Below are 57,671 nucleotides of genomic sequence, written 5' to 3'. Positions count from 1 at the left end.
CTGCGTGCGACGGTCGTCGCCGTACTTGTCGGCGATTTCCTGCAGTTCCTCGCTGACAATCTGCCGCTGGCGTTCTTCGGACGCCAGGATGACGTTGTACTCGGCAATCTCCGCTTCGAGCTTGGCGTGCTGGTCCTGGATCTTCTGGCGTTCCAGGGCGGCCAGTCGGCGCAGCTGCATGTCCAGGATGGCCTGGGACTGGATCTCATCGATTTCCAGCAGGCCCATCAGGCCGTTGCGGGCATCCTCCACGGTGGAGGAGCGGCGGATGAGGGCGATGACCTCGTCCAGCGCATCCAGCGCCTTGAGCAGGCCGCGCAGGATGTGTGCGGCTTCTTCTGCCTTGCGGAGCCGGTAGCGGGTGCGGCGGACAATCACTTCGAGCTGGTGGGTAACCCAGTGCCGGATAAAAGCGTCCAGGCTCAGGGTGCGGGGCACCCCGTCCACAATGGCCAGCATGTTGGCACCGAAGTTTTCCTGCAGCTGCGTGTGCTTGTACAGGTTGTTCAGGACCACCTTGGCCACGGCGTCGCGCTTGAGCACGATCACCAGGCGCTGGCCGGTACGGCCCGAGGTCTCGTCGCGCATGTCGGCGATGCCGGTGATCTTGCCGTCCTTGACCAGTTCGGCAATCTTGACGGCCAGGTTGTCCGGGTTGGCCTGGTAGGGGAGTTCGGTGACCACCAGGCAGGTGCGGCCCTGGAGTTCCTCCACGTTGACCACGGCGCGCATGGTGATGGAGCCGCGGCCGGTGCGGTAGGCATCTTCGATGCCCTTGTGGCCCAGAATGGTGGCGCCGGTGGGGAAGTCCGGGCCCTTGATCCGGCGGATCAGTTCCTCGAGCAGCACATCGTGCGGGGCCTCGGGGTTCTGCAGGTACCACTGGACACCGTCGACAACCTCGCGCAGGTTGTGCGGCGGGATGTTCGTGGCCATGCCCACGGCAATGCCGGAGGAACCGTTGACCAGCAGGTTCGGGAACCTGGAGGGCAGAATGGTCGGTTCCTGGTTGCGGCCGTCGTAGTTGTCCTGGAAGTCGACGGTTTCCTCGTCGATGTCCCGGACCATTTCCATGGCCAGCGGGGCCATCTTGGTCTCGGTGTACCGGGGTGCTGCGGCGCCGTCGTTGCCGGGGGAGCCGAAGTTGCCCTGGCCCAGGGCCAGCGGGTAGCGCATGGTCCAGTCCTGGATCAGGCGCACCAGCGCATCGTAGATGGCGGAGTCGCCGTGCGGGTGGTACTGGCCCATGACCTCGCCCACCACGCGGGCACACTTGTTGAAGGAACGGTCCGGGCGGTAGCCGCCGTCGAACATCGCGTACAGCACGCGGCGGTGCACGGGCTTGAGCCCGTCCCGCACGTCCGGCAGGGCGCGACCCACGATGACCGCCATGGCGTAGTCAAGGTAGGAGCGCTGCATTTCGGTCTGCAGGTCGATCTGCTCAACCCGGTCGGTCAGCGCGGTCCCGGCCAGGGGAGCCTCGTCCCCGGTTGCCTCGGGAATCTCATCACTCATTGGTTCTGCTTCCGTTCTAAGTCGCTAAAGTCCATGCTTGCCGGCCGCGGGATGCCGGCGAATCCGCTAGATGTCCAGGAAGCGCACGTCCTTGGCGTTCTGCTGGATGAAGCTGCGGCGGGACTCGACGTCTTCGCCCATCAGGACCGAGAAAACCTGGTCCACGGCTGCGGCGTCGTCCATGGTGACCTGCAGCAGGGTGCGGTGGTCCGGATCCATGGTGGTGTCCCACAGCTCGGTGTAGTCCATTTCACCAAGGCCCTTGTAGCGCTGGATACCGTTTTCCTTCGGCAGCCGCTGGTTGTTCGCCAGGCCGCGCGCAATCACTTCGTCCCGTTCCCGGTCGCTGTAGACGTAGTCGTGGGCGTGGTTGGACCACTTGATCCGGTACAGCGGCGGCTGCGCCAGGTACACGTACCCGTTCTCGATCAGCGGGCGCATGTAGCGGAACAGCAGCGTGAGCAGCAGCGTGGTGATGTGCTGGCCGTCGACGTCGGCATCGGCCATCAGCACGATCTTGTGGTAGCGGGCCTTTTCCACGTCGAAGTCCTCGCCGATGCCCGCGCCGAAGGCGGTAATCATGGCCTGCACCTCGGCGTTGCTCAGGGCGCGGTCGAGGCGGGCACGTTCCACGTTCAGGATCTTGCCGCGCAGCGGCAGGATCGCCTGCGTTTCGGGGTTGCGGCCGCGGACGGCCGAGCCGCCTGCCGAGTCACCCTCCACAATGTAGATTTCGGACTTCGACGGGTCCTTCGAGGAGCAGTCCTTGAGCTTGCCGGGCATGCCGCCGGATTCCAGCAGGCCCTTGCGCCGGGTGGATTCACGCGCCTTCCGGGCAGCCAGGCGGGCCTGGGAGGCCTGGATGGACTTGCGGATGACGTCGCGGGCCGGGCCGGGGTTACGTTCGAGCCAGTCGCCGAGCTGGTCGGTGACTACCCGCTGCACAAAGCCCTTGACCTCGGAGTTGCCCAGCTTGGTCTTGGTCTGGCCTTCGAACTGCGGTTCGGCCAGCTTGACCGAAATGACGGCGGTCAGGCCTTCGCGGATGTCGTCGCCGGTGAGGTTGTCATCCTTTTCCTTGATGATGTTCTTCTCACGGGCGTACCGGTTGATCAGCGACGTCATGGCGGCGCGGAAGCCCTCTTCGTGGGTTCCGCCCTCATGGGTGTTGATGGTGTTCGCGTAGGTGTGGACGCTCTCCGAGTAGGCGGTGGTCCACTGCATGGCCATTTCCACGGCCATCTTCTTGTCCGAATCCTCGGTTTCGAAGGCGATGACGTCGTTGTGGACCACCTCCACCTTCTTCGAGGAGTTCAGGTGCTTGACGTAGTCCAGCAGCCCGTCCGCGTAGAGGTAATCCACCATGCGGTGCTTGGGAGCGGCTTCTTCGGCACCGTCGGAGGCCTCGGTAATCTCCTCGGCCTCTTCTTCCAGGGTCCGCTCGTCGGTGAGCCGGATCCGCAGGCCCTTGTTCAGGAAGGCCATCTGCTGGAAACGGGCACGCAGGGTTTCGAAGTCGAACTCGGTGGTCTCGAAGATCTCGGGGTCCGGGTAGAACGTCTGGGTGGTACCGGTTTCCTCGGTGGGTTCGCCCTTGCGCAGTTCGCCCACGGGGTGGCCGCCGTTGGCGAAGCTCTGGTGCCAGGTGAATCCCTGCCGCCGGACTTCGGTCTCGACGCGTGCAGACAGTGCGTTGACCACGGAAATGCCCACGCCGTGCAGGCCGCCGGACACGGCGTAGCCGCCGCCGCCGAACTTGCCGCCGGCGTGCAGGATGGTCATAACCACCTGGACCGTGGGGATGCCTTCGGTCGGATGGAGGTCAACGGGGATGCCGCGGCCGTTGTCCGTGACGCGGACGCCGCCGTCGGCCTGCAGGACAACCTCAATGTGGTCGCAGTAACCGGCCAGCGCCTCATCGACGGAGTTGTCCACCACTTCATACACCAGGTGGTGCAGGCCGCGGGGGCCGGTGGAACCGATGTACATGCCGGGACGCTTGCGGACGGCCTCGAGGCCTTCCAGAACGGTGATCTCGTTGGCGCCGTACTCCACGGGGGTGGAATTTTCCACAGCGGTGTGATCCTCTGGTGTTACCTCTGAGTTGTCCATCTCATTGTCGTTAGCCACAGGTGCTGTCGACTCCTCTTGTGTTCGTCAGAATTGAAGCCTCCCCAGCGGACAGGCATCTCCACTCTCAATTCTACCGCGCCCGGAGCCCCAAACCTGTCCAAAACACCCCCTGACAGGCCACTAATGACGGTTTGCAGGCAACCGCAGCGCCCTGGATAAGGCCGGATACCGGCACGGGGGGTTTAAAGCCCCTGACCGGCTCCTGTCGGGGCTCGGATTCTTCATTACGCGCCGATGCCGGTGGCCCCGGTCACGTGCGCGCACCGCTGCTGAGGGGATTATCCGTACGTGTCGCGCGGGCCGCGGCCCTTGACGCTTCGCATGCCCTTGCGCCAGTTCGGTGCGGCCGGGCCGATGACATCGATCTTGGTGACGACGCCGGGCCCGAGCTCCGCGTCGAACCGGGCAATCAGGGTGTCCCGCAGCAGCCGGAGCTGGGTTGCCCAGGCCGTGGAATCGCAGCGGACCTGGACCGTGGTGTCGGAAAAGGATTCCGGCTTGCAGTGGGCACTGACTTCACTGCCCACCAGTTCCTCCCAGCGGGAAATCACCGACCCCACGGCAACGGGCGAGTTCCAGCCGCGTTCACTGACAAACCGGGTGAAGACCTTTCCGAGGCCCTGCGGATCCCGTCCCACGTATTCACCGGGGACAAAGGGGGCCTGTTGCCGGCGGCCGGCCTTGCGGCGCGTGGCGGGCGTGCGCTGGTTTCCCCGGGCCAGCGCTGCCTGGCGCATGCGGTTCAGCTGTTCCCGCGCGGCATCGGGGCGTTCATCCGGGTTATCGGCCCCCGGCCGGCCCGGCTCCGGCAGGCTGCTGTCAGGAGACGGGCACACTGATGCCTCCCGGGACCACTGTGATGATGCGGCCTGCCAAAGCCTCGGGAATGTCGTCACCGACGGCGGCGGTCACCAGGACCTGCTCGGCGCCGGCAACAATTCCGGCCAGGCGGCGGCGCCGCTGGACATCCAGCTCGGCGAACACATCATCAAGAATGAGGATGGGTCCGGCACCGGGGGTGGGGTCGTCGCTGGTCAGCAGGTAATACGAGCCCAGGCGCAGCGCCAGGGCAAAGGACCAGGTTTCCCCGTGCGAGGCGTATCCCTTGGCCGGTGCCTGCCCCAGGATCAGCTCCAGCTCGTCCCGGTGCGGGCCCACCAGCGAAATCCCGCGTTCGATCTCACGGCGGCGGTTGGCGCTGAAGGCCTGCAGGAAGCGCTCGGTCAACTCGTCGGGGCCGAGGGCATACAGCTCGTCCGGGTCCTGCGCGCCCTCCACCGCGCCGTCGTCGTTCACCGTCCCCTGCAGGGTGGAGCGGTACACCGCCCGAGCTTCCTTTGAGCCGTCGGTCAGGTCCCGGTAAGCCGCCTGCAGGTGCGGCTGCAACCGCTGCAGGGCCTGGAGCCGGGCTGCCACGAGGCGGGCTCCGGCTACTGCCATGTGCTGGTCCCAGACCTCCAGGGTGGCCTCATGCGCGGAGGTGAAACGACCGGCTGCCCGTGCGGATTTCAGCAGGGCGTTGCGTTGCTTCAGGACGCGCTCATAGTCGGCCCGCGTGGCGGCATGGTGGGGGACCAGGGAAACAATCAGTTCATCCAGGAAACGGCGACGGCTGCCCGGATCGCCCTTGACCAGGGCAAGGTCTTCCGGGGCGAACAGCACGGTGCGGCACAGGCCCAGGATTTCACGCGCCCGCACCGGATTGGCACGGTTGATCCGTGCCCGGTTGCTGCGGCCCGGATTCAGTTCAAGTTCCACTGAGGTGGCCTGGCTGCCGCGGACCAGGCGCGCCCGGACGAGTGCCTGCCCGGCGTCGAAATTCACCAGCGGGGCATCGGTGCTGACCCGGTGGGAGGAAAGCGTCGCAAGGTAACCGATTGCCTCGACGATGTTGGTTTTTCCCGTCCCGTTGGGTCCCACGAAGACCGTAACCCCGGGTGCGAGCTTCACGTCCAATTGCGGATAGCTGCGGAACCCGGTCAGGGACAGGTGGTCAACATACATCGGTTACTGCTTTCTCCCATCCTGTCGGCATCCCCTTCCATTCCACCTTACGCGGTCCGCCGGTCACGATCCCGGCGCGTCCCCGTCCGGCTTTTGCACGGCATGGCCGCCGAACTGCCGGCGCAGGGCCGCGACCATCTTCATGGCCGGGGCATCGGGCTGCCGGGAGGCGAACCTTGCATACAGTGCGGCTGTAATCGCAGGAGCCGGAATGCCTGCGGCGACGGCTTCCTGCACCGTCCACCGGCCCTCCCCCGAATCCTCCGCGCGGCCGGCAACCTGGCTGAGTCCGGGGTCTTCCTTGAGCGCTGCCACCGCCAAGTCGAGGAGCCAGGACCGCACCACGGTCCCGTGCTGCCAGGCAGCCAGGATTCCCGGGACGTCCTCGATGATGTCCTTGGCCTCGAGCAGCTCATAGCCTTCGGCGTAGGACTGCATCAGACCGTATTCGATGCCGTTGTGCACCATTTTGGCGTAGTGCCCTGCACCGGTGCTGCCGGCATGGACAAAACCGTGCGCCAGTTCCCCTGCAGGACGGAGTGCCTGGAAGACGGGCAGGGCCCGTTCCACATCCAGGCGGTCCCCGCCGACCATCAATCCGTAGCCGTCGTCCTGCCCGTGGATGCCGCCGGAAACCCCGCAGTCGAGGAAGCGGATACCCCTCCGGCCAAGCACCGCCGCTGACGCCAGATCGTCACTGAACCGGGAGTTGCCGCCGTCGATCACCAGGTCATCCGGGTCAAGTACCTCGGCCAGTTCCGCAATGGTTCCGGCAGTGGCATCACCGGCCGGGACCATCACCCAGACAATGCGCGGCACCGGCAGCTCCGCCACCAGTTCAGACAGGGACCCGACGTCACTATGGACGGGGTCCCTGTCAAATCCTGTTACGTCGACATTGTTACGGCGCAGTCTTGTCCGCATTCCATAACCCATTTTCCCGAGTCCGATGAGGCCGATATGCATGTCAGCTTCTCTCTGGTTGGGTCCTGGGTCCGCGGAGCCCCGGGCCGCCTTATTGGTTAGGCAGGCGCACCGGCATCAACAGGTACCGGTAATCTGCCTGGTCCTCGCCGGTGAGTTCTTCCTGGGCCGAGATCACTGCCGGCTTGGGAGGAGTGGTAAAGGAGAACCGCACGTACTTGCTCGGGAAGGCACCGAGGCCCTCGCTGAGGTAATGCGGGTTGAAGGCGACCGTAATGTCGTCGCCGACAAGTGCTGCTTCAAGTGCTTCCGAAGCCTGCGCATCCTCGCCGGTGCCGGCATCCAGGGTGAGCTGGCCATCGGTGAACGCCAGCCGGACCGGGGTATTGCGCTCTGCGACCAGGGACACGCGGCGGACAGCTTCCACCAGGGCGTGGGTTTCCACAGTGGCGTGGATAGGCGTGTTTTCGGGGAAGAGGGAACGGATCTTGGGGTAGTCACCGTCCACCAGCAGCGAGGTGGTGCGCCGTCCTCCGCTTTCAAACCCGATGAGTTCGCTGTCATCCGAGAGGGCGATGTTCAGGTCCCCGGCTCCGCCGAGGGTTTTCGCGACCTCGTTCAGGGTCTTGGCCTTGACCAGGGCACTGGTGGAAATGCCGGGAGTTGCCGGCTTCCAAGCCAGCTCGCGCAGGGCGAGCCGGTAACGGTCAGTGGCCAGGAAGGTGATCAGATCGTCTTCGATTTCCATCCGGACGCCGGTCAGGATGGGCAGTGTGTCATCCCGGCTGGCCGCAATGATGACCTGGGAGACGGCCTGTGCAAAGGCATCTCCGTCCACCACACCGCTGACCTCGGGGAGTGCCGGCAGCTCGGGGTATTCGGCCTCGGGCATGGTGGCCAGGTTGAAGCGGCTGTTGCGGCAGGTCAGGGTCACCTTCGCGCCGTCGGTCTCCACCTCGACCGGAGCTGAAGGCAGGCTGCGGCAGATCTCTGCCAGCAGGCGGCCGGACACCAGGATGGTGCCTTCTTCACTGACATCCGCGGGGATCTGCAGGCGGGCCGAAATCTCGTAGTCAAAGCTGGCCAGGCTCAGGGAACCGTTTTCGGCCTTGATAAGCAGCCCCGAAAGGACAGGAACCGGCGGGCGCGGGGACAGGGAACGTGCTGTCCACGTGACGGCCTCTGCCAGGACATCCCGCTCAACTCTGAACTTCACTGAAGGGTGCCGCCTTTCGCAACGTACTTCTCAGTACAACTGAACTACAACTGAACTTGTCGTCAGGAACTCGAGGCGAGTTCCTGAGGTGGAACGTGGTGAAACTTCACCGGTGGCATTCGGACCGGCGTCTGGAGAGACAGGTATCCGGCCGGGATGTCTCATCCATGGCGCGGAACCGTACCGGGTTGCATGCGAATGACAACCATACTCTGTGACAGCTTAGCCCGGTCCGGGGTGAGGCTGCACCGGGTTTGTGATTCATCCCCGTCTGCGACGCAGACGCCTCTTGATCGTTGATGTTTTTGGATCATCGATGTCCGGGTGGTTCGAGGGGTCTTGAGCTTAGTTGTTATTTGGTGGAACCGAATTTCTTAAGATCCGTAGTGTTAATAACTCCTGTGGATACTGTGGATAACCCGTCGCCTTCCCGGGCCCCGGCTGTTTAAGCCTGTTGATAACCTGTGGATCCGCTGCAGCCGCTGTCCGGCGGGCTGTTGGAAACTTTTCGAGGGTTCCGCGTATCCACAGGCAACTGTGGGGAAACACGGGTTGTCCACCGGGTTATCCACACCCTTGTCCACAAATGTTAATTTTGAGCCCCTGCGGGGCTCTTCCCGGACCCGTGCTCAGGCCTCGCGCTGCTGCTGCTTGATGCGGTTGGTCAGTTCGGTCACCTGGTTGTAGATGGCCCGCCGTTCCGCCATCAGTTCGCGGATTTTCCGGTCCGCGTGGATCACCGTTGTGTGGTCCCGCCCGCCGAGTTCCTGTCCGATCTTCGGCAGCGACATATCGGTAAGCTCCCGGCACAGGTACATGGCGATCTGCCGCGCCGTCACCAGCGTGCGGGTGCGCGACTTGCTGCACAGTTCCTCGAGGCTGATCTGGAAGTAGGCCGCGGTCTGCCCAAGGATGGAAGCTGCGGTGATTTCCTGCGCACCGTCGTCGGTGATCAGGTCCTTGAGCACGATTTCGGCCAGCCCTACGTCGACCTGCTGGCGGTTGAGGCTGGCAAATGCTGTGACGCGGATCAGGGCGCCCTCAAGTTCGCGGATGTTCGTGGAGATCTTGGACGCGATGTACTCCAGGACATCGTCCGGTGCGCTCAGGCTGTCGCCGATGGCCTTCTTTCGGAGGATGGCGATCCGGGTTTCCAGTTCCGGCGGCTGCACGTCGGTCAGCAGGCCCCACTCGAACCGCGACCTCATCCGTTCCTCAAACCCGGACAACTGCTTGGGCGGCAGGTCGGAGGTAATAACCACCTGCTTGTTGTGGTTGTGCAGTGCGTTAAAGGTGTGGAAGAACTCTTCCTGCGTGGCGTCCTTGTTGGCAAGGAACTGGATGTCGTCAATGAGCAGGATGTCGACGTTGCGGTAGAGCTGCTTGAAGCTGGCACCTTCGTCGTACCGGATCGAGTTGATGAAGTCGTTCGTGAACTCTTCCGAATTGACGTACCGGACCCGGATCCCGGTGTACAGGTGACGGGCGTAATGGCCGATGGCGTGCAGCAGGTGGGTTTTGCCCAGCCCGGAGTCGCCGTAAATGAACAAGGGGTTGTAGGCCTTGGCCGGAGCTTCGGCCACGGCAACGGCGGCCGCGTGGGCAAAGCGGTTGGAGGAACCGATAACGAAGGTTTCGAAGACGTACTTGGGGTTGAGGCGTCCGAATTCCTGGCTGGTGCTGGGCGGAGTGGGCGACGGCGCGCTCTCGCCGGAGGGAACGGGACTCGGCGCTGCCGGCTCCTCTTCGGGTTCCGGCTCGGCCTCGACGGGCGTGAGGTCGGCGTCGATCACGAAGGCGCACTGGATGTCGGCTTGGAAGACGCCGCGAAGGACTTCGTCCAGGATGTTCTTCAGCTGGGTCTGCAGTACTTCACGGGTCAGCTCATTGGGTACGGCAACCAGCAACGTGGTGCCGATGAGCCCCTGCGCCTGTGCAAGCACCACGAATCCACGCTGCCGGGGAGTGACCCTGTCGTCGGTCTCCAGGGTCCGAATGACCTTGCGCCAGGAGCTGCCAACATCGTTGATTTCGTCCGTACCCACAAAAACCTCTCGTGACGCCTCGCGGCTGTCTAAGAAAAACCAGGGATCCCGGCGGGGATCCCGTCACTCCATCCACAGAGTTATGCACAGATAGTGGATAAAGTACCCGTCGCCAAGCCTAGAGGATGATTTCCCGTCGTGGTAGCTGGAAATCCGCCGGATCAAGGGCTTGTCGGCTGTCTCACAGCCCCGGGTGGCTCGGGATACCCACAGCAGTTGTCCACAGGTGTTGAAAAAGTGCGGTGCACAGCCGGTGCACTCCCGGTTTGACTGGTGTGCCGGTCTCACCTAACGTTGAGTAGTCCTTTGTGTCTGCTATCTGTACTCACACATGCCCTGCAGGGGTTCTGGAAATCAGGGTCCAGGTCCGGGCGAGTACAGACAGACACATGAAAAAAGCGCCGCTTGTTCTTCCCCCTTGTCGCAACAAGTGCCGGCGCGACTCAAGATTGTCTTGGAGTAACTACCGTGAGCAAGCGGACTTTTCAGCCGAATAACCGCCGTCGTGCCAAGAAGCACGGCTTCCGCCTTCGCATGCGTACCCGTGCCGGCCGTGCCATCCTTTCTGCACGCCGTGGCAAGGGCCGCACCGAACTGTCGGCCTAAATAACCTCAAAGTTTGTCGATGCTGCCTCTTAGCAGCTCTACCCCGGATTCCAGGTGGTCCCAATGCTGGCCGTAAGGAACCGGGTAAGGGTATCGGCGGACTTTTCTCGTACTGTACGTTCCGGTGCCCGAAGTGGGCGCCGGAACGTAGTGCTATATGCGGTGCCTACCGGTGCGAATCCGACCCGCATTGGCTTCATTGTGTCCAAATCCGTCGGGAACGCGGTGACACGCAACCTCGTTAAGAGAAGACTGAGGGAAGCGGCAGCGCAGAGCCTTGCTCTCTACCCGACCGGACTGGACGTGGTGGTGCGGGCGCTGCCTTCGTCGGCGTCGTCGTCGTGGCAGGCACTCAGTGCGGATTACCACAGCGCCTTGAACGCCTGTATAGACAAACTTGCGCAGCGCAACAGCCAGGCAGGGAGGATGAGCCAGCAATGAGGGACTCCGGATCGTATCCGTTGAGGGCCTTGATTGCTGTTGCCCGGTTCCTTTGGAACCTCCCCCGCCTGGTTCTCATCGGCCTGCTGATTGCCTACCGTAAGACCGTCTCCCCGCTGTACGGTCCGGTTTGCCGATTTTTCCCTTCGTGTTCCGCATATGCCCTCGAAGCAGTCACCGTCCATGGAGCCGTCAAGGGTTCGTGGTTGGCTTTCCGTCGGCTGATCCGTTGCCATCCCTGGAACGGCGGCGGCGTGGACCACGTACCTGAAGGACACCGGATTTGGGACACAAAGAAGGTCCCGAGGATCATTGTGCTGAATCATCCCGTGATTCCAGCCGACGAAGACAGCCGCTCGGCGGCCTGAGGAGAGTAAATGGGTTTCTTCGAGACGATACTGTTCCCCTTTAAGTGGGTAGTGTCATGGATCATGTGGATCTTCCACGAGGGATTCGTTTTCCTCGGGATGGATGCCGCATCGGGTTGGACCTGGACGCTGTCCATCATCGGCCTGGTGATCGTGATCCGCGCCGCACTGATCCCGGTCTTCGTCAAGCAGATCAAGGCACAGCGCGGCATGCAGTCCCTGCAGCCGGACCTGAAGAAACTGCAGCAGAAGTACAAGGGCAAGACCGATCAGCTCTCCCGTCAGGCCATGACGCAGGAGCAGATGGCGCTGTACAAGAAGCACGGCACCAACCCGTTTGCCGCCTGCCTGCCCATGCTGATCCAGATGCCCTTCTTCTTTGCACTGTTCCAGGTGCTGAACGGTGTTTCGAAGGCCAGCGCCGGCGGTGACCACATCGGCGCCCTGTCTTCACAGGCCATCCAGCAGTTTGACGAGGCCACCATCCTCGGTGCTCCGCTCTCCTCCTCGCTGCTGCACGGCGGCGGCGGCGACGGCCAGGTTGCCGTTGTCATCCTGTCGATCGTGATGATCCTGGCCATGACGGCTTCACAGTTCATCACGCAGAAGCAGATCATGTCCAAGAACATGTCCGAAGAGGCCCTTGCCAGCCCCTTCATGAAGCAGCAGAAGATGATGCTGTACGTACTGCCGCTCGTCTTCGGCATCGGCGGTATCAACTTCCCCATCGGTGTCCTCATCTACTGGACCACTACTAACCTGTGGACCATGGGCCAGCAGTTCTTCGTGATCCGCCGCATGCCTACGCCGGGTTCCCCCGCTGCGAAGGCCATGGCAGAGCGCCGTGCGCGCAAGGGTCTTCCGATGGTCCCCCTGCTGGGGGAGAAGAAGGGCGCGGAGCCCGTGGAAGTACCGGCAGCCCCGAAGACGCAGCGCGTCCAGCCCCAGCGGAAGAACAGGAAGAAAAGATGAGCACTGAGCGCATTGACGATCCCGTAGCACCGTCCGGGGAAGCTGTGGAACCTGCTGCGGACGCCGTTCCTGCCGCCGGGCGCGGCGGACGGCTGGAAGAAGAAGGCGACGTCGCGGCGGACTATCTGGAAGAGCTCCTCGACATTGCCGACATCGACGGGGACATCGACATCGAGGTCCGTAACGGGCGCACCTACATTTCGGTGGTTTCGGAGGAAGGCGACGACGCCGCCCTCCAGGCGCTGGTGGGTCGTGACGGGGAGGTACTCGAGGCGCTTCAGGAACTGACCCGGTTGTCGGTACTGACCGCCACGGAGAGCCGTTCCCGCCTGGTACTGGACATCACCGGTTACCGGACGGAGCGCGGCGAGCAGTTGCAGGCCATCGCCGAGGACGCCGTCAAGCACGCGAAGGAGGCCGGACAGTCCGTTGCTCTGGCTCCCATGAGCGCCTATGAGCGGAAGATCGTCCACGATGCAGTGGCCGACCTTGGCCTGGTCAGCGAATCCGAGGGTGAGGGCGCAGACCGCCACATCGTCGTTTCCCTGCCTGCATCCTAGTTTTTCCACCCCCGCAGTGCAGACAAGGAATATCAAGTAAGTGGTTGAATCAACTCCCGCAGAACAGGACGCTGCCCGGAAGATCTTCGGTGACCGGCTAAACCTTGCCGAGAGGTACGTGGAGCACCTGGCCACCTCGGGAATGGAGCGGGGGCTGCTCGGGCCGCGCGAGGTGCCGAGGCTGTGGAGCAGGCATGTGCTCAACTGCGCAGTGGTTGCTGAACTGATTCCGGCAAATGCTTCCGTGGCCGATGTGGGCAGCGGTGCCGGGCTTCCCGGCCTCTGCCTGGCGATTGCCCGGCCCGACATTTCCATCACCCTGATCGAGCCGCTGGAACGGAGAGTGATCTGGCTGAACGAGGTGGTTGCCGATCTCGGGCTGGAGAATGTCCGCGTCATCCGCGGACGCGCCGAGCAGGTTGTGGATGAGGTAAACGTCGACGTGGCAACGGCACGGGCGGTCTCTGCCCTGGGCGGGCTGGCAGGCCTGACCATACCGCTCCTGCATGGCAACGGCACCGTGCTGGCGATCAAGGGCCGCAGCGCCGAAGAAGAAGTGCAGAAGGCCGCTAAGGCAGTCCGCAAGCTCGGCGGACGGGACACCTCGGTGGTGACGGCGGGCGGGGACCTGCCGGCGGAACCAACTACCGTGGTGCGTATTTCCGTAGGGTGACCGGCACAACACCTGTACCGGATGCACACACCCTTGCCGGTCACGGAGTTTGGCCTGGAAGCGGATAGGCTAGATGGACTAATGCCTTAACGCTTTATGTTGGAAAGTGAGCATGACCAGGTGAGTGTGCGCGATTCAGCCGCAAAACGAATTCCCCCTTTCGCCGCACTCGGTTCGGCCCTGTCCGCTTCTTTCGGCAGGAAGCAACCGCAATTGTTTGCAGCTCCAGCAGCTGATGCAGTTCCCTCTGTTGTTTCACGTGAAACAGCAGAGAACGAGCCGCAGCAGCCCGCCCAAACGGAAAGCAGTGCCGAACCGGTGCCGACCCCCGAGGCCGCCCCGGTTCCGGCACCCCAAGCTATCGAAGGTGGTGTATCCGGTGAAGCCGCTCCTGTGTCGACATCGGTGGACGTTATGGATTTGATGGACGAAAGCACCCCGCTGGCGCGGGAACTGGCCAGTGAGAACCGCCGCCGCGAGAAGCTGCGCGGACGTGTCCTTCCCCGCCCGGCACAGACGCGGATCATGACCGTCAGCAACCAAAAGGGTGGCGTGGGGAAGACCACCACTACGGTCAACCTGGCCGCTGCCTTGGCCACGGCCGGGCAGAACGTCCTGGTGATTGACATTGATCCGCAGGGCAACGCCTCAACCGCCCTTGGCATTGACCACCGTGCCGAGGTGGAGAGCATCTATGATGTCCTGATCGATGATCTTCCGCTGGCCAACGTGGTTGCCCCGTGCCCGGACATCAACAACCTCATCTGCGCTCCGGCCACCATTCACCTGGCCGGGGCAGAGATTGAACTGGTTTCCCTTGTTGCCCGCGAACAGCGTCTGCGCCGTGCCATTGATGTCTACGCTGCGGAGCGCGAAAAGCAGGGCCTTGAGCGTCTCGACTACATCTTCATCGACTGCCCACCCAGTCTGGGCCTCCTCACGGTGAACGCCTTTGTGGCGGCACGCGAAGTGCTTATCCCCATCCAGTGCGAGTACTACGCACTGGAGGGATTGAGCCAACTCCTGAAGAACATTGAGATGATCCAGAAGCACCTCAACGCCGACTTGGTTGTTTCCACCATTCTTCTGACCATGTACGACGGTCGGACCAATCTGGCGGCACAGGTAGCGGCTGAGGTACGGGAACACTTCCCGGAGCAGGTCCTGGGTGCCGTTGTGCCGCGGTCCGTGCGTATTTCCGAGGCGCCGAGTTACCAGCAAACCGTTATGACGTACGATCCGTCCTCCAGCGGCGCACTGTCCTACCTCGAAGCCGCCGCGGAAATCGCGCAGCGCGCCTAGAGACACCCCGGCGAGGTTCGGCCGCGTGCGCGGGGCCGCGCCATAGAATACTCTCACAATCAATCCGTGCCGCTTGTAGTGTGCATAAGGGAAGGACTTACCCATGGCCGAGAAGCGTCGTGGTTTGGGCCGCGGTCTGGGAGCTTTGATTCCTAGCAGTGCGGAACCGGTGGAATCGTCAACCTCCAACCAGGGAAGTGTTGCAGCCGGACGTCCTGTAGATCTGTTCTTTGCCGCAGCGGACGATCCGCGTACCTCCGCCGGCGCCTCCGGACCCCGGCGCGGAGCAGGCATCAATAAGGACGCCCTGCGCGGCCCGGCCAAGAAGGCCACAACCCGCAGCTCCGCCCCTCGCTCCGCTACCCGCGCAGCTGCCGAATCCGCTCCTGAAACTACGGAGACCCAGGAAGCAGCCAAGAAGGCCACTGCGAAGAAGACCGAATCGGGCACCGCGGCCGCCAAGCGAGCCGTGAAGGCCTCCCGGGGAGGGGCTGTCCGGCAGTCCCGACCGCAGGCCGCTGACCCTGCTGAGGCCGCGTCTGAGGCCCCACAGGAGGCAGTGGGGAAGGCTTCGGACTCTCGTGGTGCGCTTGACGGACAGACGGGCAATCAGCCTGCCGCGGCAGCGCCCGAGGCTCCTGCGCCGGTTGTTGAGGACAAATCGAAGGAAGCCGCATCCGCCGATGTTTCCCGTGAAACATCGGCGGACGCGGAAAGCGAGTTGGTAGAGGTACCGGGCGCGACATTCGCCGAAATACCCATCGACTCCATCCACCCGAACCGCAAGCAGCCCCGTTCCGTCTTCGACGAAGACGACATGGCTGAACTGGTCCACTCCATCCGTGAGATCGGCGTACTCCAGCCCATCGTGGTCCGCCCGTCGGCGGAGGGCGACGAAGAACACCCGTACGAGCTGGTTATGGGCGAACGCCGCTGGCGTGCCTCCCGTGCGGCCGGACTTGAGGTGGTTCCGGCGATCATCCGCTCCACACAGGACGTGGATCTGCTGCGCGATGCGCTCCTGGAGAACCTGCACCGCAGCCAGCTGAATCCTCTGGAAGAGGCAGCGGCATACCAGCAGCTGCTGGACGATTTCGGTTGCTCGCACGAGGAACTTGCCGATCGCATTGGCCGCTCCAGGCCGCAGGTAACCAACACGCTGCGGTTGATGAAACTGCCTCCGTTGGTACAGCGGCGTCTTGCGGCGGGTGTTCTCTCAGCAGGTCATGCGCGTGCCCTTCTGGGTTTGGGCGACCCGGCCGAGATGGAGAAGCTGGCACAGAAGATCGTCGCAGAGGGGTTGTCTGTACGGGCCACCGAAGAGATTGTCTCGATGGCGGACGGCATCAAAAAGCCGGCCAAGACTGCGAAGCCCAAGCTTGGTGCCCGGCATGAGCGCCTGGATTACTTGGCGACGTCACTGTCGGATCGTTTGGACACCAATGTGAAGATCACCCTGGGAGTCCGGAAGGGGAAGGTCAGCATCGAATTTGCCAGTGTTGACGACCTTAACCGGATCATGAGTGTCCTTACACCGTCGAATGATCCCGGGCGGGCCTAGTATTTAGGTGTAGTCCTGAACTGAGGCCGTTGTTTCACGTGGAACAACGGCCTCAGTCGTATCCGGCCCCGCATTCGGCCGCTGTTGCCGGCAACTCTGCTGCCGCCTAGGGGGTTCAGACATCGCCGCGCGCCGTTCTCTCTGACCGTCCCCTTGATCCCAGGCCCCAGGCAGGGACTATTGGCTTCTGCATCGACGGAAGAAGATGCGGTTGCGGCACGACCGCCTTTGTTTCACGTGAAACAGGCCATAACTGCCCGTGCACGGCGGCACCCCATCCGCGTACTCCGCCACCGCATCAGGGAAGAAGGAACAACGCTGGCCACTCGCGGTGCTGGTCGCTGGCGGCGTCCGGTAGGACCATCCTCAGTGTCCGGAACAGTTTCCCTGCGCCGCTGGCGATGCTGCCGTAGAACCACAGTGTAAAACGCGTCCATGTCATATCGATGGAGTCGAGCTGTATCTGGCAGACACTGGTAACACGAGCAACGGCAAACGGTTGTTTGCCTGGGCTTCACGCGAGATACGTCCTGGGGTGCACTCGCTGACGCGCTTCCTTGCCGCGCGACTGCCTCCGCTGGCGTGCAAGAGACACTGAAGGTTGGTGCCATAGAAAGCGAAGTTCGGGCACGTCTGGTTTCACGTGAAACTCTCGGCGGCGGGGCTCGGCACTCATGGCCGCCAGGAGTATTCCGTCGTTCCGATTTCTCTTAGTACGTCCGGTCCTGCAGGAATCCCGCGTGGGCCAGCGTGCCAAGGGCCGAAGGTTTGCCCAACCCAAACTAGCGTTTGACCTGTGCGCGGAGAGGCTCACGGTCCGTTCCTCCCCGGTATCGCTTCCAGCAGCCCGAGCTACTACTACCGGCGCCGCCCGGCGTAACGGTGTTTAGTTCGGTGTTCAGTAACCACTTGGGCGGCATCGCTTGACGAACTCGTATATTCGAACGCTTAGTTTCACGTGAAACACGTCCGACCGAACGTCGAAGGCTAGGCTGAACGGCATTGGCCTCGCGTTCCGCAAGCTATATCGTCGTAGACGGGTCCGGTGGCAGGGCGGAGATCCGGTACACGCATCCGCTGTGAAGGCGGCAGGTGCAAATTCCGGGGTACTCCGTGGCGTCCAGCGGTATCCCTGGCGCCACTCCCGCCCGCGTCATGCTGGGCCGTACGCCTCCTTCCCTTTCGAAAATGCACTCTCCTTCCCGACTCGGGCGAAGCCCACATCGCGTGCTGTTTCACGTGAAACGGTGGCTACCTCACCGCCCACGTACATCCCGGCAGTTCCCCGAGGGCGGGACCAGCCACAGGTTGACCGTGGGATTCCCGTCAGTGGGTATGGACATTAAGCTGCTGCCCGCAAGAGAGTCGGACACCGAGCCAGCCTGCATACCCGACAAGCCTTTGCGAAGCCGGTTGGCACGACCGATACACCGTCTTTGAATGCTGAATAACCATGCTCGCTCGCAGGCGCCAGGTCGCCAGCCATACGTCCCGGTGGAGCCGCCTTGGTGCAGTTGCCCTGAGCACACCGCAAGTCCCAAAACTGCACCCGAACCTCGTGGTCCTTCCACGGCTAAGGATTGGCATGTGAAGCCGCCGATGGGTCCGCCGCTAGGCCCGCCGCTGGGTCCGCCTATTGAAACGCCTGTCTGCCCGGAGCCGTGGCCTTGAGCGAACGGGCGGCAGGTGTGTCCACGGCAGCGATCGGGCAACCCGCTTCGGATACCGAAAACTGCGGTCGGCTCCCGAGCGAGGACTGCATGACGCCGGCGCCGGGGGCAGAGTCGGCATTGCGCCGACCACTAAACACAGGCGACCAAACCCCTGGTGGTTTTCGGTTAACCCTCACCGGTACGAGAAGGAAGTGGAGCCGTTTCCAGAACGTATTCGCCCGCGAACCCGGGCAGGCTCTTGTCTAGGTCCCTGAGCCCGCCAACGATGGACGGAAGCCTGTCGGAGTCCCATGATTCCAGACGAAAGGAGGGTGCAGTTTCACGTGAAACACGTATGCGCACCAGACCAGCCCAGCGCCGTGGCCTCGGGCGGAACAGGCGGCAGGTGTGTTCACGGCAGTGATCGGGCAACCCGCTTGGGAGGGATCGGGGGGGGGCGACTCGGCCCCGTCCAGCCCCACCCTCCCACGCCATGAAACTGGTCATCGATACGGCGCTGACCGCTGACGGGGGACGACCAGCCGCACGACATCTGCCGGAATGCCGTACCAACACCAGAGGGCTCAGGCATGACGAGCTATCGGTGAGCTGTCGGTCGCGAGTACGGCGACTCGCCGCCCCGGGTCCTTCGCGGGACTGGAAAGGGCGACGGACGATAGCCAAGCAGCGAGAAGACGCACCTCTGGTCCGCTGCTGGCGCCTCCCGTTTCACGTGAAACGGGTAGCTACCAGCCATTCACTTCTGGCGGAAGAAGGAACCCACCGAATTTGGGCTCGTCCCACCGCACCCAACCGCCTATGACCCAGACCAAGGACAGACCTAAAGCCAGTGCTTCCCAAGGACCCCTGGAACATGCGACGCCGGTCGCCCGCCGTCGTCGTGTACCGCCGTAGGAGGATGTTCCCGATTGCTGGGAAGGGTGCCGCTCGGGTGATGCGGCGGGTTCGGATGAGGGGGGCGAGCCCGAAGCGGAACTGGTTGAGCGGGCTCTCGGCGAGGAGCCGGCTACCGGGGCGGAACCTACCGCCGGTGACCCGGGTGATAGCCCCCGAGCGGGTGGCATCAGTGATTCCGACACCGCTATTGTCGCTCCGGCGGGGGCGGTGGTGGGTCCGGCGGTTGTTGATCAGGTGTCAGTGGCCGCTACGCCGAGGCGAAGCGGAAAGCCGATACGGCGGTACGGTCGCGGGCGGCGTCCTGGTCGCTTGCGATGCCGGGTACCCCGGCGGGGATGACGCAAATCGCAAGCCGGTTGAAGCAGCCGCGGACCTGTTCAGGACCGGCGTCTCTTAGGCGGTCCGCGTCATCGGTGACGACCAGTCCAGCGCGACCGCCGGACGGGTGAGGAGCACTTTGGGAAGAAGACCTTCGCAGTGGACTCGGGACCGGAGCCGCCCGCCGTCACGGTGGCAGGTGTGCCGGCCGTCGGGCACGATGAACGCACTCTAGCGGTCGCCGAGCTTCAGCCTGCCCCCGGCGGCATTCACCGTCAGCTCGGCCTGCCCGCCGATGGGCACGGTCAGCTGCGGTTGGGTGTGCCCGAAATCGACATTGGCCAGGACAGGCAATCCTGCCAGTGAGGGCTGGGCAGCGATTTCCTGCAGATGCTCGCGGGTGACACCGCTCGAGGATTGGAACCTGCCCAGCACCAGGCCCTGGATGCCTTCCGAGCCCGGCTGCTGAAGCAGGGAGGTGAGGTCCCGGGCAAAGGTCATGGGATCAGTGCTGGCGTCGTCTTCCAGCATGAGGACGGCACCGGCCAGCGCCGGCATCTGAGCGGTGCCCTGCAGGAGGTTCAGAGTACACAGGTTTCCCCCGATGATGCGCCCGGTTGCGCTGCCCTCCTGCAGGGACCACCACCCTACCCCCGGCAGGGGACTGCGGTTGTCCTGGTCTAAGAACCAGGCATCATCGGTCCACTCAGGAGAGGGTGTGAGTTCCATCCGGTAACCATCAACCAGGGCGTCCAGGAACCACTGCTGTGTCAGATCAAGGTGGTCCCGCATGCCGAAGGTGGACCAGTGAGGCCCGGAATAAGTCACCAGCCCTGTCCGGGCGAATATTGCGTTCTGCAGCGCCGTGATGTCGGAATATCCACACAGGATCTTTGGATTGGCCGCGATCAGGTCCCAGTCGAGGTAGGGGAGCAACTCGTTGCTGTTGAAGCCCCCGATAACGGTGAGGATCCCTTTGACTTCCGGATCGGAAAAGGCCTCATGTAGATCGGCAACACGGGAGGCAACCGACGAAGAGTCGAACATGTCCCGTTCATCCACATGACGGCCGTGAGAAAGCCTCAGTCCCATCTCGGCGAAGCGCCGTTCGATGAGTTCACTGTGGTCATGTTCGGTGACCATGGCGCGGCTGCTTGCCGGAGCGATGACACGCAGCAGATCTCCGTGGGCCAGCTTCGGTGGGATGATGGCTGCAGCGATTTCGGTGTCGGCTGTTGCGGGACTGGCGGCGGAATTCATGGTGGAACGATAGCAAGGATACGAGTGCATCTTGTGGGACTCGCCGTCCAGCCGGTTACGCGCTTACAACGCGTTGGGCCGGTGGACCACAGCTCGCGTGCCTGCGCTGTTCCGGAGAGCCGGCATATGCCGAGATGACTTTGTGTCCTGCAGCGGAATGAGCATACGGACACCAGTCGGCCACAAACCGTAGCAAACCAGGACGCAGGGACACCTCGTGGATCGGAGGTTCCTATCTTCGGTTTGCCGTTTGTAGAAGACCGCACGTTGTAGAAGACCGCACGCTGACACGCTGACACGCTGACACGCTGACACGCTGACACGCTGACACGCGGACGCGCGGACGCGCTGGGAGGGAGGGGAGGGGCCCTGTCCGAAGCAAAGAGACGTTCACAGAGAGGCGTAGGTAGGTCCTGATGGGGCTGAAACTGGCTCCAGGCGCAGCAGGCAGGCTGCCCGGTGCCACAGAGGCAGGCATACCGTTATGGGCAGGCCGGCGGCCATGGACGCGCAGACGGGCAGGCACACGGGCAGGCACACGGGCAGGCACACGGGCAGGCACACGGGCAGGCACACGGTACGTCGGAGCGATGCAGGAGGTCGGAGTCATGGCCGGGCTCGCGCAGGCAGCCTTCCTGCACCTCATGCAAGCCGGCTTGGCGGAGGTCCCCTAAGGGCAGTTCCATGGTGTGCTTGCCTGGTATTCGATCATTCATCTGGACCCCTCGCATTGGAGGAAGTGTTTGCCGAAGCCAGCCGGGTGCTGCGTCCGGGCGGATTCGTGCTTCTGGGATTCCCAACCGGAGTCGGCCCCGGATCCAGAGCCAACCGGCTTAGTGCATTCACCCGAACCGGAAGCTGCGTGAACCCGCCTCGAAAGGTTCGGCAGGAAGGGAACAGCGCCGCTGATTCGATCTGCCGGCATCGGACGCGCAGGCAGCAAACACCCGCGCGTCGCTACATACACAAACGCCCGAGGTTGGCGGGGGATTATCTTCCCCTCTCACCAACCTCGGGCGATGGCCCGCAACTGCGTTGCCCCGGGCCCTGCAGTAAAGAGCATGCGCGCTCCGCGGTACGCATGCCGAAAGTGCCTACAGGCCGGAAACCCGCCGGGCCGACGGTTCTTCCATCGGGTTGAACTTCAGCACGTCGTCCAGCGCGAGGGTGCCCGTGGGCTGGTCTTCCTCTTCCAGCAGGTACAGCCGCTGGATACCGATAACGATCGAGTCGGCCACCGTCTGGCGGAAGACCGGATCCGAGAGCCGCTCGGCGTCGTGCGCGTTGCTCAGGTACCCCAGATCCAGCCCGACGGACGGAACCCCGGGGACCTTCAAGGTGTCCCAGGTACGGGCGTGGACGCCCAGGTTGTCCATGTCGGTGCGGGCCGTGAGTTCCTTCATCAGCAGTACGGCAGCACGGTGCCCGATGGGCGAGCGTGCCTCACCGGTGCCGGGCAGGCCCCAGTAGTAGGCGGCGATGCCGGAGGCTGCCTGCTGGTCCAGCCAGTCGCAGTGGATGTCCAGGTTCAGGCTCGGACTGGTGTTGCGCGAGGATTCTGCCGGGACACCCTCGGTCTGCGGCACCAGGCGGGCGCCGAACTCACGCAGAATCCGTTCCACGCGGGCGGCGATATCGGTGGTAACCAGCACTTCGGTCAGCGGATCGCCGCTGAGCCGTTCGGTAACGTGCGGGGAAACCGACCGGGAACGGCCGATATTCACCGATATCATCCGGCCGCGCAGCGCAGCGGTGGAACGGTCCAGCCGTTCGTAATCGCGCAGGGCGAAGGCCTGGCTGGGGGAAATGGCACGGTTCACGCGGGACATGGCGCTCATGGTGTCCGCATCGCAGACCCCGCTGCCGGGCAGTCCCAGGTTCTGCTGCAGTTCGGCCACGGCGTAGCGGGTACGCACGCCGAAACTGCCGTCGATATGCCCGTAGTAGAACCCGAGGTGGGACAGGTGGCGTTGGAGCTCGGCGACGTCGTCACCGCGCAACGGCGCTTCCTCAATATGGCTCAGGGTGCGGTCCCCGAACCGGAACTGTGCTTCCTGCAGGGCCCGCTGCGTGTCGGGGCCGGCCACACCGTCAACAATCAGTCCGCGGCTTTGCTGGAAAGCACGCACAGCTGCGTCAACGTGGTCGTCAAAGATGGAGGGGTCGTTTACGGAGTCCGGTGCCAGATAGGACAGGGTGACGCCGGCGCGCAGCAACGCTTCACGAAGCGTTACTACACGCCGGCCGGCATCCAGCCTCCGCAGGCTCTCGCCGTGCACAGTCATTGATGATTACTTCAGGAACGCCGCAAATTCCTGTTCCAGGACCTGCTTCGGCTTGGCGCCGATCGAGGTTGCGGCCACCTCACCGCCCTTGAACACGTAGACAGCCGGGATGGAGGTGATGCCGTACTGGGCGGCAATGGCGGGGTTCTCGTCCACGTTCACCTTCACCACATCGACCTTGTCGCTGTACTGCGCGGCAATGTCGTCGAGGATGGGGGAGAGCATCCGGCAGGGGCCGCACCACTCTGCCCAGAAGTCCACGATGACGGGCTTATCGGCGGTCAGGACATCGGTACCGAAGGAAGCGTCGGTTACTGCTTTTGCACTGCTCATTTTTTGGGTCTCCTTACGAGGACAGATCTAGAGGGCGGCGTGTTCGGAAACGGCTTCAGACGGCGGGGTGGGGACTTCCGCTGCCGTGGAAACCGAGTCGCCGAGGTCGGCGAGGAAGTGTTCGACGTCGACGGCGGCCACACAACCGGAGCCGGAGGCGGTAATCGCCTGCCGGTACGTGGGATCGATGACGTCGCCGGCAGCGAAGACACCCGGAAGGGAGGTCTTGGATGTCCGGCCGAGGACGGCGATGGTGCCTTCTTCGGTCAGTTCAAGCTGTCCGCGCACCAGATCCACGCGGGGGTCGTTGCCGATGGCGACGAACACGCCCGTGACGGGAAGCTCGGACTCGGAACCGTCCTTGGTGTTGCGGAGCGTCAGGCCAGTGACCTTGTCTTCGCCGTGGATGGCGGTGACTTCGGAGTCCCAGGCGAACCGGATCTTTTCGTGTGCCAGCGCCCGTTCCTGCATGATCTTGGATGCGCGCAGGCTGTCCCGGCGGTGTACCAGGGTCACGGAGGACGCGAACTTAGTGAGGAACAGCGCCTCTTCCAGGGCCGAGTCGCCGCCGCCGATCACGGCGATGTCCTGACCCTTGAAGAAGAAGCCGTCGCAGGTGGCGCACCAGCTGACGCCGCGGCCGGAGAGGCGCTTTTCATCTTCCAGGCCGAGCTCGCGGTAGGCGGAACCGGTGGAAATGATGACTGCACGGGCCAGGAACGTTTCTCCGGTGCCGATGGTGATGCGCTTGATGTCACCGGAAAGCTCCACCTCGGTGACGTCTTCGAACAGGATCTCGGCGCCGAAGCGGGCAGCCTGCTTCTCGAAGTTGGCCATCAGGTCCGGGCCCATGATGCCCTCGGGGAAGCCGGGGAAGTTCTCCACGTCGGTGGTGTTCATCAGCTCACCGCCGGCGGTGACCGAGCCTGCGATGACCAGCGGCTTCAGGTTGGCGCGGGCCGTGTAAATCGCGGCGGTGTATCCGGAGGGGCCGGAGCCGACGATGATGACATCGCGGACGTCGCCAACAGCGGCGCCGTCGGTGGCAACGGGGTTTTCGGTGCTCACGTGGCGGTGAACCTCTTCCTTGTAGAACTTCAGTTATCGATCGGACCGGATACCGGTCTGGGGATCACCCGGCACAACCAATGCCGGCTCCAGCTTATTCCGGGGACCGTGCAGGGAACACGCCTGCGCGGCGCTCCGGCTGCCCGGAGGCAGGGTTAGGAGCCGGTGCGGCCGGAAGGAGCTAGGACACGCCGATTTCGGCGATCTGCAGGCCCCACGGGTACGGGGCCTGAACACCGGTGAGCCGCGGCAGCTGGGTGAAGTTGATGATCACATACCGGGCTGTGGCTGCGGAGCCGTCTGCCGTGGTAACCGGGATGCTGGTGGTGGGCCCGGTGAACCCGCTCTGGGCCACTGTTTGGGCCCCCTCGAGTGCCGGGGTGTTGTTAAGCATCACGGAGAAGCTGCCACCGGTGCCTTGGAGCTGGGTGAGATTGACCTGGCTGATCTCGGATTCCTGTCCGAGGTCGACCACGAGGGCCAGGCTGGGTGCGAGGCCGCCGAAGGTGTCGCTGGCATAAACGAGGCTGCGCCAGTACGAGGACGGGTTACCGTCGATGATCATCGGCAGCTGCGCGTCATTGGCGGAGTCAAGACCCGGGTTGTTGCCGGGAACCAGGCGGGTGATCCCGGCAATTTCCGGTGCCGGGGCCGCAGGTGCGGCGCTGGCCTCCGGCGCGGCCGGCGCTTCGGCGCTCTGTTCCTCCGAGGCCTGCGTCTCCGGAGTGGAACTGAAGAGGTCCCCCATCTCGCCCAGCTTGGACACGGCCAGAACGACAGCGAGGACCAGCACCAGGCTGAGCACGGCACCGATGAGGACACGCCCCGGCTTGCGGTCGGGCTTGCCGTCGGTCTCGTCGGGGTCGTCGTACCCGTCGTCGTACCCGCCGTCGTAGTCGTTGCCGTTGTAATCATCGGAGTCGTATTCCGAGGGCTCGGATCCGTAGTTGCCTGTGGCGAGAGCGGACTTCGGGAAGTTCGAAGCAGCCCGGGCAGGACGCTGCGGAGCCTGGGCCGGCCGTTCGTCTTCTTCCCACTTGGTGACCTTTTGCGTCCGTGCAGTGGCGGTGCCGGGACGGGTGGCGGGCGGCGGCGGCACATTGGCGCCTCCGGTGGCGGCTTCCGCGGGGGCGTCGGAAGCATCACCGAATTCCAGGTCCCGTTCAGCGGCTGCGGCCCCGGCACCGGCCAGGGTGCCGGCGGCGGCGCCGGTACGCCCGAAGCGGGGGAGCTTGGGCTTGTGCACGCCGGAGAGCAGGGGTTTGCGGGGAGCCCGGTCGTCTTCCTCGACGTAGCGGTCCTCTTCTACGGTCTCCGGCTCGCGGGAGCGGGGCATGCCGAAGATCTCAGAGCCCAGGGTGTCGGTGAAGAACGGTTCCACGTAGGGCGCGTCCCGCTCGATCACAAGGTCCAGCAGGTCCGCGGCATTGGCGTTGTTGGTAACCAGGTAGGTGCGCCCGTCACTGACACCGAGGTCCAGGACCTGGACGTTGCCGTGGCGTTCGCCGGTGGCTATTTCACGGGCGCTTGCCGAAACCTGGCTGGCGTTCACGGGTGCGGCCACGAGGATGCTGACCGAACGGTTCAGAACCTGGTCGACGCCGTCGAGCACCAGGTCCTGTTCTGCTGAGGCCAGTACCTGCGCGGTGACCTTATAACGGCCGCCCAGCACTGAACCGACGTCTACCGACTGTGGCACGTGTTCCTCCCATGAAAACGGCAATAGGACTGCGTCAGCGGAGCCGACAACTGCATATTCGGATGTTCGTTCACGGACACGGTACGCGGCCTGCCGCAGCCCTGAACTGCCTGCTTTGTTCCCATGCTACCTGCGCGGCCCCGGAAAGCCGGAGTCGGCACTTTAGGGAGTCCGGCGGAGTTTGGCAAGGAGCGGCTTCAGGAAGGCATCCAGCTCGGTGACCTTGAGGGCGCGCAGTAGGAGGTAGTAGGCAACGGCCATCAGGGCGCCGCACACCACCAGGACCACAGTGGCCGAAGCCAGGGACTGCCACGCATACCCGTCGACCGCGTATCCACCCAAGAGCCAGAGGCCCGCCGCGCCGACGGCCGCGGAACCCAGGGCGGCAACCACCAGGCGGATGTGGACGTCCACCACTCTGCCGGCACCGTAGTCGCCAAGGCTGCGCTTGAGATAGATGTGGCTGACCACGACGGCGGCGACGTTGCCCACGGAGTATGCGATGGCGAGGCCGAAGATGATTTTGTCCGCCGGCAGCGCTGCGGCCACCAGCGCCAGCGCCACGCCGATTGCTGAAAGGATCACCTGCATGACCAACGGGGTCTTGGCGTCCTCCTTGGCGTAGAAGGCCCTGTTCATCAGGAAGGTGGCGCTGAGGAACGGAGCGGAGACCGCCAGCAGTACCAGTACCTGCGCCTGCAGGGCGGCGGAGACATTGGACCCGCCGCTGAACCAGATGCTGATGGGTCCGGCGAGGACAATCAGGACGGCGGAACAGAACACCGTGGCCACGCCGATGGCGCGAAGCCCCTGCGAGAGGGTGTCCCGGACCTCGTCGTACTTCTTTTCCGTGTAGGCGCGGGCCATGTTGTTGAACAGGACGGTGGCCAGCGAAAGCGTAATGATGGAATGCGGAATGATGTACAGCATGGCGGCGGTCTCGAGGTTCGCGTAGCCGGCGATTTCCTGGCCCTTGGCCTGGAAGGCCTCACGGGCGTCCGTGGCTATCGTCGCCACCTTGGTGTACGCGAGGTAGGTGCCGTTGCCGATCAGCATGGTCAGGATGGTCCACTTGGCCACCTTGCCGGTCTGGCGGAGCCCAACGCCGCGCAGTCCGAATGAGGGCCGCAGGTTAAGCCCGAGCCGGCGCAGCGGGAACAGGAGGACAACGGCCTGCAGGGCGATCCCCAGGGTGGTGCTGCCGGCCAGGATGAGGGTGGCTTGCGAGGTCCAGTTGTCCGGGGAGAACGGCGTGGTTTCCTGCCGGCCGATCACGGAGATGAAGACCAGCAGGCCCGCGATGGCGACGATGTTGTTTACTACCGGAGCCCACATATAGGCGCCGAAACGGCCGTTCGCGTTCAGGGTCTGCCCGATCACGGCGTAGGCGCCGTAGAAGAAAATCTGCGGAAAGAGCCAGTAGGCAAACGTGGTGGCCAGGGGCAGCTGTTCCGCATTCATCGAGGTGACCAGCCGAAGGATGAGGGGGGCAGCGAGGGTGACGACGGCCGCCAGCACTGCCAGTACCAGCAGGCTGAGGGTGAGCACGCGGGAGACGTATTCCGCGCCCCGGTCCGGTCGCTTGCTGGCCTTGATGATCTGCGGGACCAGGACGGCGTTGAAGACGCCGCCGGCCACCAGGAGGTAAATGAAGTTTGGCAGCACGTTGGCCGAGACGAAGACGTCCGACACCAGGCCGGTGTTGCCTATGGCGATAGCCAGCAGGGCGGTGCGGACGAGTCCAAGGACGCGGGAGACCAGCGTTCCGGCCGCCATCACGGCGCTTGAGCGGGCGGTACTTGGGGCTATAGTCTTTTCGGCCATCGTGACCCTATGTTCTCACTTCCGGCCGGGATTGCCTCAACCGGAACACCGGGCGGCGCCGGGCCCGGCGGACTCAGAGGTAGCGGGGAAGGATCTCGCGGGCGAGATCCGCGATCCGGCGCTCGTTGGGGAAGGAGAGCCTGCGGCCCAGCTCGGCCAGCGGCACCCAGGCGACGTCTACGGCCTCATGGTCCGGGTCGTTTTCGATGGTCAGGTGCCCGCCGCACGCCTGCAGCAGGAAATGGTGCACGGTTTTGTGCACCCGGTGGCCGCTGACCGTGAACCAGTAGTCGATGCTGCCCAGCGCAGTGAGGATCCGGCCATCGATTCCGGTTTCCTCGGCAATCTCACGGATGGCCGCGGCCTGGTTGTCTTCGTCGTTCTCGGGATGGCCCTTGGGCAGGCACCATTCCAGCCGGCCGCCGCGGTTGAGCCGGGCGATGATGGCCACGGGAAGCTGTTCGCTTGATGTATCCACCACGATTCCGCCGGCGGAGACCTCTTCGACCGTGGGAAGGGGCGCGTGTACCGTGTGCGCACCGGCGATGCCCATTGACGCTGTCAACGGGGTCCGCTTGGGGGCACTCGGTACGGGATGGGCCATACTCCCACTGTAACGATCTTTCCCCGGGGATGATGACTGTTCTGCGGGCCGCGGGAGAGGAAGCGGGAAGCCTCGGCGTGTCCGCCCTCCTGCCCGGCGGCATTGTCGGTCTTCACCGTTTTATCTGGCAGGCTTAAAGGACTATGGTGCACCTTTTTGATAGTTCTGCTTTGAAGTCCCCGTTGCCTGACGTGATCCCGGAACTCGGTGCACGGTTCGAGGCTGCCGGGTTTGAGCTTTCCCTTGTTGGCGGTCCCGTCCGGGACCTGTTCCTGGGCAGGGTGTCACCGGACCTGGATTTCACCACCAACGCCCGTCCGGACGACATCGTCAGGGTGATCAAGGGCTGGGCGGACACCTTCTGGGAGATCGGCCGCGAATTCGGCACCATCGGGATGCGCAAGGACGGCTTCCAGGTGGAGGTCACCACGTACCGGGCCGATGCCTACGACCCTTCCTCCCGCAAACCGGCGGTGGCCTTCGGCGACAAGCTCGAGGACGATCTGTTCCGCCGGGACTTCACCATGAATGCGATGGCGCTGCGGCTGCCGTCCATGGAACTGGTGGATCCTTTCGGCGGCGCCCGCGACCTGCATGCCGGGATGGTGCGCACCCCCGGCGCCCCCTCGACGTCGTTCTCCGATGATCCGCTGCGAATGATGCGCGCCGCCCGCTTCGCCTCCCAGCTCGAGGTGCAGGTGGCCCCGGAAGTCTTCGATGCCATGCGGGACATGGCCGGCCGGATCGAAATCATCTCCGCGGAACGGGTGCGGGATGAGCTGACCAAGCTGATCCGCGGCAAGGCCCCCTGGACCGGCGTGGACCTGCTCGTGGAGAGCGGGCTGGCCGGCTACGTGCTGCCCGAAGTTGCCGCACTGAAGCTGGAGATTGATGAACACCACCGGCACAAGGACGTCTACCAGCACTCCCTGACCGTGCTCCGGCAGGCGTGCGAGCTGGAGACCGACGCCGACGGCGCGGTGCCCGGACCGGACTTCGTGCTGCGCTTCGCGGCCCTGATGCACGACGTCGGCAAGCCCTCCACCCGCCGCTTCGACCCTTCCGGGTCAGTGAGTTTCCTGCACCACGACGCCGTGGGGGCCAAGCTCACCGCCAAGCGGATGAAGGCACTGCGGTTCGACAACGACACCATCAAGGCCGTCTCCCGCCTGGTGGAGCTGCACATGCGCTTCTACGGTTACGGCGACGCCGGCTGGACGGATTCCGCCGTCCGCCGGTACGTCAACGACGCCGGCCCGCTGCTCCAGCGCCTGCACCGCCTCACCCGCTCGGACGTCACCACCCGGAACCGTCGGAAGGCTGAACGCCTGGCCTTCGCCTATGACGACCTGGAACAGCGCATTGCCGCCCTGGCCGAGCAGGAGGAGCTGGCCGCGATCCGTCCTGACCTGGACGGGGAAGCCATCATGGCGCTGCTGGACGTCCGTCCCGGTCCGGTGGTGGGCCGCGCCTACCGGTTCCTGCTGGAAGAGCGGATGGAAAACGGGCCCCGGAGCGCGGATGAGGCCGCTGCCCTGCTTCGGGAGTGGTGGGCTGCACAGCCGGAAAGCGCAGTTCAGTCTTCGACACCTGATACAACGGAAGAGGAAGCCCTGCGGGGGCAGGATGAATCAGGTACAAACGCGAAGGACAAGTAAATGAGCAACGGGGAAAACTTTGGACCGGCAGTACCGGACCTGACCCCGGCCGGGACCCGGTTGCCCCGGCTCTGGCTGCTGCGGCACGGCGAGACCGAATGGAGCCGTGAAGGCAACTACACCGGCCTGACCGATATCCCGCTGACCAGTGACGGCGAAGCCCAGGCCCGGGCTGCACGGGAGAAGATCGGTCCGGTCACTTTCGACCGCGTCCTGACCTCGCCCCTCATCCGCGCCCGGCGGACGGCGGAACTGGTGGGCTACCCCGACGCCGAGGTGGTTCCGCACGCACACGAATGGGACTACGGCGACAATGAGGGACGCAACAGCCGGCAGGTCCGCGCGGAGAACCCCGGCTACCTGATCTGGAAGGACGGGGTGCCCAACGGCGAAACCCTGGCGCAGGTTGCCGCCCGGGCGGACCGCATCATCTCTGCGGTCCAGGCCGGATCCGGCACCGCCATGGACCAGGAGCCGGGCGCGGCGCCGGTGGAAAAGGTCCTCCTGGTGGCGCACGGGCATTTCCTGCGCGTGCTGGCCGCGCGCTGGCTGGGACTGCCTCCTGAAATGGGCCGGCACTTCGCCCTCAGCACCGCCGCAGTGTGCACGCTCGGCTGGGACAAGCGCACCCCTGCGGTAGTGGGCTGGAACCTCTGACCGACTTCCATCCCGGCCCGTCCGGTACTCCCGAAAAATAAATTCCCATGAATTTACGGAAAGTACTTGGCAGGGCCGGGATTTTTGTTGTACCTTTCTTTTGCAGGCGGTTTCACCGTCTGCCAGCAGTTTAGATCCGGATAAGCAGCAGGTGCCGCGAAGGCAGTTGCGTCCGGGCAATGTATGTCCATGCATCGTATATCCGTGTATCGCGAACAGGAGGTGGAGATTGATGATTACCATGTGGATTGGCAACGGCGTTGAAGGCGGCAATCTCTGGCCGGAGTTCCGGTTCCCGGGTGTACTCCCAGCGGAAGGATCCGGGCGGCTTCCAGCCGCGGACCGGACTATCCCCGCTTTCCGGCGCACCGTTTCCGCGTAAGCCGTCCCACTGCGCAGTTCCTCTCAGGAGCTGCCTGACCGGTTCATCACCCTTACACGTCCCCGCCCGGCTCTGCCAGGTCCGGGAATGCCGTGCACTGGTCTGTCCGGATCCTGCAGAGGGTACTGAAAAGCATTTTCCGCCCTGGTCGGGTTTTCACCCGTAAATCGCCCCGGCGTAATTCTCGTGCTTTTTATGCCGTTTGCATGCTAATACTTCGCTTCATTCTTTGTGCCCAATCGGGCTGTCTTTATTGGAGACTTCCGTGTCTAAATACCCATCGCCCAAATACCCCCTGCCCAAATACCCCCTGCCCAAATACCCCAGGTCCGAATATCCGTTGCCTGAGTATTCCGTGCCCGATACGGCAGTGCCCGCTTCGACGCTGCCGGTCACTGCCGGGTCCGATTCCATGCCGTACCCAGCCGGTGCCGAGCGGGCCACTGCGGTGCTGCCCCTGCGTCCGCCGGCCCCTGCCCATGTCCTGCAACGAGCCTTGAAGGAGGTGTATGTGATGTTCAAGCGTCTTCGCAGTTCCTACCTCCGCACCAGCGCCGTCCGTGACGCCCGGCTGGATGCGGCACTGACCGGAAACCAGGGCCACCTGCTGCTGCACTATTTCAACTCCGTGAAGTGACACTGCAAGCACCCGGCCGCCTGGCCCGGCACCCCGGCACCGCCCGGCACCTCCTGCAACCGAGGTGCCGGGCGGTGCTGCTGTCTGTGGCAGCTGCGCAGCACGGCGATGTGTCCGGCCCAACAGGAAACAAAGCGTGGCCCCGCGGCGTTATAAAGTCGATAGAGAAGATACCGGTCAGGAAGGGAGCGAAGTGCCCCAGGTCAAGCGTGTGGCCATGCTCTCCCTCCATACCTCCCCCCTGGAACAGCCAGGCTCCGGCGACGCCGGCGGCATGAATGTGTACGTCCGCTCCGTGGCGCTGGAACTGGCCCGCTCCGGGACTGAAGTGGACATCTTCACGCGGGCCACGGACCCGCAGCAACGCGCCGACGTGGAACTGGCTCCCGGCGTTACCGTCCGCCACGTCCAGGCCGGACCCCTCCATAAGGTCCCCAAGGAGCAACTGCCCTACCTTGACCTGGCCTCCGCCGTCATTGAGGCCCAGCCCTTCCTGCTGGACGGCGCCTTCGACGTGGTGCACTCGCACTACTGGGTTTCCGGCACGGCAGGACTGGCCGTGGCCCGGCAATGGGACCTGCCGCTGGTGCACACCATGCACACCATGGCCCGGGTCAAGAATCTCCAGGCCCAGCCCGGGGAGACTCCGGAGCCGCAGATCCGCATCGACGGCGAACAGCAGATTGTCCGCGGAGCCTCCCGCCTCATCGCCAATACCAGTACCGAGGCCGCCGAACTGGAGACGCTGTACGGGGCCGACCCCGACGCCGTGGACGTGGTGGCCCCCGGCGTGGACCTGAGCGTGTTCTCACCGCGCGGCAGGCCGGGCGTCCAGGCGGGGCAGGGCTTCCTGCCGGGCGTCTTCCACGTTGTTTTTGCCGGCCGCATCCAGCGGATGAAGGGCCCGCAGGTGCTGGTGGAGGCCGCTGCGGAGCTTCGCCGCCGCCGCCCGGATATCCCCTTGCGCATCAGCATCCTCGGTGCCGGCAGCGGTGCCTCCGTCCTTGACCTGGCTCCGCTGGTCCGCCGGCTCGGACTGCAGGACACAGTCTCCCTCCGCCCTCCGGCAGAACCCCGCCAGCTGGCGGACTGGTTCCGGGCCGCGGACGTGGTGGCCGTCCCGTCCTTCAGCGAGTCTTTCGGCCTGGTGGCCTTGGAAGCACAGGCCTGCGGCACTCCCGTACTGGCAGCCAACGTGGGGGGCCTGCCCATGGCCGTACGCAACGGCCGCAGCGGGGTCCTGGTGGACGGCCATGCCCCCGCCCGCTGGGCGGCGGAACTGGAAGCGCTCTATGACGGCGCGGACCGGCGTCGTACGTTGGGAGAAGGAGCCGCGGCGCACGCGCAGGCCTTCGGATGGCGGCGGACCGCCATGCTCACCGCGGAAAGCTACCGCGAGGCGGCGGAGCACCATGCCAGCCGCTCGGTGCGGAAGTAGGGGCACCGGGCGCCAACACCACCGGCTGCTGGTAGCTTGGCTTGCATCCAATGACCCGGCCGGCGATGCGATCCGTTGACGGCGCAGCGGAAGGAACATGACCATGGGCACCAGCGTTCCCTCAGATCTGGAGATTTCCCGCTCGGCCAAGCTGCAGCCCATTGCGGACATTGCCCGCGGGGCCGGGATCCCGGAGGACGCCCTTGAGCTCTACGGGCGATACAAAGCCAAGGTGGACCCGGCGCTGCTGCCGGCGGATACCGCCCGGGGAAAGGTTGTCCTGGTCACGGCCATGAGCCCCACCCCCGCCGGCGAAGGAAAATCCACGGTCACCGTGGGCCTGGCCGACGCTCTGCAGCGGGCGGGGAAAAGTGTCTGCATAGCCCTCCGCGAACCCTCCATGGGCCCGGTGCTGGGTATGAAGGGCGGTGCCACCGGTGGCGGCTACTCCCAGGTGGTGCCGATGGAGGACATCAACCTGCACTTCACCGGCGACTTCCACGCAATCACCGCCGCGAACAACGCACTTGCCGCGCTGGTGGACAACTCCATTTTCCAAGGCAACGAATTGGGGCTGGACCCGCGCCGCATTGTGGTCAGGCGGGTACTGGACATGAATGACCGGGCGCTGCGGGACATCGTGATCGGCCTGGGTGGGCCGGCGCAGGGTGTGCCCCGGCAGGACGGCTTCGACATCACCGTGGCGTCGGAGGTGATGGCCGTCTTCTGCCTCGCCCGCGACCTCGCGGACCTTACTGATCGGCTGTCCCGGATCACCGTCGGCTACACCTACGACCGCCGGCCCGTAACGGTTGCCGAGCTGGGCGTGCAGGGCGCCATGACCCTGCTGCTGCGCGAGGCCCTGAAACCGAATCTGGTGCAGACCCTGGCCGGCACTCCGGCCCTGGTCCACGGGGGCCCCTTCGCCAACATAGCCCACGGTTGCAACTCGGTGATTGCCACCCGGACCGCGCAGCGGCTGGCGGACATCGTGGTGACCGAGGCCGGTTTCGGTGCCGACCTGGGCGCGGAAAAGTACCTGGACATCAAGTCACGGGTGGCGGACGTGGCTCCGGAGGCGGTGGTGGTGGTGGCCACCATCCGGGCCCTGAAAATGCACGGCGGCGTGCCCAGGGCCGAACTGGCGGCGGAGAACCTGCCGGCGCTGGACGCCGGCATTGCCAACCTGCACCGGCACCTGGAAAACATCCGCCGGTTCGGGATCAACCCGGTGGTGGCGATCAACCGGTTCAGCACGGACACGGACGCGGAATTGCGCCGGCTGGCCGATTGGTGTGCCGGTGAAGGCGTCAGCGCGGCGGTTGCGGACGTCTGGGCGCACGGCGGCGGCGGACCCGGTGGTGACGCGCTGGCCGGGGCGGTGCTGGCCGCACTGGAACAGCCGACGGCCTTCCGGTTCCTGTATCCGGACAGCCTGCCCGTGGAGGAGAAGATCCGGACGGTTGCCCGGGAGATCTACGGTGCCGCCGACGTCGAGTTCGCCCCCGCCGCGCTGCGCCGGCTGCAGGAGATCAAGGCGCGGGACCTGGACAGCCTGCCGGTGTGCATGGCCAAGACCCAGTACTCCTTCTCCGACAACCCCGCCGCCCTGGGTGCGCCTGCCGGGTTCACGCTGCATGTGCGGGACCTGTCGATCAAGACCGGCGCCGGCTTCGTGGTGGCACTGACCGGGGCGGTCATGACGATGCCGGGGCTGCCCAAATCCCCGGCGGCGCTGCGTATGGGAGTGTCCGCAGACGGCACGCCCGAGGGGTTGGTCTAGCCCGGGACATTTCCGGATACACCAACGCCCCTGCTCCCGCAGTGCGGGAGCAGGGGCGTTGGTGTTAAGCGCGGGGCCAGGGCCTAGCGCTCGACCTCGCCGCGGATGAACTGCTCAACCTTTTCCTTGGCAATGTCGTCGTTGTACTGCTCCGGCGGGGATTTCATGAAGTAGCTGGATGCCGAGAGGATGGGGCCGCCGACACCGCGGTCCAGGGCGATCTTGGCCGCACGGACGGCGTCAATGATGACACCGGCGGAGTTGGGGGAGTCCCACACCTCCAGCTTGTACTCCAGGGACACCGGGGCGTCGCCGAAGTTGCGGCCTTCCAGCCGGACAAAGGCCCACTTGCGGTCGTCGAGCCAGGCAACGTAGTCGGACGGGCCGATGTGCACGTCGTCGGCCTTCAGGGCAGCGGAAGTGTTGGAGGTGACCGCCTGGGTCTTGGAGATCTTCTTGGACTCCAGGCGCTCGCGCTCGAGCATGTTCTTGAAGTCCATGTTGCCGCCGACATTGAGCTGGTAGGTGCGGTCCAGGACCACGCCGCGGTCCTCGAACAGCTTGGCCATCACACGGTGGGTGATGGTGGCGCCGATCTGGCTCTTGATGTCATCGCCAACAATCGGGACACCGGCGGCGGTGAACTTGTCCGCCCATTCCTTGGTGCCGGCAATGAACACGGGCAGGGCGTTGACGAAGGCGACGCCGGCGTCGATGGCGCACTGGGCGTAGAACTTGGCAGCCTGTTCCGAGCCGACCGGAAGGTAGCAGACCATCACGTCGACGGCGTTGTCCCTCAGGGCCTGGACAATGTCCACCGGCGCGGCGTCGGACTCCACGATGGTCTCGCGGTAGTACTTGCCCAACCCGTCGAGGGTGTGGCCGCGCTGCACCGTGACGCCGGTTTCGGGAACGTCGGCGATCTTGATGGTGTTGTTTTCGCTGGCGCCGATGGCCTCGGCCAGGTCCAGTCCCACCTTCTTGCTGTCGACGTCGAAGGCGGCAACAAACTGCACGTCATTGACGTGGTAGTCGCCGAACTTCACATGCATCAGGCCAGGGACGGTTTCGCTGGGGTCGGCGTTTCGGTAGTACTGGACACCCTGCACCAGCGAAGCTGCGCAGTTTCCTACACCGACAATTGCCACCCGGATGGGGTTCTCGGACACGGTTCTCCTTCGAAGAATATGTTGAATGCTGCGCCCCCGGCGCAGACAACCACCACAGTCTACGTGCTGCCAGTCACTTGTCTTACCCCGCGCGGAACCGATTGGTGCACGCCCCGCCGCCTTTGGCAGCCTCCGCACCTAAACTGGACACGCGAGAGCCTTCCGCTGTCCAGGCATGGGAGCCCCCAATGTCCGCTTTCCCCAAGCCCCCCGATCCGGCCTTCCACCCCGTGCACCGCGTGTACCCCGTGCGGCGGGCCGTGGCCGCCGGGGCTCTGGCGGCCGCACTGGGACTGGCCGCCTGCACGTCCGCCCCCGCCCCGGACGGCACCCCGTCCGCCTCGGAATCCTCAACGGCGCCCACTTCCACCGCGGGCGCAGGCTCCGCCGCGGACTGCCCCACGCTGGCCGCGACGGTGCCCACCGCCAGTCCACGGGGCGGGACCATCTCTCCTTCTGCCGGTGATGCTCCGGCGCTGTCCCGGTCCGACGGCGGCACATCAGCCGTCGCCGATGCCGACATCACCCGACGCGGCGGCTCCCCGGCTGCCTCCGCCTCCGCCTCCGCATCCGGCTCCGGCTCCGGCGCCGCGGTAGAGGCGACCGGGGGGAGCCGCCTCTCACTGGAAAGCTCCAGCGTGGGCTCCAGCGGGAGCGGCACCGGCGGCGTATCCAGCACCGGCACAGGATCCCTCGTGGAGCTGACCGATACCACGGTGAGCACCGACGGCCCGTCCGCAGCCGGTCTTGCCGCCGGGGACGGCGGGGCCGTTACGGGGACAGACCTGACGGTGTCCACGTCCCAGGACAGCGCCAATGCCCTTGCCGCCGTCGGCGCCGGAGCGCAAATCTCGCTGAACCGCTCCACCGCCTCAGCCACCGGGAACCTTTCAGCTGCCGTCTACTCGGCCGGCGATGTTTCCGTCTGCGGGCTGGCCGGGACTTCCCGTTCCGCCGAAGCGGCCCTGGTGGAAGGCGCCAACACCCTCACCAGCACCCGTTCGACGCTGGACGGCGGCACCCACGGCGTACGGCTCTACCAAGGTGCCTCCGGGGGACCGGCGGGCGGCAGCCTTACCATTTCCGGGGGCCGCCTGACGGGACGGACCGGTGACGCCGTGTTGATCGAGGGGGTGCCGGCTACGGTGACACTCAGTGACGGTGCCGACCTGAGCGCAGGGTCGGGCCGGCTGATTAACGTGACCGCCGGCGGGTCCGGCACCGTCACCGTGACCGAGACGCAGCTGCGCGGAAACCTCACCGCCGAGCCCGGGAGCGGGTTGGACCTGTCGCTGGCGTCCAACAGTTCCGTCAGCGGCACGCTGACAAATGTGTCGGTGACCCTGGACACCACATCCACAGTCAGCCTGGAGTCCGATTCCACGGCGGCTTCAGTTGCCGGAGCCGAAGTCAGCGGGAACGGGATCCTCAACATTGCCGGAAACGGGCACACCCTCACCTACGACGCGTCCGCTCCGCAGAGCAGCTACCTCAACGGCGCCACCTACAGCCTGGCTCAGGGGGGAACACTCTCGCCCGCCGGGCCAGGCGACGGGGTTCCCTGACCTGCCCGGGGCCCTGTTGGATACTGATAGCCATGGAACCGAATCCCCAGCGCCGTCCGGTGCGCATTGTGGTCCCCAGCCGCAATGACCCGTTCCTGCGGAACTTCACCGAAGCAATCGGCGGTCCGCTGGGCCGTTTCACTGCTCCCGGCATTGTCTCGCCGGGATTCTTCACGGTGGAGCGGGTGCTGATCCTGCTCACCACGGTTTCCGCACTGCTGGCTGTACTGGTCAAAATGCCTTGCCGGGCGGGCGGCTGGAGCACTCCGGACCACTTCTACCAGGCCTGCTATTCCGATTGGCCGGAGCTGTTCCGGGCCAGGGGGCTGGGGGACGGCGTCTTCCCGTTCTTCACGGAGGGCGCCCTGTTTGAATACCCCGTGCTCCTGGGACTGCTGGCCGGTGCCACGGCGCTGCTGGTGCCCGGCGAGGGGGCTTCGGACCTGCGCACGCTGCAGTATTTCGACGTCAACGCCTTCCTCGCCGCAGGCGCCTGGATTGCCACCGTGGTGGCGACCATGCGGATGTCCGGCAGACGGCCGTGGGACGCCGCCATGGTGGCGGTGGCGCCGGCCGCCATCCTGGCAGTGTTTATCAACTGGGACATCTGGGCGGTGATGCTTGCCACGGCAGGCATGCTGGCCTTTGCCCGGAACCGGCCGGTGCTGGCCGGTGTGCTGATTGGCCTGGGCACCGCCCAGAAGCTCTATCCGGTGCTGATCCTCGGCGCCGTCCTGGTGCTGGCACTGCGGACCCTGCGGCTGCGGCCGGCCGTTCTTGCATTTGCCGCGGCCGGGGTTACCTGGGCCGCGGTAAACCTGCCTTTCATCCTTCGCGACTACGGGTCCTGGCGCTATTTCCTGGATTTCACCGCGGACCGGCCAGCGGGCTTTTCATCCGTCTGGTTTGCCTGGAACCTGACCACGCAACGCTACGGAGGCCCGGAAGCGGACGCAGCCGTCATCAATGTGTGGGCCTATCTGTTGTTTGCTGCCGCCTGTGCCGGCATTGCCGTGCTGGCACTGACATGCAGGCGCAGGCCCCGGTTGGCGCAGCTGGCGTTCCTCATAGTTGCCGCCTTCATCCTCACCAATAAGGTGTATTCACCGCAGTTTGTGCTGTGGTTGATTCCGCTGCTGGCGCTCGCCCGGCCGCGGTGGCGCGATTTCCTCATCTGGCAGTTCTTCGAAGTGATGCATTGGTGGGCCATCTGGATGTATCTGGCCCAGCAAACCTCCGGCGGCCCCGCCGAACACAACATCGACGCCCCGTACTACGTGCTGGCCGTGCTCGGCCATGTGCTGGCCACCGCTTACCTCATGTACCGGGTGGCTGCGGACATTCTGGACCCGGCCCAGGACCCGGTACGCCGCACCGGTGCGGACGATCCCCAGGGCGGGCCGTTTGACGGCGCCGCGGACCGGCTGCTCCTGAAGCGCCGCCATGCCGTTCGGGTACCCTTGGAAAGGCATGCGGCCCCGGCGAAAGAAGCACAGTGACACCCGTTCCATACCGTTCCGAGCAGCTTGACTCCAAGGAATTCGAAGTCCTCGCCGCCGCACATCCCGACGTCGTGATTCCGCTCGAGCAGACCCCGTATTGGGCGGACTTCGAGGCGAAGCTGGGCCGCAGCCCGTACGGCATCTGGGCTTACTACGACGGTGAGACGCTGGTGGCGACGGCCAGTTACCTGCGCTCGGAACGGCGCCTGCGCCCGTCACTGGTAGTGGTCAACGGACCCACCTGGTTCACCACCCGCACGCACAACGCCGAAGCCCGGCTGGTGTACACCGTGCAGGAACAGTTCCGGGCTGATCCGGCCGTGGATCCGCTGTACATCCGGATGCAGGTGCTGCATCCGCAGCCACCCGTGACGGGGCCCTTGGAGCACGGCTGGTACGAGCGTGAAATCGTGGTGGACCTGACCCCGGACACGGACGCCATTTTCGCCTCCTTCCGCTCCAACGCCCGGAACCTGATCCGCAAGGCGGAAAAGCTCGGCGTCGAGGTGCGGACCATTGAACCGGAGCGGTGGGCGGAGGTGTTCCGCACGGAGCTGTTCCCGATCATGCAGGAAACCGCTGCCCGGGACGGGTTCTCCAGTTTCGAATCCACGTTCTACGAGACACTGCTGACCGAACTGGGCGAGTACCTGCGGCTGATGGTCGCCTATGTGGAGGGCAAACCCGTCTCCTGGCTCATCACCACCGAATACCGCGGCTACTCCGTGTACTACTTCGCGGCCAGCTCCTCCGACGCCCGCAGGACCAATGCGCCCTACCTGCTCCTCTGGGAGGCGTTCAAAGTGCTGAAGGAGGCCGGGAACACCGCCTGCGGCCTCACCGGCATAGTCAGCGAGAACTATCCGGGCCTGATCAACGTCACCACCTTCAAGCGGAACTTCTCCAAGACGGTGGTCACCATTCCCACCACCTATGACATCCCGCTGCATCCCCGGCGGTACGCTCTGGTGGCAACAGCGTTGAAAATCCGGCGGGAGGCACCCGGGAAACTCCGGGCACTGCCCGCCGCCACCAAGGCCCTCGCCGGCCGGCTCGCCGGACGCAACGGGCAGTAAGGCACAACCAATGAGCGACGTCAGCGTAGTGGGATCCGGCCCCAACGGGCTGGCGGCCGCGGTCATCATGGCCCGGGCGGGCCTCTCGGTCCGGGTCTTTGAAACGGATGCCACCGTGGGCGGGGGCAGCCGGACCAAGGAGCTGATGCAGCCGGGGCACGTGCATGACATCTGTTCGGCGGTGCACCCGATGGCGCTGGCCTCCCCGTTCTTCCGCAGCTTCGGACTGGACCGCCGGATAGAGCTGGTGGTGCCGGAGATTTCCTATGCCTCACCGCTCGACGGCGGCCGGGCAGCCCTGGCGTACAAGGACCTGGACCGGACGGTGGCCGGGCTGGGACGCGACGGCGCCGCCTACCGGCGGTTGATGGAGCCGCTGGTGAAGCGCAGTGAAGCCATCACCGAACTCCTGATGGGTTCGCTGCTGAGCGTCCCCCGGGACCCGGTGGCGCTGGTCCGTTTCGGGCTTGCGGTCCTGGACCAGGGCACCGCCTTGTGGAACCGGCGCTTCACGGAGGACGCCGCCGGTGCCCTGCTGACCGGAGTCGCCGCGCATCCGGTGGGAAGGATGCCCTCGCTGCCCTCGGCCGGCGGCGGGCTGATGCTCAGCACCCTCGCCCACTCGGTCGGCTGGCCCATCCCGGTGGGCGGCTCGCAGGCCATCGCCGAAGCGCTCGCAGATGATCTGCGGGAGCACGGAGGCAAGATCATCACCGGGCACAAAGTCGCGTCGCTGGCCGAGGTGGCGGACTCCCGCGCCGTCATTATGGACGTGTCACCGTCCGTGTTCCTGGAACTGGCAGCAGACAGGATGCCGTCCGGCTATGCACGGGCCCTGGAGCGTTTCAAATACGGCAACGCCGCCTGCAAGGTCGATTTCATCCTGTCCGGTCCCGTGCCGTGGACCAATCCCGAACTGTCCCGCTCCGGAACCGTACATCTGGGCGGCACCCGGGCCGAGCTGGCGGATGCCGAAGCGGACGTGGCCGCCGGCAGGCACCCCCGCCGCCCGTACGTCCTGCTGTCCCAGCCCAGCGGATTCGATCCCACCCGGGCACCCGCCGGCAGGCACGTCCTGTGGTCCTACTGCCATGTCCCGGCCGGCTCCACGGTGGACATGACCGAAGCGGTCACCGCACAGATCGAACGGTTCGCCCCCGGGTTCCGGGACGTGGTGGTGGACTCGCACGTCACGACGGCGGCGGGGCTGGAGCAGTACAACGCCAACTATGTGGGCGGAGACTTCGGCGGCGGTACCGTGACGCTGGCACAGATGCTGATCCGGCCGGTCCCGTCACCGAATCCGTGGCGTACGCCGCTTCCCGGCGTCTACCTGAGTTCAGCCTCAACACCTCCGGGTCCCGGTGTGCACGGCATGGGCGGCCAGCATGCAGCGGAGCTGGCGCTGAAGGACGTTTTTGGGCTGCCGATGCCGGACCTGGCCCCGGCACGCGCATAGTCCCCTGCGTTCCGGCCGGGCAACATGTGACCGGAACCACGAAACCCGCTATGTTATCGGGTACCGGCACCGCTGCCGGGCACTTGAACTGGGGGAACAAGGTATGGGGGACAGGTCTGTGGAAAACTACGGTCCGGTTGCGGGAACACAGGGATTCGGGGCAGCACCGCCGCCTCCGCCGGGCACGGGAGCGGGTCACCAGCCGCCGTTCCACCAGCCGGGGGCGCAGTCCCGGCCGGAAACCGGACAGCAGTGGCAGCAGCTTCCCCCGCCGCCGGGCGGACCGGGGGAAGCGCCGCAGGGACACTCGAACCCGAAACGGCGCAAGCGCCTGATCATTGCGGGCAGCGTGACCGCAGGACTGCTGGTGGTCCTGGGAGTCGGCGGCTTCTTCGGCTACAAGTACCTGAGCGAGACGACGTACAGTCCCCGCGTCCAGGCCGAGGAATACCTCCAGGCACTGGTTGACGGGAAGCTGGAAAAGGCCCTGGACATGGCGCCTGCCGATTCGGACCTGGACAATTCCCTGATGACCGACGAGGTCTACTCGAAGGTGGAGAACCGGATCAGCGGTTTTGAAATCACGGACGTCATGGTCGACGGCGATAAGGCCGAGGTGGCGGTTGACGTGGAGCAGGGCTCGGAAACAGAAGCCATGAAACTATCGCTGTCCAAGGCTGGGACCGAGGCAGTGCTCTTCAAGAAATGGAAAGTCGACGCGCCGCTGGGCACATGGTCGCTGCGCTATCTGGTGGACCCGGATGTTACCGGCACCGCCGTAAACGGCGTGGACTTCAAAGCCCCGGAGGACGGCCGGAAATTGGCGGTTATGCCGGGCGACTACACCTTCAATGCTCCCGACGGCACGAAATTCGTCAGTTACGGCGAGGACGAAAAAATGAGCGTTGGCCTGGACTCGCAGGAATCACTGATGGGAGTGGGCTTCATCCCGGAGATCACGGACGCGGCACGCGATGAGATCCGGGCCCAGACCAGGGCGCACCTGGACGCCTGCATGAAGTCCACCGAACTGCTGCCAAAGGGCTGCCCGAACAAGGCCGACGGCGAAGACCCCAACAACTTCCGCAACATCAAGTGGAGCATGACCAGGGAGCCCACGTACGCGGTCATCGAGGGTGACCCGAGCACCCCGTTCCCCGTCACGGCGGAAAACGGGCAGTTCACGCTGGAAGCCGAAATGAAGCAGGGCGATGACTGGGGAATGCAGAAGGGCACCGTTGAGCTCTACTCGATGCCTGCCAAGGTAAATATCCAGGGCGAGACCATCACCATGGAGTTCGCAGACTAGCGCCCATGCGCTGACGGAGTCCTCCGGGGCCTTGCGTCCGGGGCCCGGTCATGGGGAACTGATAGTTGGAGGTTTCCCATGACCGAGCACCTGAACAACCATCACCGGGACACGCTGGACAGGATTCTCCGGCACCCTTCCGGCGGCAACATCGAATGGAAGGACGTGGTGTCACTGCTGGAAGCAGTGGCTGACACCGTCCGCGAGCACAACGGCAAATACGAAGTGACCCTTGCCGGGCAGACCGACCACCTCTCCGTCCCGCACGGCAAGGACATCGACGAGCAAACCGTGGTCGACCTGCGGGAGATGCTGCGCCGCGCGGGCTACGAGCCGGACAAAAAGTAGTCCTAGCCGACCGTCAGCTCACCCATCCGGAACCAGTCCTCGCCGTCGATCACCGTGTTGATGATCTTCGGGGTCTCCACCAGGGCCTGGACCATGTCCTTCATGGCCTGCTGGAAGTGCTCACTCTGCACGTGGGCTTCGGCTGCGTCATCCTTGAAGGCTTCCACCAGCACAAACTCGTTCGGGTCCTCGAGGCTGCGCGACCAGTCGAACCAGAGGTTTCCCGGCTCCGCGCGGGTGGCGGCGGTGAAATCGGCGGTCAGTTCGGGCCAGCGTTCGGTCCATTCGGGCTTAACAAGGAATTTGACGGTAATAAAGATCATTTCTTCATCGTATGCCCGCGACCCGGACGGGCTCCACGCCGGGTGGAAGGGCAGGGGAAGCGGGATGGGAGGATGGGTACGTGGCGCACCTCGACGTATCCAACATTGACTATTTCCTCTCCGACGGCCGGCAGCTGCTGAACGGTGTCAGCTTCAAGGTGGGCGACGGGCACAAGACCGCGCTGATCGGGCCCAACGGCACCGGCAAGACGACCCTTCTGCGGATCATTGCGGGAGACCTGCTTCCGGACGAGGGCACCGTTTCACGGTCCGGCAACATGGGCATCATGCGCCAGTTCGTGGGACAGGTCCGGGATGAGAGCACGGTGCGGGACCTTCTGGTTTCGGCCGCCCCGCCGGCGCTCGCCGCAGCCGCCCGGGAAGTGGACGCGGCGGAACTGGCCATGATGGAGCACGACGACGAACCCACCCAGATGCGGTATGCCACCGCCATCACGGACTGGGGCGACGTCGGCGGCTACGAACAGGAGACGGTCTGGGACGAAGTGACCATGGCCGCGCTGGGCCTGCCCTTTGACCGGGCACAGTACCGCAAGGCCGCATCCCTTTCCGGCGGGGAGCAGAAACGCCTGGTCCTGGAGGCCCTGTTTGCCGGGCCCGACGAACTGCTGCTGCTCGACGAGCCGGACAACTACCTGGACGTGCCTGGCAAGCGCTGGCTCGAGGCCAAGCTGGCGGAGTCGAAGAAGTCGGTGCTGTTTGTCAGCCACGACCGGGAACTGCTGGACAACGCCGCCACGCGCATCGTCACCCTGGAGCCGGGCATCAACGGCGCCTCGGCCTGGATCCACGGCGGCGGCTTCGGCAGCTACGTCAAGGCCCGCGAAGACCGCAATGCCCGGTTCGAGGAACTGCGCCGGCGCTGGGACGAGGAGCACCTCAAGCTCAAGGAACTCGTCAACATGTACAAGAACAAGGCCGCGTTCCGCTCCGACATGGCCAACAGGTACCAGGCGGCCCAGACCCGGCTGGCCAAGTTCCTGGAAGCCGGTCCGCCCGAAGCGCTGCCCGTGGAACAGAACGTCAAGATGCGCCTGCGCGGCGGACGCACGGCCAAGCGCGCCGTCGTGGCACAGAAGCTGGAACTGACCGGCCTGATGAAGCCGTTCAGCACCGAGATCTGGTTCGGGGACCGGGTGGGGGTGCTGGGGTCCAACGGATCCGGCAAGTCCCACTTCCTGCGCCTGCTGGCCCTGGGCGGCAGCGATCCGGACCGCGAACACGAACCGGTGTCCGAGGTGGAGATTGCGCCGGTGCCGCACAACGGCTCGGTGAAGCTGGGTGCCCGGATCCGGCCCGGGTTCTTCGCCCAGACCATGATGCGCCCCGATTTGGCCGAGCGTACGCTGCTGGACATCCTGCACCGCGGCGACGAGCACCGCTCCGGGCTGGGACGCGAAGCGGCGGCCGGGGCCCTGGACCGGTACGGCCTGGCCTCATCCTCGGAGCAGAAGTATGAATCGCTCTCCGGCGGGCAGCAGGCACGGCTGCAGATCCTGTTGCTCGAACTCTCCGGCGCCACCCTGCTGCTGCTGGACGAGCCCACCGACAACCTGGACCTGCACTCCGCTGAAGCGCTGGAAAAGGCGCTTGACGCCTTTGAAGGAACCGTCCTGGCAGTGACGCACGACCGCTGGTTTGCGCGCAGCTTCGACCGGTTCCTGGTTTTCGGTTCCGACGGCAGGGTGTACGAATCCGAGACGCCGGTCTGGGACGAAAAACGGGTGGACCGCGTCCGGTAGGGGACAATACTGACGTGAGCGAAAAGAACCTGAGTGATACTGCCCTGAACAAGGCCCTGATCGCTGTTTTCGTTGTTTTCGGCCTCAACGGCCTGGTGTTCGCCAGCTGGGCTGCCCGCATCCCGGCGGCTGCGCAGGACCTGGGCATCGGTGCTGCCGGTGTCGGCCTGCTGCTGCTGTTCTCCGCGGTCGGCTCGGTTGCCGCCCTGCCGCTGGCCGGTTCGGTGGCCCAGCGGATCGGCACCGCCGGTACGGTGCGGGCCGGCGGCATTACGACGTCGGTTGCCTCCCTGGCCATTGCGGCGGGCCTGTACCTGGGCTCCATTCCCCTCACCGGCGCAGGGCTGCTGGTCTTCGGCGTGGGCATTGCGGGCTGGGACGTTGCGATGAACCTGGAGGGCGCCGACGTCGAGCGCCGGCTGGGGCGGACCGTCATGCCCAAGTTCCACGGGGCGTTCAGCGCCGGCTCGTTTACCGGTGCCCTGATCGGCGCCGCCCTTTCCTATGCGGGTGTGTCCCTGTCCCTGCACCTGCTGGGCATCCTGGCCGTGGTGTGCGTGGTGGTGCTGATTGTCCCGCGCAACTTCCTGCAGCTACCGCACCCGGCGGTGCATGCCGACGGGGGGCCGTCCGGCAAGGTGTCCCGCTTCGGTGCCTGGCGTGAGGGCCGCACCCTGCTGATCGGTGTGGTGGTCCTGGGGGCCGCCCTGACCGAGGGCGCCGCGAATGACTGGGTGGCCAAAGCCACCGTGGACGGGCTGGGCACCAGCGAGTCCGCTGGTGCGGTGATGTTTGCCGTGTTCGTTGCCGCCATGACCATCACCCGCTGGTTCGGAGCCCGCCTCATCGACCGGATGGGCCGGGTGCCCGCCCTGCGCTGGTGTATGAGCGCGTCCCTGGCCGGCCTGCTGATCTTTGTGCTGGCCCCGAATGTCGTCCTGGCCGCCGTCGGCGCCGTGCTGTGGGGGATCGGCGCGGCGCTGGGCTTCCCGATGGGCATGTCCGCCGCCGGTGAGGATCCGGTGCACGCGGCCGGCCGCGTGTCCGTGGTCTCCACCATCGGGTATATGGCGTTTTTCGTCGGCCCGCCGGTGCTCGGGTTCCTCGGTGAGCATTGGGGCATCCGCAATGCGCTGCTGGTGGTGGGCGCCGCCATGCTGGTGTCGATTGTTTTCGCACCGGCTGCCGCGGAGCGGAAGGCTGTGTCCGAAGCGGCCTGAAAGCTGCGGACCGGTTCTGTCCGCAATGGGCAGGCGCGGGACAAGGCCGTGGTCCTACCCTCGAACCCATGTCCCCCTTACTGCAGCCATCCCAGCAGTCCGCACCACTCATCTCAGCCGAGGGGCTGACCAAGGTTTATTCCTCGAAGTCCGGCCCCGTGCGGGCCTTGGACGGACTGGACATCGCCGTTCCGCAGGGAACGGTCACCGCCCTGCTCGGCCCCAACGGGGCGGGGAAGACTACCGCGGTCAAGGTCCTCACCACCCTGATCCGGCCGGACAGCGGCACCGCCGTCATTGACGGCATCGACGTCACCGCAGACCCCAAGGCGGTCCGGCGCGCCATCGGCGTCTCCGGCCAGTACGCCGCGGTGGACGAGAACCTCACCGGGCTGGAAAACCTGGACATGGTGGGCCGGCTCTACCACCTGCCGGGACGCCGGGCGAAGGAACGCGCGGCGGAGCTCATCGAAATGTTCGACCTTGCCGACGCCGGCAACCGCCCGGTCAAGGGGTATTCCGGCGGCATGCGCCGGCGCCTGGACCTGGCCGGAGCCCTGGTCAACCAGCCGCAGGTGCTGTTCCTGGACGAACCCACCACCGGGCTGGATCCCCGCTCCCGGATTGCCCTGTGGGAAGTGATCACGGACCTGGTGGCCCGCGGAACCACGCTGCTGCTGACCACCCAGTACCTGGAGGAGGCGGACCAGCTGGCGGACCGGGTGGCGGTGATCGACAACGGCAGGGTCATTGCCGAAGGAACCTCGGATGACCTGAAGGCACGGATCGGCGGCCACCGGGTGGCCGTGGCCCTGGTGGACCAGAACGACGCCGAGGGGGCCCTCGCCATCCTGCAGCGGCACGGATCTGGCGATCCGCACGCTTCAGGGGACGGCCGCACGCTGGAAGTCGCCGTGATCGACGGACCCGCTGCGCTCCAGCGGGTGCTCGCAGACCTGGCCGACGCCGGCGTCGAACTCCATGATGCCGGCATCCGCCGCCCCACCTTGGACGACGTGTTCCTGCAGCTCACCGGGCGTCCGGCGGAAGAGGAAGCAGAAGCCGAGAAAGAGGAGGCACGCCGATGAGCGCCGCAGTGTCAGCTACCGGAATCCGGACCGGGTCGGCCTCCAGTGCACCGGTCCGCTGGGCCGGCGACGGCTGGACGGTCACCAAGCGGAACCTGATCAAGATCAAGCGCTCGCCGGACATGATCGTGTTTGCCGTGCTCCAGCCGATCATGTTCGTCCTGCTCTTCAGCCAGGTATACGGGGGTTCCATCAACGTTGCCGGCACGGACTACACGCAGTACCTGATGGCGGGAATCTTCGCGCAGACCGTGGTGTTCGGGTCCACGTTCTCGGGAGCGGCCATGGCGCAGGACCTGAAGGAAGGGATTATTGACCGGTTCCGGACCCTGCCCATGAGCCCGTCTGCCGTGCTGATCGGGCGGACCAACTCGGACCTGGCGCTGAACGCCATCTCCATGGTCATCATGATGGGCACGGGCCTGCTGGTGGGCTGGCGGGTCAACACCAACTTCCCCTCCTTCCTTGCCGCCGTGGGGCTGCTGCTGTTGTTCTCCTATGCCTTCAGCTGGGTCATGGCGCTGCTGGGCATGAGCGTGCGCACGCCGGAAACCATCAACAACGCCTCCTTCATCATCCTGTTCCCCATCACCTTCATTTCCAACGCGTTTGTCCAGAGCTCCACGCTGCCGACGCCGCTGCGGATCTTCGCGGACTGGAACCCTGTTTCCGCACTGGTCCAGGCAGCCAGGGAGCTGTTCGGCAACGTAGGCACCGCACCCGTCCCGGACACCTGGCCGATGCAGAACGCCGTGCTGACCGTGCTGATCGGGTCACTGGTCCTGCTGGTGGTTTTCGTGCCGCTGGCGGTGCGCAAGTTCGAGTCCATCAGTTCCCGCTAGCAGTTCCCCTCCGGACAAAGGACACACCATGATTGAGGCACATGGCCTGGCGAAACGCTTCGGCAGCAAAACCGCCGTGGACGGCGTCAGCTTTACCGTCCAGCCGGGTAAAGTCACCGGGTTCCTGGGCCCCAACGGCGCCGGGAAATCGACCACCATGCGCCTGATCCTGGGCCTGGACCGTCCCACCGCAGGGAGCGCGACTGTCAACGGCCGACCCTATGCCGCGCACCGGGCGCCCCTGCATGAAGCCGGCGCGCTGCTGGAAGCCAAAGCGGTCCACCCCAGGCGCACGGCCTGGAACCACCTGCGGGCCCTGGCCGCCACGCACGGCATTCCGGCGAAGCGGATCAGCGAGGTCATCGAGCTCGCCGGCCTGGAACAGGTGGCACGGAAGCGGGTAGGCAGTTTCTCCCTGGGCATGGGCCAGCGGCTGGGGATTGCCGTGGCATTGCTGGGGGACCCGCAGACCCTGATCTTCGATGAACCGGTCAACGGACTGGACCCGGAAGGCGTGCTGTGGGTACGCCACCTGGTCCGCGGCCTGGCCGCGGAGGGCCGCACCGTGTTCATTTCCTCGCACCTGATGAGCGAAATGGCCGTCACGGCCGACCACCTGATCGTCATCGGCCGCGGCCGCATCCTCGCCGACGCTCCGATCACAGAGGTCATCGGCGGCGGCCGCGTGCGCACCCTGGTGCGGACTGAGGACGCGGGGGCGCTGGCGGCCGCCATTGAGGGTGAGGGCGTCGACGTGCGCCGCCCGGCCCCGGACCTGCTGGAGGTGTTGGGCCTGCCGCCGCGCACCATCGCCGAAGCCGCGCTGGCCCGCGGCATCCTGGTCACCGAGCTGACGCCGCAGCAGGAGTCCCTCGAGGATGCCTACATGGAGCTGACTCACGGCGAGGTGGAGTACCAGTCGCAGCAGATCGAGGCCGGCGGAGGGCGTGACGGCGGTCCGGGCAGCTGAGTCAGGGCAACCCCTGACTCATCCCTAAGGGGGACCACTGATTCCGCCTGAATCATCCGCTGGAACGGTCCGCGCCGCACCTGCCTGCCCTAGGCTGTAAGGAGCCCCCCGAACCAGTTCCAGCCCCCTACGTGAGGATCACCATGATCGAGGCACACGGCCTCTCGAAACGCTACGGCGGAAAAACCGCCGTCGACAACGTTTCCTTTACTGTCCAGCCGGGTAAGGTAACCGGCTTCCTGGGCCCGAACGGGGCCGGCAAATCCACCACCATGCGGATGATCGTCGGGCTTGACCACCCCACGTCCGGCAAGGTCCTGATAAACGGCAAGCCCTACGCCCAGCACAAGGCACCGCTCCGGGAGGTGGGCGCCCTGCTGGACGCCAAGGCCGTGCACACCAAGCGCAGCGCCTACAACCACCTGCGGGCCATGGCGGCCACGCACGGCATTCCGGCGAAGCGGATCAACGACGTTATTGAACTCACCGGGCTGGCGCCGGTGGCGAAAAAGCGGGTGGGAGGCTTCTCCCTGGGCATGGGGCAGCGGCTGGGCATTGCCGTGGCGCTGCTTGGGGATCCGCACACCGTCATCCTGGACGAGCCGGTCAACGGACTGGATCCCGAAGGTGTGCTCTGGGTGCGGCACCTAGCCCGCGGACTGGCGTCCGAGGGCCGCACGGTTTTCCTGTCCTCGCACCTCATGAGCGAGATGGCCCAGACCGCCGACCACCTGATCGTGATCGGCCGCGGCCGGATCATTGCCGACGCCCCGATCAGCGAAATCATTGCCGGTGAGGACAAGGCCCGTACGCTCGTGCGCACCGACAGCCCCCGGGAGCTGCTCCTGGCCCTGGACCGCCCTGGCATTGCCGGCGTCGAAAAGGAGGGCGGTCTGCTGGAAATCACCGGCGCCGATCCCCGCCTGATCGCCGAAACGGCCCTGGAGCGCCGGATCCTGGTTTATGAACTGACACCCCAGCAGGTCTCCCTCGAGGATGCCTACATGGAACTGACACGCGACGACGTCGAATACCGGTCCCAGGACCTGGCGCAGGAACCTGTTCCTGCCGGAACTGCCTCCGGGAAGGGGAACTAGCACCGTGAGTACCGCTACAGAAACCAAGAAACCCGGTGCGCCCGCCCCGGCCGGCTCCGGCGTCAACTTCGGACGGGTCCTGAAATCCGAGTGGATCAAGGTCAACACCGTCCCCTCCACCGTTATCCTGCTGGCTATCACCGTCGTGGTGATGGTCGGCCTGGCCGCCCTTGCCGCCTGGCAGGTGGTGGTCGTGCTGGACGCGATCTCGTCGGCAAGCACCCCGGAAGAGGCGCTGGCCTTCGGTGACCCGCAGGTGTACCGGGACCTGATACCGGAAATCCCCGCCAGCGGGCTCTTCTTCGGGCAGCTGCTGATCGCCTCCCTGGGCGTGGTGCTGATTGCCTCGGAATGGGGCACGGGCATGATCCGCTCCACCTTCAGTGCGGTCCCGAAGCGGACCCCGGCACTGCTGGCCAAGGCGCTGGTCATTGCTGTGATCTCCTTCATCATCGGTGCCGGTGCCGCATTCGTTTCCTTCCTGGTGGCACAGCCGATCCTGAACAGCGGAGACCTCACCCTGTCCTTGAACGACGACGGTGTCCTTCCCAGCATCCTGAACACCGGCACCTGCCTGGCGCTGATCGCGGTGTTCGCCATGGCCATCGGGACACTGCTGCGCAACACGGCCGGCGGGGTGGTGACCGCCATCGGCATCATCTTCGTCCTGCCGCTGGTGGTCTCGATCGTGCAGGGCATCGCCGACTGGATTCCCGACGCCGCACGGTTCCTGCCGAGCAATGCCGGAACCCAGCTGGTCACCGCCGGGGCCACCGCGGAAGGTGACCTGACCCAGCTTCAGGGCGGCCTGGTGCTGGCCGCCTGGGCCCTGGTCCTGCTTATTTCTGCCCTGATCGTCACCAAACGGCGCGACGTCTAAGGGAAACCCGCTTCGGTGAAGGCGGCGCGGAAGAACGGCCGCCCCGTCTTCACCGGACACCTCCTCCCCAGCCCCCTCAAGCCTGCTTGAGGGGGCTGGTTACGCTTCGGGGAGACGCCGGTTACGCGGGCGCCTTCGGCTCTGGTTGAATCGGAGCATGTCTGACGCATTGGCCCATGTAACCGATCTCGGCGCGTATGTCAGCGCCTCACCCTCCAGCTTCCATGCCGCACGCGAAGGTGCCCGGCGCCTTGCGGAGGCCGGATTCACGGAAGTCTCCGAAGCGGAGGACTTTCCCCGCTCGTCCGGAAAGTTCTTTGTGGTCCGCGACGGTGCCTTCATCGCCTGGGCCACGCCTGAGGACGCCGGACCGGCCACCGGATTCTCGATCCTCGGCACCCACACGGACTCGCCCTCCTTCAAGCTCAAGCCCCGCCCCACCACCGGCCGTCTCGGGTGGCTGCAGGCCGGCGTCGAGATTTACGGGGGCCCGCTGCTGAACTCCTGGCTGGACCGGGAGCTGCAGCTGGCCGGGCGCATGGTCAGCCTGGACGGGACCGAGCACCTGGTGGAGACCGGGCCGCTGATGCGCTTCCCGCAGCTGGCCATCCACCTCGACCGTGCCGTGAACGAGGGCCTGAAACTGGACAAGCAGCAGCACATGAACCCGGTGTGGGGGCTGGGGGACCCCTCCGCCGCCGACCTGGTGGCGCTGCTGGCAGCCAAGGCGGGCCTGGATCCGGCGGAGGTGGGCGGCTATGACATTGTTGCCGCTGACACCCAGCCGGCCCAGGTGTTCGGCGCCGAAGGGGAATTCTTCGCCTCCGGCCGGCTGGACAATCTCTCTTCGGTGCACGCCGGGCTCCTGGCGCTGATCAACGCCGAGGTGGCTCCCGCGGCACCCATTGCGGTGCTGGCCGCTTTCGACCATGAGGAAGTGGGCAGCGGCAGCCGCTCCGGCGCCGCCGGGCCGTTCCTGGAGGATGTGCTGCTGCGCATCGGCGACGGCCTCGGTGCCACCGCCGCGGACCGGGCACGCGCACTCGCGGCCTCCTTCTGCATCTCCGCCGACGTAGGGCATGCCGTCCATCCCAACTACGCCGAACGCCACGATCCGGCCAACCACCCGGTCCTCAACGGCGGTCCGCTGCTGAAGATCAACGCCAACCAGCGCTACACCACGGACGCGCCGGGCACGGCCAAGTGGGCACGCCTGTGTGCCGACGCCGGCGTGCCCTACCAGGAGTTCGTTTCGCACAACTCGGTGCCCTGCGGATCCACCATCGGGCCGCTGACCGCCACCCGGCTCGGCATCCGGACGGTCGACGTCGGCATCCCGGTTCTGTCCATGCACTCGGCGCGGGAAATGGCCGGTGTCCAGGATCCGGCCAGGCTTACCGCGGTCGCCCAGCGGTTCTTCGCGGTCGGAGCGCCCTGATCCAGCCCCGGAAGTGCCCCGGTTCCGGCGTGTCAATACGGCCCGCGGAAATCGGATAGGATAGGAAAGTCTGTGCTGTCGGCTTCGGCCGGCAGATTCCTCCCGCTGCGGATCAGCCGCCTGCGAGGAGGAGACAACGCAAAAGAACCTCCTGTTACGGAAATACCGTGACCGTACAGCCCAAAGGAGGTGGGTTCACAAATGCGTGCTTATGAACTGATGGTAATCATCGACCCCGAGGTCGAAGAGCGTACCGTCGAGCCTTCGCTCGACAAGTTCCTGAATGTAATCCGCAACGATGGTGGAACCATCGATAAGGTCGACATCTGGGGCCGTCGTCGCCTGGCCTACGAAATCCAGAAGAAGTCTGAAGGCATCTACGCGGTGGTTAACTTCACCGGTACGCCGGCAGCCGCAGCTGAGCTTGACCGCCAGCTGAGCCTCAACGAGACCATCATGCGCACCAAGATCATCCGCCCGGAAGAGCAGAAGATCTCGAAGAAGGATGCCAAGAAGGCCGCTAAGGACGCTGCAAAGGTTTCCGCAGAGTAATTTCGGACACCCCCGTACTGATACCAGGAGGCTTTCATGGCAGGCGAGACAACAATCACCGTCGTCGGTAACCTAACCAACGACCCGGAACTGCGGTTCACTCCGTCCGGATCGGCAGTGGCGAACTTCACCATTGCTTCGACCCCGCGGACCTTCGACCGTCAGTCCAACGAGTGGAAGGACGGCGAAACGCTGTTCCTCCGCGCGTCCGTCTGGCGTGAAGCGGCTGAAAACGTCGCCGAGTCCCTCACCAAGGGAACCCGCGTAGTTTGCCAGGGCCGCCTGAAATCGCGTTCGTACGAAACCAAAGAGGGCGAAAAGCGCACCGTAATGGAGCTTGAGGTCGACGAAATCGGCCCCTCGCTGCGTTATGCCTCTGCCAAGGTCACCCGCACCCAGCGCTCCGGCGGTGGCGGCGGATTCGGCGGCAACAGCGGCGGCGGTGGCGGCTTCGGCGGCAACTCCAACTCCGGTTGGGGCGGCGGCCAGCAGCAGGCGCAGTCCGCACCGGCTGACGATCCCTGGGGAGCGCCTGCGGGCGGTAACTCCGGCGGATGGGGCAACGGTCCGGATTCGAACGATCCGCCCTTCTAAACCTCTTCACCCGAAGAGCAGTCCACTCCCTCCGGGGCGGTTGGCGGCCCTTCACCCGGCGCCTTCGGGCGCCATCCTCAGACGGCAACCGCCGTCGAGCCCATCCCGTGGAAATGTATCCACGGGCTCCACCAGACATAAGGAGCTCCACGATGGCTAAGGCTGAACTTCGCAAGCCCAAACCAAAGTCCAATCCCTTGAAGGCCGCTGACATCACTGTCATCGACTACAAGGACGTAGCATTGCTGCGCAAGTTCATTTCCGACCGCGGAAAGATCCGCGCCCGTCGCGTAACTGGCGTAACCGTGCAGGAACAGCGCAAGATCGCCCAGGCAATCAAGAATGCCCGCGAAGTTGCTCTCCTGCCGTACTCCGGCGCTGGCCGCGGCTAAAGGAAAGGAACCTAACTCATGGCAAAGCTCATTCTGACCCACGAAGTAACCGGTCTCGGCGCTGCCGGCGACGTCATCGAGGTTAAGGACGGTTACGCACGTAACTACCTCCTGCCCCGCGGCTTCGCTCTGACCTGGACCAAGGGTGGCGAGAAGCAGGTTGAGTCCATCAAGGCTGCCCGCGCTGCCCGCGAGCACGCTTCCCTGGAAGATGCTCAGAAGCAGGCTGCTGCTCTCTCCGCCAAGCCGGTCAAGCTGACCGTCAAGGCCGGCGAGTCCGGACGCCTCTTCGGTACCGTCAAGCCCGCAGATGTTGCTGCAGCTGTTGAAGCCGCCGGTCTCGGCGCCATCGACAAGCGCAAGGTTGAACTGCCGACGCACATCAAGTCGGTTGGTTCCTTCCAGGCCAACGTCCGTCTGCACGAAGATGTTGCTGCCGTCATCGACCTTCAGGTTGTGGCCGGCTAACGTCTGACCCAGACAGCAAAACACCCTCCGGCTCCAAGCCGGGGGGTGTTTTTGTGTTTTCCGGCACCCCGCAGCGGGTTGCGGACGGGCGCCATCCCGGGGCGGGAAGCTCCCGGCGGCCCTGCCGGGACGTAATCCACAGCACACTTGGTTTTCTTGTGGATATCGGCGGCCTGAGGTCCGGAAACCCTGCTCCTTATGCCTGTTTTTGATCACTGTCAACACGGGTGCCGCGCCCGGGCGCGGCGGAAAAATAGTTCTTATGCACAGGTGTGGACGAGCGTTTGCCCTAGTCAGAGCCGTATTTGGGGAGATGTGAATTATTTATCCACATGCTTATGCCCAGCCTGTGCACAAGACACGCCGCGTTATGCACAGACTATCCACAAGACCTGTGGATAACCCGTTTGTCGGGGAGGCCGCAGAGGCATACGGTTGCGGTGAATCCCGTCATCGCCATGCACGCCCGCCGGTCCGGATCATCCAGCACCGCCGCCGGCCCCGCGCCGGGTTGTCAGTGCCGGCTGGTAAGGATGGAACGACGCCCGGCAGGGCAGGGATTGCAACGTTTCTTTATCCTGGAAAGGGCCAACGTGTCGCTCACGCATACGGACTCCAAGGCATCATCATCAAGTCCGGACTTCGCGAGGACACCCCCTCAGGACCTGGTCGCCGAACAGTCGGTGCTGGGCGGCATGATGCTGTCCAAGGACGCCATCGCAGACTGCGTGGAAGTGCTGCGCGGCATCGACTTCTACCGCCCCGCGCATGAGGCCATCTACGAGGCCATCATTGACCTGTACGGACGCGGCGAACCCGCCGACGCCGTCACGGTTTCCGATGAGCTGACCAAACGCGGCGAAATCAGCCGCATCGGCGGACCGGCGTACCTGCACACCCTCATCCAGTCCGTCCCCACCGCAGCCAACGCCGGTTTCTATGCGGAAATTGTCCGGGAACGCGCCGTGCTGCGCCGCCTGGTGGACGCCGGCACCAAGATCGTCCAGCTGGGCTACTCCAATGACGGCATGGAAGTGGATGACATAGTCAACGCCGCCCAGGCCGAGGTGTACGCCGTCGCCGAGCGCCGCACCGCCGAGGACTACGTGCCCCTGAAGGACATCATCGAGGGCACCGTGGACGAAATCGAGTCCGCCGGCCACCGGGGCGAGGGCATGACCGGCGTGCCCACCGGCTTCTACGAACTCGATGAGCTCACCCAGGGACTGCACCCCGGGCAGATGATCGTCATTGCCGCCCGCCCCGCCGTGGGTAAATCCACTTTCGCCTTGGACTTCGCCCGTTCCGCGGCGATCAAGCACAACATGACCACGGTCTTTTTCTCGCTGGAAATGGGCCGCAACGAAATCGCCATGCGCCTGCTTTCCGCCGAGGCCACCATCGGCCTGCAGGACCTGCGCAAGGGCACCATCAAGGATGAGCAGTGGGGCAAGATTGCCACCACCATGGGGCGTATGAACGATGCACCGCTGTTCATTGACGACAGCCCCAACATGTCCCTGATGGAAATCCGGGCCAAGTGCCGCCGGCTGAAGCAGCGCCATGACCTCAAGCTCGTGGTGCTGGACTACCTGCAGCTGATGTCCTCGGGCAAGCGTGTGGAATCCCGCCAGCAGGAAGTCTCCGAGTTTTCCCGTGCCCTGAAGCTCCTTGCGAAGGAGCTGGAGGTGCCGGTGATCGCGCTTTCGCAGCTGAACCGTGGTTCCGAGCAGCGCACGGACAAGAAGCCGATGGTTTCGGATCTTCGTGAATCCGGTTCCATCGAACAGGACGCCGACATGGTGATCCTGCTCCACCGCGAAGACATCTACGACAAGGAGTCGCCGCGTGCCGGCGAGGCCGACGTGATTGTCGCCAAGCACCGTAACGGTCCGACCAAAACCATCGTGGTCGGATTCCAGGGCCACTACTCTCGCTTTTCCAACATGGCTGTTGAAGGCGGCAGCGGCTTCTAGCCCGCCCCGCCTGCACCGCCCGCCATTCACTTCCCCCACTGCCAGGAGATCCGCCGTGCCCAAATCCAAGCCCCGCAAGAAGGCCGTCAGCAAAAAGAAGCAGGCACGCCGTGCCGAGCACGAAATCAACGCGATGCTGCGCGGGGAGACGGCCTATTTCAGCGATGAGGCGGAAGCGCTGCTGACCGGCAGGGGCTGGATCAGTGAGCGTGAACAGCCCGGCGGTGCAGACCAAGGCGATGCCTGGTACTGGATGCCGTCGCAGCTGCCGGCCTACCTGGAGGAGGGCGAACCCGTGCCCACCTCCATCTACCCCTCCTCGGAGACCACCTTCGTGAGCCAGCTGGCGACGCCGGACGGCTCGGTGCCCGCCGAGGCCCAGACCGAATATGCCTCGCTGGAAGAGCTTGTTGCGGACCTGGAGCGGCTGCAGGCCTACCGGGTGCCCCGGGACCAGTGGACGGTGCTGGGCGGCGGCCCCTCGGAGCACGAAACCCCGGATGACCTGATCGACTCGATTACCGAAGAGTGGGAGCTGATTGCCGAGCTCATCCACTTCCCCTACAGCACCGACGGCGGACCGCGGTCCTTCGCGGCGGTGGAGCAGGCAGTGCAGGACGGCCGGCTGACCGACTACGCCTACCGTTCCGTGCTGGCCGGCCGCGGGCTGCCGGGTGCCGGGAGCGCCTCGGGACAGTAGACCCCACCCGGGGCGGGTTCAGCCCGGCTCAGCCCGCTCCGGCCCGCCGCAGCCGCGCCGGCGCAGGCCCGGGTGTGGGGGCCGGGGGCGCCGGCGGGGTCTCC

Annotated in this window: 49 protein-coding genes (1 of these 49 running past the window's edge); 33 read left to right on the top strand and 16 right to left on the bottom strand. The window is 65.1% G+C overall.

All coding sequences use genetic code 11. The features are described 5' to 3' along the window. The 7 genes from gyrA to dnaA all read right to left on the bottom strand — a co-directional run. A protein-coding gene (gyrA, locus tag AC5RUF_RS05080; RefSeq protein WP_493997008.1) for a DNA gyrase subunit A crosses the window boundary here: on the bottom strand, positions 1–1,515 show its 5' portion. 1,128 nt of this gene lie to the left of the window's left edge; the window shows 1,515 of its 2,643 coding nt (coding positions 1–1,515); it begins with the start codon at positions 1,513–1,515; its stop codon lies beyond the left edge, outside the window. 66 nt (positions 1,516–1,581) lie between these two features. Next, the gene (gene gyrB / locus AC5RUF_RS05075; RefSeq protein WP_493997009.1) at positions 1,582–3,627 is read right to left on the bottom strand and encodes a DNA topoisomerase (ATP-hydrolyzing) subunit B; all 2,046 of its coding nucleotides are present in this window, start codon (positions 3,625–3,627) and stop codon (positions 1,582–1,584) included. A 299-nt stretch (positions 3,628–3,926) separates the two neighbouring features. Then, on the bottom strand, positions 3,927–4,484 hold the full coding sequence (locus AC5RUF_RS05070; RefSeq protein ID WP_494129910.1) for a DciA family protein: 558 nt from the start codon (positions 4,482–4,484) through the stop codon (positions 3,927–3,929). Further along, complete coding sequence (gene recF / locus AC5RUF_RS05065; protein ID WP_493996052.1) at positions 4,468–5,652, bottom strand: DNA replication/repair protein RecF; 1,185 nt, start codon at positions 5,650–5,652, stop codon at positions 4,468–4,470. Before recF ends, AC5RUF_RS05070 begins: the two co-directional genes overlap by 17 nt. A 63-nt stretch (positions 5,653–5,715) precedes the next feature. Next, the gene (gene gnd, locus AC5RUF_RS05060; protein ID WP_494129909.1) at positions 5,716–6,618 is read right to left on the bottom strand and encodes a phosphogluconate dehydrogenase (NAD(+)-dependent, decarboxylating); all 903 of its coding nucleotides are present in this window, start codon (positions 6,616–6,618) and stop codon (positions 5,716–5,718) included. Positions 6,619–6,667: 49 nt separating this feature from the next. Continuing rightward, positions 6,668–7,792 (bottom strand): DNA polymerase III subunit beta, encoded by a 1,125-nt coding sequence (gene dnaN / locus AC5RUF_RS05055; protein WP_493996054.1) that lies wholly within the window; start codon positions 7,790–7,792, stop codon positions 6,668–6,670. A 629-nt stretch (positions 7,793–8,421) separates the two neighbouring features. Beyond that, the gene (dnaA, locus tag AC5RUF_RS05050) at positions 8,422–9,837 is read right to left on the bottom strand and encodes a chromosomal replication initiator protein DnaA (protein ID WP_493996055.1); all 1,416 of its coding nucleotides are present in this window, start codon (positions 9,835–9,837) and stop codon (positions 8,422–8,424) included. A 468-nt stretch (positions 9,838–10,305) separates the two neighbouring features. On the opposite strand from dnaA, the gene rpmH reads away from it, so the two are divergent. The 8 genes from rpmH to AC5RUF_RS05010 all read left to right on the top strand — a co-directional run bounded on the left by rpmH (position 10,306) and on the right by AC5RUF_RS05010 (position 16,320). Then, positions 10,306–10,443, top strand: coding sequence for a 50S ribosomal protein L34 (rpmH, locus tag AC5RUF_RS05045; RefSeq protein ID WP_022892375.1), 138 nt, complete (start codon positions 10,306–10,308; stop codon positions 10,441–10,443). A gap of 63 nt (positions 10,444–10,506) precedes the next feature. Continuing rightward, on the top strand, positions 10,507–10,884 hold the full coding sequence (gene rnpA / locus AC5RUF_RS05040) for a ribonuclease P protein component (protein WP_493996056.1): 378 nt from the start codon (positions 10,507–10,509) through the stop codon (positions 10,882–10,884). Next, positions 10,881–11,252 carry a membrane protein insertion efficiency factor YidD gene (yidD, locus tag AC5RUF_RS05035; protein ID WP_493996057.1) on the top strand — a complete coding sequence of 124 codons (372 nt, stop codon included), beginning with the start codon at positions 10,881–10,883 and terminating at the stop codon, positions 11,250–11,252. The genes rnpA and yidD overlap by 4 nt, the downstream gene beginning before the upstream one ends. Positions 11,253–11,261: 9 nt before the next feature. Next, positions 11,262–12,224 (top strand): membrane protein insertase YidC, encoded by a 963-nt coding sequence (gene yidC, locus AC5RUF_RS05030; protein WP_493996058.1) that lies wholly within the window; start codon positions 11,262–11,264, stop codon positions 12,222–12,224. Further along, entirely contained in the window at positions 12,221–12,784 is a 564-nt protein-coding gene (locus AC5RUF_RS05025) for a Jag family protein (protein WP_493996059.1), read from the top strand. The genes yidC and AC5RUF_RS05025 overlap by 4 nt, the downstream gene beginning before the upstream one ends. 40 nt (positions 12,785–12,824) lie before the next feature. Further along, the gene (gene rsmG / locus AC5RUF_RS05020) at positions 12,825–13,457 is read left to right on the top strand and encodes a 16S rRNA (guanine(527)-N(7))-methyltransferase RsmG (protein ID WP_494129908.1); all 633 of its coding nucleotides are present in this window, start codon (positions 12,825–12,827) and stop codon (positions 13,455–13,457) included. A 414-nt stretch (positions 13,458–13,871) separates the two neighbouring features. After that, positions 13,872–14,759: a ParA family protein gene (locus tag AC5RUF_RS05015; protein WP_493996061.1), complete on the top strand. Its 888-nt coding sequence runs from the start codon at positions 13,872–13,874 to the stop codon at positions 14,757–14,759. A 103-nt stretch (positions 14,760–14,862) separates the two neighbouring features. Then, positions 14,863–16,320 (top strand): ParB/RepB/Spo0J family partition protein, encoded by a 1,458-nt coding sequence (locus AC5RUF_RS05010; RefSeq protein WP_494129907.1) that lies wholly within the window; start codon positions 14,863–14,865, stop codon positions 16,318–16,320. Positions 16,321–19,439: 3,119 nt separating this feature from the next. On the opposite strand, the gene AC5RUF_RS05005 is transcribed toward AC5RUF_RS05010, so the two are convergent. From AC5RUF_RS05005 to AC5RUF_RS04975, 7 genes are all read right to left on the bottom strand, one after another. After that, a complete protein-coding gene (locus tag AC5RUF_RS05005; RefSeq protein WP_494129906.1) occupies positions 19,440–20,468 on the bottom strand; it encodes a S66 family peptidase in 1,029 nt (342 codons plus the stop codon). Between the two features lie 1,094 nt (positions 20,469–21,562). Continuing rightward, positions 21,563–22,753, bottom strand: a complete 1,191-nt coding sequence (locus AC5RUF_RS05000; RefSeq protein ID WP_494129905.1) for a peptidoglycan-binding protein — start codon at positions 22,751–22,753, stop codon at positions 21,563–21,565. 6 nt (positions 22,754–22,759) lie between these two features. Beyond that, entirely contained in the window at positions 22,760–23,086 is a 327-nt protein-coding gene (trxA, locus tag AC5RUF_RS04995) for a thioredoxin (protein ID WP_493996065.1), read from the bottom strand. Positions 23,087–23,113: 27 nt separating this feature from the next. Beyond that, on the bottom strand, positions 23,114–24,154 hold the full coding sequence (gene trxB, locus AC5RUF_RS04990) for a thioredoxin-disulfide reductase (RefSeq protein ID WP_494129904.1): 1,041 nt from the start codon (positions 24,152–24,154) through the stop codon (positions 23,114–23,116). Positions 24,155–24,335: 181 nt separating this feature from the next. After that, a complete protein-coding gene (locus tag AC5RUF_RS04985; RefSeq protein WP_494129903.1) occupies positions 24,336–25,853 on the bottom strand; it encodes an ABC transporter substrate-binding protein in 1,518 nt (505 codons plus the stop codon). Positions 25,854–26,015: 162 nt separating this feature from the next. Continuing rightward, entirely contained in the window at positions 26,016–27,677 is a 1,662-nt protein-coding gene (murJ, locus tag AC5RUF_RS04980) for a murein biosynthesis integral membrane protein MurJ (protein WP_494129902.1), read from the bottom strand. A gap of 73 nt (positions 27,678–27,750) precedes the next feature. Beyond that, on the bottom strand, positions 27,751–28,281 hold the full coding sequence (locus tag AC5RUF_RS04975) for an NUDIX hydrolase (RefSeq protein WP_493996714.1): 531 nt from the start codon (positions 28,279–28,281) through the stop codon (positions 27,751–27,753). A 143-nt stretch (positions 28,282–28,424) separates the two neighbouring features. Here AC5RUF_RS04975 and AC5RUF_RS04970 point away from each other — a divergent pair, with 143 nt between their 5' ends. The 5 genes from AC5RUF_RS04970 to AC5RUF_RS04950 all read left to right on the top strand — a co-directional run bounded on the left by AC5RUF_RS04970 (position 28,425) and on the right by AC5RUF_RS04950 (position 34,836). Then, entirely contained in the window at positions 28,425–29,939 is a 1,515-nt protein-coding gene (locus tag AC5RUF_RS04970; RefSeq protein ID WP_493996715.1) for a CCA tRNA nucleotidyltransferase, read from the top strand. Beyond that, positions 29,940–30,596 carry a histidine phosphatase family protein gene (locus AC5RUF_RS04965; RefSeq protein WP_493996716.1) on the top strand — a complete coding sequence of 219 codons (657 nt, stop codon included), beginning with the start codon at positions 29,940–29,942 and terminating at the stop codon, positions 30,594–30,596. It abuts the gene before it with no gap. A gap of 647 nt (positions 30,597–31,243) precedes the next feature. Beyond that, positions 31,244–31,615, top strand: a complete 372-nt coding sequence (locus AC5RUF_RS04960) for an immunoglobulin domain-containing protein (protein ID WP_494129901.1) — start codon at positions 31,244–31,246, stop codon at positions 31,613–31,615. A gap of 193 nt (positions 31,616–31,808) precedes the next feature. Beyond that, positions 31,809–33,053, top strand: coding sequence for a D-inositol-3-phosphate glycosyltransferase (gene mshA / locus AC5RUF_RS04955; protein ID WP_493996718.1), 1,245 nt, complete (start codon positions 31,809–31,811; stop codon positions 33,051–33,053). 103 nt (positions 33,054–33,156) lie between these two features. Next, positions 33,157–34,836, top strand: coding sequence for a formate--tetrahydrofolate ligase (locus AC5RUF_RS04950; RefSeq protein WP_494129900.1), 1,680 nt, complete (start codon positions 33,157–33,159; stop codon positions 34,834–34,836). An 83-nt stretch (positions 34,837–34,919) separates the two neighbouring features. On the opposite strand, the gene AC5RUF_RS04945 is transcribed toward AC5RUF_RS04950, so the two are convergent. Beyond that, positions 34,920–36,005: an inositol-3-phosphate synthase gene (locus AC5RUF_RS04945; RefSeq protein ID WP_494129899.1), complete on the bottom strand. Its 1,086-nt coding sequence runs from the start codon at positions 36,003–36,005 to the stop codon at positions 34,920–34,922. A 188-nt stretch (positions 36,006–36,193) separates the two neighbouring features. On the opposite strand from AC5RUF_RS04945, the gene AC5RUF_RS04940 reads away from it, so the two are divergent. The 6 genes from AC5RUF_RS04940 to AC5RUF_RS04915 all read left to right on the top strand — a co-directional run bounded on the left by AC5RUF_RS04940 (position 36,194) and on the right by AC5RUF_RS04915 (position 43,264). After that, a complete protein-coding gene (locus AC5RUF_RS04940) occupies positions 36,194–37,570 on the top strand; it encodes a hypothetical protein (RefSeq protein ID WP_494129898.1) in 1,377 nt (458 codons plus the stop codon). 32 nt (positions 37,571–37,602) lie between these two features. After that, positions 37,603–39,069, top strand: a complete 1,467-nt coding sequence (locus AC5RUF_RS04935; RefSeq protein ID WP_494129897.1) for a glycosyltransferase family 87 protein — start codon at positions 37,603–37,605, stop codon at positions 39,067–39,069. Continuing rightward, positions 39,066–40,148: a lipid II:glycine glycyltransferase FemX gene (locus AC5RUF_RS04930; protein WP_494129896.1), complete on the top strand. Its 1,083-nt coding sequence runs from the start codon at positions 39,066–39,068 to the stop codon at positions 40,146–40,148. The genes AC5RUF_RS04935 and AC5RUF_RS04930 overlap by 4 nt, the downstream gene beginning before the upstream one ends. A 10-nt stretch (positions 40,149–40,158) precedes the next feature. Further along, positions 40,159–41,607, top strand: coding sequence for a phytoene desaturase family protein (locus tag AC5RUF_RS04925; protein ID WP_494129895.1), 1,449 nt, complete (start codon positions 40,159–40,161; stop codon positions 41,605–41,607). Positions 41,608–41,710: 103 nt separating this feature from the next. Continuing rightward, positions 41,711–42,916 (top strand): hypothetical protein, encoded by a 1,206-nt coding sequence (locus AC5RUF_RS04920; protein WP_494129894.1) that lies wholly within the window; start codon positions 41,711–41,713, stop codon positions 42,914–42,916. A 78-nt stretch (positions 42,917–42,994) separates the two neighbouring features. Further along, positions 42,995–43,264, top strand: a complete 270-nt coding sequence (locus tag AC5RUF_RS04915) for a hypothetical protein (RefSeq protein ID WP_494129893.1) — start codon at positions 42,995–42,997, stop codon at positions 43,262–43,264. Between the two features lie 2 nt (positions 43,265–43,266). Here the strand turns inward: AC5RUF_RS04915 and AC5RUF_RS04910 are convergent, their stop codons facing one another. Beyond that, complete coding sequence (locus AC5RUF_RS04910; RefSeq protein ID WP_494129892.1) at positions 43,267–43,587, bottom strand: putative quinol monooxygenase; 321 nt, start codon at positions 43,585–43,587, stop codon at positions 43,267–43,269. Between the two features lie 80 nt (positions 43,588–43,667). Between AC5RUF_RS04910 and AC5RUF_RS04905 the strand changes: the two genes are divergently transcribed. The 14 genes from AC5RUF_RS04905 (at position 43,668) to AC5RUF_RS04840 (ending at position 57,567) form a co-directional block, all read left to right on the top strand. Continuing rightward, positions 43,668–45,350, top strand: coding sequence for an ABC-F family ATP-binding cassette domain-containing protein (locus tag AC5RUF_RS04905; protein WP_494129891.1), 1,683 nt, complete (start codon positions 43,668–43,670; stop codon positions 45,348–45,350). A 14-nt stretch (positions 45,351–45,364) separates the two neighbouring features. After that, positions 45,365–46,570 (top strand): MFS transporter, encoded by a 1,206-nt coding sequence (locus AC5RUF_RS04900; protein WP_494129890.1) that lies wholly within the window; start codon positions 45,365–45,367, stop codon positions 46,568–46,570. Between the two features lie 68 nt (positions 46,571–46,638). Continuing rightward, on the top strand, positions 46,639–47,658 hold the full coding sequence (locus tag AC5RUF_RS04895; RefSeq protein ID WP_493996999.1) for an ATP-binding cassette domain-containing protein: 1,020 nt from the start codon (positions 46,639–46,641) through the stop codon (positions 47,656–47,658). Further along, entirely contained in the window at positions 47,655–48,500 is an 846-nt protein-coding gene (locus tag AC5RUF_RS04890) for an ABC transporter permease (protein ID WP_493996998.1), read from the top strand. The genes AC5RUF_RS04895 and AC5RUF_RS04890 overlap by 4 nt, the downstream gene beginning before the upstream one ends. A gap of 28 nt (positions 48,501–48,528) precedes the next feature. Further along, entirely contained in the window at positions 48,529–49,470 is a 942-nt protein-coding gene (locus AC5RUF_RS04885) for an ABC transporter ATP-binding protein (RefSeq protein WP_494129889.1), read from the top strand. Positions 49,471–49,613: 143 nt separating this feature from the next. Then, on the top strand, positions 49,614–50,567 hold the full coding sequence (locus AC5RUF_RS04880; protein ID WP_493998117.1) for an ABC transporter ATP-binding protein: 954 nt from the start codon (positions 49,614–49,616) through the stop codon (positions 50,565–50,567). 4 nt (positions 50,568–50,571) lie between these two features. Continuing rightward, the gene (locus AC5RUF_RS04875) at positions 50,572–51,447 is read left to right on the top strand and encodes an ABC transporter permease (RefSeq protein WP_493998116.1); all 876 of its coding nucleotides are present in this window, start codon (positions 50,572–50,574) and stop codon (positions 51,445–51,447) included. 157 nt (positions 51,448–51,604) lie between these two features. Then, positions 51,605–52,885 carry a M18 family aminopeptidase gene (locus AC5RUF_RS04870; protein ID WP_494129888.1) on the top strand — a complete coding sequence of 427 codons (1,281 nt, stop codon included), beginning with the start codon at positions 51,605–51,607 and terminating at the stop codon, positions 52,883–52,885. A gap of 201 nt (positions 52,886–53,086) precedes the next feature. After that, positions 53,087–53,437 (top strand): 30S ribosomal protein S6, encoded by a 351-nt coding sequence (gene rpsF, locus AC5RUF_RS04865; RefSeq protein ID WP_493998846.1) that lies wholly within the window; start codon positions 53,087–53,089, stop codon positions 53,435–53,437. A 36-nt stretch (positions 53,438–53,473) separates the two neighbouring features. Beyond that, complete coding sequence (locus AC5RUF_RS04860) at positions 53,474–54,031, top strand: single-stranded DNA-binding protein (RefSeq protein ID WP_494129887.1); 558 nt, start codon at positions 53,474–53,476, stop codon at positions 54,029–54,031. 152 nt (positions 54,032–54,183) lie between these two features. Next, entirely contained in the window at positions 54,184–54,423 is a 240-nt protein-coding gene (rpsR, locus tag AC5RUF_RS04855) for a 30S ribosomal protein S18 (RefSeq protein ID WP_003800144.1), read from the top strand. An 18-nt stretch (positions 54,424–54,441) separates the two neighbouring features. After that, positions 54,442–54,891, top strand: coding sequence for a 50S ribosomal protein L9 (gene rplI, locus AC5RUF_RS04850; RefSeq protein ID WP_493997975.1), 450 nt, complete (start codon positions 54,442–54,444; stop codon positions 54,889–54,891). A gap of 593 nt (positions 54,892–55,484) precedes the next feature. Then, positions 55,485–56,867 (top strand): replicative DNA helicase, encoded by a 1,383-nt coding sequence (dnaB, locus tag AC5RUF_RS04845; RefSeq protein ID WP_493997974.1) that lies wholly within the window; start codon positions 55,485–55,487, stop codon positions 56,865–56,867. 55 nt (positions 56,868–56,922) lie between these two features. Beyond that, positions 56,923–57,567, top strand: coding sequence for a hypothetical protein (locus AC5RUF_RS04840; RefSeq protein ID WP_494129886.1), 645 nt, complete (start codon positions 56,923–56,925; stop codon positions 57,565–57,567). The last annotated feature ends 104 nt before the right edge of the window (positions 57,568–57,671 follow it).

The sequence above is a fragment of the Arthrobacter sp. Y3224198 genome, assembly GCF_059090025.1.
The sequence above is the reverse complement of the archived record's forward strand: the minus strand, read 5'-3'. Positions and strand labels throughout refer to the sequence as shown.

What these genes read in the sequence shown, in the direction of transcription:
- gyrB (WP_493997009.1), bottom strand. Translation starts at nt 3,627, where the DNA reads ATGGACAACTCAGAGGTAACACCAGAGGATCACACCGCTGTGGAAAAT.
- recF (WP_493996052.1), bottom strand. Translation starts at nt 5,652, where the DNA reads ATGTATGTTGACCACCTGTCCCTGACCGGGTTCCGCAGCTATCCGCAA.
- gnd (WP_494129909.1), bottom strand. Translation starts at nt 6,618, where the DNA reads ATGCATATCGGCCTCATCGGACTCGGGAAAATGGGTTATGGAATGCGG.
- rnpA (WP_493996056.1), top strand. Translation starts at nt 10,507, where the DNA reads ATGCTGGCCGTAAGGAACCGGGTAAGGGTATCGGCGGACTTTTCTCGT.
- yidD (WP_493996057.1), top strand. Translation starts at nt 10,881, where the DNA reads ATGAGGGACTCCGGATCGTATCCGTTGAGGGCCTTGATTGCTGTTGCC.
- yidC (WP_493996058.1), top strand. Translation starts at nt 11,262, where the DNA reads ATGGGTTTCTTCGAGACGATACTGTTCCCCTTTAAGTGGGTAGTGTCA.
- AC5RUF_RS05025 (WP_493996059.1), top strand. Translation starts at nt 12,221, where the DNA reads ATGAGCACTGAGCGCATTGACGATCCCGTAGCACCGTCCGGGGAAGCT.
- AC5RUF_RS05015 (WP_493996061.1), top strand. Translation starts at nt 13,872, where the DNA reads ATGGATTTGATGGACGAAAGCACCCCGCTGGCGCGGGAACTGGCCAGT.
- AC5RUF_RS05010 (WP_494129907.1), top strand. Translation starts at nt 14,863, where the DNA reads ATGGCCGAGAAGCGTCGTGGTTTGGGCCGCGGTCTGGGAGCTTTGATT.
- AC5RUF_RS05005 (WP_494129906.1), bottom strand. Translation starts at nt 20,468, where the DNA reads ATGAATTCCGCCGCCAGTCCCGCAACAGCCGACACCGAAATCGCTGCA.
- AC5RUF_RS05000 (WP_494129905.1), bottom strand. Translation starts at nt 22,753, where the DNA reads ATGACTGTGCACGGCGAGAGCCTGCGGAGGCTGGATGCCGGCCGGCGT.
- trxA (WP_493996065.1), bottom strand. Translation starts at nt 23,086, where the DNA reads ATGAGCAGTGCAAAAGCAGTAACCGACGCTTCCTTCGGTACCGATGTC.
- murJ (WP_494129902.1), bottom strand. Translation starts at nt 27,677, where the DNA reads ATGGCCGAAAAGACTATAGCCCCAAGTACCGCCCGCTCAAGCGCCGTG.
- AC5RUF_RS04975 (WP_493996714.1), bottom strand. Translation starts at nt 28,281, where the DNA reads ATGGCCCATCCCGTACCGAGTGCCCCCAAGCGGACCCCGTTGACAGCG.
- AC5RUF_RS04970 (WP_493996715.1), top strand. Translation starts at nt 28,425, where the DNA reads ATGGTGCACCTTTTTGATAGTTCTGCTTTGAAGTCCCCGTTGCCTGAC.
- AC5RUF_RS04965 (WP_493996716.1), top strand. Translation starts at nt 29,940, where the DNA reads ATGAGCAACGGGGAAAACTTTGGACCGGCAGTACCGGACCTGACCCCG.
- AC5RUF_RS04950 (WP_494129900.1), top strand. Translation starts at nt 33,157, where the DNA reads ATGGGCACCAGCGTTCCCTCAGATCTGGAGATTTCCCGCTCGGCCAAG.
- AC5RUF_RS04940 (WP_494129898.1), top strand. Translation starts at nt 36,194, where the DNA reads ATGTCCGCTTTCCCCAAGCCCCCCGATCCGGCCTTCCACCCCGTGCAC.
- AC5RUF_RS04935 (WP_494129897.1), top strand. Translation starts at nt 37,603, where the DNA reads ATGGAACCGAATCCCCAGCGCCGTCCGGTGCGCATTGTGGTCCCCAGC.
- AC5RUF_RS04925 (WP_494129895.1), top strand. Translation starts at nt 40,159, where the DNA reads ATGAGCGACGTCAGCGTAGTGGGATCCGGCCCCAACGGGCTGGCGGCC.
- AC5RUF_RS04920 (WP_494129894.1), top strand. Translation starts at nt 41,711, where the DNA reads ATGGGGGACAGGTCTGTGGAAAACTACGGTCCGGTTGCGGGAACACAG.
- AC5RUF_RS04915 (WP_494129893.1), top strand. Translation starts at nt 42,995, where the DNA reads ATGACCGAGCACCTGAACAACCATCACCGGGACACGCTGGACAGGATT.
- AC5RUF_RS04910 (WP_494129892.1), bottom strand. Translation starts at nt 43,587, where the DNA reads ATGATCTTTATTACCGTCAAATTCCTTGTTAAGCCCGAATGGACCGAA.
- AC5RUF_RS04895 (WP_493996999.1), top strand. Translation starts at nt 46,639, where the DNA reads ATGTCCCCCTTACTGCAGCCATCCCAGCAGTCCGCACCACTCATCTCA.
- AC5RUF_RS04890 (WP_493996998.1), top strand. Translation starts at nt 47,655, where the DNA reads ATGAGCGCCGCAGTGTCAGCTACCGGAATCCGGACCGGGTCGGCCTCC.
- AC5RUF_RS04885 (WP_494129889.1), top strand. Translation starts at nt 48,529, where the DNA reads ATGATTGAGGCACATGGCCTGGCGAAACGCTTCGGCAGCAAAACCGCC.
- AC5RUF_RS04880 (WP_493998117.1), top strand. Translation starts at nt 49,614, where the DNA reads ATGATCGAGGCACACGGCCTCTCGAAACGCTACGGCGGAAAAACCGCC.
- AC5RUF_RS04870 (WP_494129888.1), top strand. Translation starts at nt 51,605, where the DNA reads ATGTCTGACGCATTGGCCCATGTAACCGATCTCGGCGCGTATGTCAGC.
- rpsF (WP_493998846.1), top strand. Translation starts at nt 53,087, where the DNA reads ATGCGTGCTTATGAACTGATGGTAATCATCGACCCCGAGGTCGAAGAG.
- AC5RUF_RS04860 (WP_494129887.1), top strand. Translation starts at nt 53,474, where the DNA reads ATGGCAGGCGAGACAACAATCACCGTCGTCGGTAACCTAACCAACGAC.
- rpsR (WP_003800144.1), top strand. Translation starts at nt 54,184, where the DNA reads ATGGCTAAGGCTGAACTTCGCAAGCCCAAACCAAAGTCCAATCCCTTG.
- rplI (WP_493997975.1), top strand. Translation starts at nt 54,442, where the DNA reads ATGGCAAAGCTCATTCTGACCCACGAAGTAACCGGTCTCGGCGCTGCC.